The 54024-nt window shown below is 63.5% G+C and carries 61 protein-coding genes and 2 pseudogenes (2 of these 63 running past the window's edge); 38 read left to right on the top strand and 25 right to left on the bottom strand.

All coding sequences use genetic code 11. The features are described 5' to 3' along the window. From FJ970_RS06940 to FJ970_RS06930, 3 genes are all read left to right on the top strand, one after another. Positions 1-236: the 3' end of a DJ-1/PfpI family protein gene (locus FJ970_RS06940; protein ID WP_140754591.1), read on the top strand. Its footprint begins 355 nt before the window's first position; the window shows 236 of its 591 coding nt (coding positions 356-591); the start codon falls outside the window, past its left edge; the stop codon is at positions 234-236. A 66-nt stretch (positions 237-302) separates the two neighbouring features. Further along, the gene (locus FJ970_RS06935) at positions 303-710 is read left to right on the top strand and encodes a hypothetical protein (RefSeq protein ID WP_140754593.1); all 408 of its coding nucleotides are present in this window, start codon (positions 303-305) and stop codon (positions 708-710) included. A 72-nt stretch (positions 711-782) separates the two neighbouring features. Then, positions 783-1502 (top strand): helix-turn-helix transcriptional regulator, encoded by a 720-nt coding sequence (locus tag FJ970_RS06930; protein ID WP_013529238.1) that lies wholly within the window; start codon positions 783-785, stop codon positions 1500-1502. A gap of 201 nt (positions 1503-1703) precedes the next feature. Here the strand turns inward: FJ970_RS06930 and FJ970_RS06925 are convergent, their stop codons facing one another. The 3 genes from FJ970_RS06925 to FJ970_RS06915 form a co-directional block, all read right to left on the bottom strand. After that, positions 1704-2399, bottom strand: coding sequence for a DUF1013 domain-containing protein (locus FJ970_RS06925; protein WP_015315358.1), 696 nt, complete (start codon positions 2397-2399; stop codon positions 1704-1706). Positions 2400-2855: 456 nt separating this feature from the next. After that, positions 2856-2996, bottom strand: coding sequence for a DUF1127 domain-containing protein (locus tag FJ970_RS06920; RefSeq protein WP_140754595.1), 141 nt, complete (start codon positions 2994-2996; stop codon positions 2856-2858). A gap of 161 nt (positions 2997-3157) precedes the next feature. Beyond that, on the bottom strand, positions 3158-4168 hold the full coding sequence (locus FJ970_RS06915) for an NAD(P)H-quinone oxidoreductase (protein ID WP_140754597.1): 1011 nt from the start codon (positions 4166-4168) through the stop codon (positions 3158-3160). Between the two features lie 122 nt (positions 4169-4290). On the opposite strand from FJ970_RS06915, the gene FJ970_RS06910 reads away from it, so the two are divergent. From FJ970_RS06910 to FJ970_RS06900, 3 genes are all read left to right on the top strand, one after another. Continuing rightward, complete coding sequence (locus FJ970_RS06910) at positions 4291-4485, top strand: DUF1192 domain-containing protein (RefSeq protein ID WP_140754599.1); 195 nt, start codon at positions 4291-4293, stop codon at positions 4483-4485. Positions 4486-4573: 88 nt separating this feature from the next. Further along, on the top strand, positions 4574-5821 hold the full coding sequence (locus FJ970_RS06905) for an MFS transporter (protein ID WP_140754601.1): 1248 nt from the start codon (positions 4574-4576) through the stop codon (positions 5819-5821). A gap of 31 nt (positions 5822-5852) precedes the next feature. Beyond that, positions 5853-6116 carry an ArsR/SmtB family transcription factor gene (locus FJ970_RS06900; RefSeq protein ID WP_140754603.1) on the top strand — a complete coding sequence of 88 codons (264 nt, stop codon included), beginning with the start codon at positions 5853-5855 and terminating at the stop codon, positions 6114-6116. Positions 6117-6148: 32 nt separating this feature from the next. Here FJ970_RS06900 and FJ970_RS06895 read toward each other — a convergent pair whose 3' ends face one another. Genes FJ970_RS06895 through FJ970_RS06885 form a run of 3 tightly spaced genes read right to left on the bottom strand, consistent with a single transcriptional unit; the run spans position 6149 to position 7635 of the window. Then, the gene (locus FJ970_RS06895; protein WP_227792046.1) at positions 6149-6637 is read right to left on the bottom strand and encodes an SRPBCC family protein; all 489 of its coding nucleotides are present in this window, start codon (positions 6635-6637) and stop codon (positions 6149-6151) included. 13 nt (positions 6638-6650) lie between these two features. Beyond that, positions 6651-6974, bottom strand: coding sequence for an ArsR/SmtB family transcription factor (locus tag FJ970_RS06890; RefSeq protein WP_135920007.1), 324 nt, complete (start codon positions 6972-6974; stop codon positions 6651-6653). A 4-nt stretch (positions 6975-6978) separates the two neighbouring features. Continuing rightward, positions 6979-7635 (bottom strand): glutathione S-transferase family protein, encoded by a 657-nt coding sequence (locus FJ970_RS06885; protein WP_140754607.1) that lies wholly within the window; start codon positions 7633-7635, stop codon positions 6979-6981. A gap of 261 nt (positions 7636-7896) precedes the next feature. On the opposite strand from FJ970_RS06885, the gene FJ970_RS06880 reads away from it, so the two are divergent. The 3 genes from FJ970_RS06880 (at position 7897) to FJ970_RS06870 (ending at position 9322) form a co-directional block, all read left to right on the top strand. Continuing rightward, entirely contained in the window at positions 7897-8415 is a 519-nt protein-coding gene (locus FJ970_RS06880; protein ID WP_140754609.1) for a winged helix-turn-helix transcriptional regulator, read from the top strand. A 76-nt stretch (positions 8416-8491) separates the two neighbouring features. Further along, positions 8492-8725 carry a hypothetical protein gene (locus FJ970_RS06875; protein WP_135863133.1) on the top strand — a complete coding sequence of 78 codons (234 nt, stop codon included), beginning with the start codon at positions 8492-8494 and terminating at the stop codon, positions 8723-8725. A 165-nt stretch (positions 8726-8890) separates the two neighbouring features. Continuing rightward, positions 8891-9322, top strand: coding sequence for a GlcG/HbpS family heme-binding protein (locus FJ970_RS06870; RefSeq protein ID WP_140754611.1), 432 nt, complete (start codon positions 8891-8893; stop codon positions 9320-9322). A 3-nt stretch (positions 9323-9325) separates the two neighbouring features. On the opposite strand, the gene FJ970_RS06865 is transcribed toward FJ970_RS06870, so the two are convergent. The 3 genes from FJ970_RS06865 to FJ970_RS06855 all read right to left on the bottom strand — a co-directional run bounded on the left by FJ970_RS06865 (position 9326) and on the right by FJ970_RS06855 (position 11061). Then, positions 9326-9727: a hypothetical protein gene (locus tag FJ970_RS06865; RefSeq protein ID WP_140754613.1), complete on the bottom strand. Its 402-nt coding sequence runs from the start codon at positions 9725-9727 to the stop codon at positions 9326-9328. A 248-nt stretch (positions 9728-9975) separates the two neighbouring features. Beyond that, the gene (rpmF, locus tag FJ970_RS06860) at positions 9976-10158 is read right to left on the bottom strand and encodes a 50S ribosomal protein L32 (RefSeq protein WP_008834724.1); all 183 of its coding nucleotides are present in this window, start codon (positions 10156-10158) and stop codon (positions 9976-9978) included. A gap of 141 nt (positions 10159-10299) precedes the next feature. Further along, positions 10300-11061 carry a biosynthetic peptidoglycan transglycosylase gene (locus FJ970_RS06855; protein ID WP_140754615.1) on the bottom strand — a complete coding sequence of 254 codons (762 nt, stop codon included), beginning with the start codon at positions 11059-11061 and terminating at the stop codon, positions 10300-10302. A gap of 78 nt (positions 11062-11139) precedes the next feature. Here FJ970_RS06855 and FJ970_RS06850 point away from each other — a divergent pair, with 78 nt between their 5' ends. Together FJ970_RS06850 and FJ970_RS06845 are read left to right on the top strand one after the other, a co-directional pair. Next, positions 11140-12057, top strand: coding sequence for a polyprenyl synthetase family protein (locus FJ970_RS06850; RefSeq protein WP_140754617.1), 918 nt, complete (start codon positions 11140-11142; stop codon positions 12055-12057). A 110-nt stretch (positions 12058-12167) separates the two neighbouring features. Then, positions 12168-14507 (top strand): response regulator, encoded by a 2340-nt coding sequence (locus tag FJ970_RS06845; RefSeq protein WP_140754619.1) that lies wholly within the window; start codon positions 12168-12170, stop codon positions 14505-14507. Between the two features lie 15 nt (positions 14508-14522). On the opposite strand, the gene FJ970_RS06840 is transcribed toward FJ970_RS06845, so the two are convergent. Together FJ970_RS06840 and FJ970_RS06835 are read right to left on the bottom strand one after the other, a co-directional pair. Further along, the gene (locus FJ970_RS06840) at positions 14523-15275 is read right to left on the bottom strand and encodes a Stf0 family sulfotransferase (protein ID WP_140754621.1); all 753 of its coding nucleotides are present in this window, start codon (positions 15273-15275) and stop codon (positions 14523-14525) included. A gap of 51 nt (positions 15276-15326) precedes the next feature. Then, complete coding sequence (locus FJ970_RS06835; RefSeq protein ID WP_140754623.1) at positions 15327-15878, bottom strand: phosphotransferase-like protein; 552 nt, start codon at positions 15876-15878, stop codon at positions 15327-15329. 200 nt (positions 15879-16078) lie between these two features. On the opposite strand from FJ970_RS06835, the gene FJ970_RS06830 reads away from it, so the two are divergent. Further along, positions 16079-17056: a DUF4034 domain-containing protein gene (locus FJ970_RS06830; RefSeq protein ID WP_140754625.1), complete on the top strand. Its 978-nt coding sequence runs from the start codon at positions 16079-16081 to the stop codon at positions 17054-17056. Between the two features lie 33 nt (positions 17057-17089). Here the strand turns inward: FJ970_RS06830 and FJ970_RS06825 are convergent, their stop codons facing one another. From FJ970_RS06825 to FJ970_RS06815, 3 genes are all read right to left on the bottom strand, one after another. Further along, positions 17090-17944: a lytic transglycosylase domain-containing protein gene (locus tag FJ970_RS06825; RefSeq protein WP_140754627.1), complete on the bottom strand. Its 855-nt coding sequence runs from the start codon at positions 17942-17944 to the stop codon at positions 17090-17092. A gap of 5 nt (positions 17945-17949) precedes the next feature. Next, complete coding sequence (gene ispG / locus FJ970_RS06820; protein ID WP_140754629.1) at positions 17950-19203, bottom strand: flavodoxin-dependent (E)-4-hydroxy-3-methylbut-2-enyl-diphosphate synthase; 1254 nt, start codon at positions 19201-19203, stop codon at positions 17950-17952. Positions 19204-19551: 348 nt separating this feature from the next. Then, positions 19552-19731, bottom strand: a complete 180-nt coding sequence (locus tag FJ970_RS06815) for a YdcH family protein (RefSeq protein WP_127278461.1) — start codon at positions 19729-19731, stop codon at positions 19552-19554. Between the two features lie 239 nt (positions 19732-19970). Here FJ970_RS06815 and FJ970_RS06810 point away from each other — a divergent pair, with 239 nt between their 5' ends. Continuing rightward, positions 19971-20174, top strand: a complete 204-nt coding sequence (locus tag FJ970_RS06810) for a YdcH family protein (RefSeq protein WP_140754631.1) — start codon at positions 19971-19973, stop codon at positions 20172-20174. A 29-nt stretch (positions 20175-20203) separates the two neighbouring features. On the opposite strand, the gene FJ970_RS06805 is transcribed toward FJ970_RS06810, so the two are convergent. Beyond that, positions 20204-20992, bottom strand: a complete 789-nt coding sequence (locus tag FJ970_RS06805; protein ID WP_140754633.1) for an IclR family transcriptional regulator — start codon at positions 20990-20992, stop codon at positions 20204-20206. A 170-nt stretch (positions 20993-21162) separates the two neighbouring features. Here FJ970_RS06805 and FJ970_RS06800 point away from each other — a divergent pair, with 170 nt between their 5' ends. The 11 genes from FJ970_RS06800 (at position 21163) to FJ970_RS06750 (ending at position 29418) form a co-directional block, all read left to right on the top strand. Further along, positions 21163-21993 (top strand): transporter substrate-binding domain-containing protein, encoded by an 831-nt coding sequence (locus FJ970_RS06800; RefSeq protein WP_181178233.1) that lies wholly within the window; start codon positions 21163-21165, stop codon positions 21991-21993. A 77-nt stretch (positions 21994-22070) separates the two neighbouring features. Next, positions 22071-22736, top strand: a complete 666-nt coding sequence (locus tag FJ970_RS06795; protein ID WP_140754637.1) for an amino acid ABC transporter permease — start codon at positions 22071-22073, stop codon at positions 22734-22736. Between the two features lies 1 nt (position 22737). Further along, entirely contained in the window at positions 22738-23388 is a 651-nt protein-coding gene (locus FJ970_RS06790; RefSeq protein WP_140754639.1) for an amino acid ABC transporter permease, read from the top strand. Between the two features lie 4 nt (positions 23389-23392). Then, on the top strand, positions 23393-24187 hold the full coding sequence (locus FJ970_RS06785; protein ID WP_140754641.1) for an amino acid ABC transporter ATP-binding protein: 795 nt from the start codon (positions 23393-23395) through the stop codon (positions 24185-24187). A gap of 37 nt (positions 24188-24224) precedes the next feature. Then, entirely contained in the window at positions 24225-24686 is a 462-nt protein-coding gene (locus FJ970_RS06780) for a RidA family protein (protein WP_112100853.1), read from the top strand. A 26-nt stretch (positions 24687-24712) separates the two neighbouring features. Further along, positions 24713-25918, top strand: coding sequence for an aminotransferase class V-fold PLP-dependent enzyme (locus FJ970_RS06775; RefSeq protein ID WP_140754643.1), 1206 nt, complete (start codon positions 24713-24715; stop codon positions 25916-25918). Positions 25919-26045: 127 nt separating this feature from the next. Next, a complete protein-coding gene (locus FJ970_RS06770; protein ID WP_140754645.1) occupies positions 26046-26267 on the top strand; it encodes a hypothetical protein in 222 nt (73 codons plus the stop codon). Between the two features lie 43 nt (positions 26268-26310). After that, positions 26311-26850 carry a sigma-70 family RNA polymerase sigma factor gene (locus FJ970_RS06765; RefSeq protein ID WP_140754647.1) on the top strand — a complete coding sequence of 180 codons (540 nt, stop codon included), beginning with the start codon at positions 26311-26313 and terminating at the stop codon, positions 26848-26850. After that, positions 26847-27749, top strand: coding sequence for an anti-sigma factor family protein (locus tag FJ970_RS06760; protein WP_140754649.1), 903 nt, complete (start codon positions 26847-26849; stop codon positions 27747-27749). Before FJ970_RS06765 ends, FJ970_RS06760 begins: the two co-directional genes overlap by 4 nt. A 98-nt stretch (positions 27750-27847) precedes the next feature. Continuing rightward, positions 27848-28345, top strand: a complete 498-nt coding sequence (gene purE / locus FJ970_RS06755) for a 5-(carboxyamino)imidazole ribonucleotide mutase (RefSeq protein WP_140754651.1) — start codon at positions 27848-27850, stop codon at positions 28343-28345. Beyond that, positions 28342-29418, top strand: a complete 1077-nt coding sequence (locus FJ970_RS06750) for a 5-(carboxyamino)imidazole ribonucleotide synthase (protein ID WP_140754653.1) — start codon at positions 28342-28344, stop codon at positions 29416-29418. Before purE ends, FJ970_RS06750 begins: the two co-directional genes overlap by 4 nt. A gap of 12 nt (positions 29419-29430) precedes the next feature. Here FJ970_RS06750 and FJ970_RS06745 read toward each other — a convergent pair whose 3' ends face one another. Further along, a complete protein-coding gene (locus tag FJ970_RS06745; protein ID WP_140754655.1) occupies positions 29431-29844 on the bottom strand; it encodes a lysozyme inhibitor LprI family protein in 414 nt (137 codons plus the stop codon). A gap of 242 nt (positions 29845-30086) precedes the next feature. On the opposite strand from FJ970_RS06745, the gene ykgO reads away from it, so the two are divergent. The 4 genes and pseudogenes from ykgO (at position 30087) to FJ970_RS06725 (ending at position 32665) form a co-directional block, all read left to right on the top strand. After that, positions 30087-30212, top strand: coding sequence for a type B 50S ribosomal protein L36 (gene ykgO, locus FJ970_RS06740; protein WP_006203764.1), 126 nt, complete (start codon positions 30087-30089; stop codon positions 30210-30212). 109 nt (positions 30213-30321) lie between these two features. Continuing rightward, on the top strand, positions 30322-30969 hold the full coding sequence (locus FJ970_RS06735) for a tetratricopeptide repeat protein (protein WP_140754657.1): 648 nt from the start codon (positions 30322-30324) through the stop codon (positions 30967-30969). Between the two features lie 78 nt (positions 30970-31047). Continuing rightward, positions 31048-32113, top strand: a pseudogene (locus FJ970_RS06730) (alpha/beta fold hydrolase). Positions 32114-32165: 52 nt separating this feature from the next. After that, positions 32166-32665, top strand: a pseudogene (locus FJ970_RS06725) (hypothetical protein). Here the strand turns inward: FJ970_RS06725 and pyk are convergent. Both pyk and FJ970_RS06715 read right to left on the bottom strand, forming a co-directional pair. Next, positions 32638-34068, bottom strand: coding sequence for a pyruvate kinase (pyk, locus tag FJ970_RS06720; RefSeq protein ID WP_140754659.1), 1431 nt, complete (start codon positions 34066-34068; stop codon positions 32638-32640). The pseudogene FJ970_RS06725 and the gene pyk sit on opposite strands and share 28 nt — an antisense overlap. Beyond that, positions 34065-34511 carry a DUF1036 domain-containing protein gene (locus tag FJ970_RS06715; RefSeq protein ID WP_224591876.1) on the bottom strand — a complete coding sequence of 149 codons (447 nt, stop codon included), beginning with the start codon at positions 34509-34511 and terminating at the stop codon, positions 34065-34067. Before FJ970_RS06715 ends, pyk begins: the two co-directional genes overlap by 4 nt. 287 nt (positions 34512-34798) lie before the next feature. On the opposite strand from FJ970_RS06715, the gene FJ970_RS06710 reads away from it, so the two are divergent. The 3 genes from FJ970_RS06710 (at position 34799) to FJ970_RS06700 (ending at position 37196) form a co-directional block, all read left to right on the top strand. Continuing rightward, entirely contained in the window at positions 34799-35596 is a 798-nt protein-coding gene (locus tag FJ970_RS06710; RefSeq protein WP_140754661.1) for an N-formylglutamate amidohydrolase, read from the top strand. An 11-nt stretch (positions 35597-35607) separates the two neighbouring features. Then, positions 35608-35916, top strand: coding sequence for a DUF1244 domain-containing protein (locus tag FJ970_RS06705; RefSeq protein ID WP_140754662.1), 309 nt, complete (start codon positions 35608-35610; stop codon positions 35914-35916). A 98-nt stretch (positions 35917-36014) separates the two neighbouring features. Further along, complete coding sequence (locus tag FJ970_RS06700) at positions 36015-37196, top strand: MFS transporter (protein WP_140754664.1); 1182 nt, start codon at positions 36015-36017, stop codon at positions 37194-37196. Here the strand turns inward: FJ970_RS06700 and FJ970_RS06695 are convergent. Further along, positions 37154-38068 carry a LysR family transcriptional regulator gene (locus FJ970_RS06695; RefSeq protein ID WP_140754666.1) on the bottom strand — a complete coding sequence of 305 codons (915 nt, stop codon included), beginning with the start codon at positions 38066-38068 and terminating at the stop codon, positions 37154-37156. The two genes, FJ970_RS06700 and FJ970_RS06695, sit on opposite strands and share 43 nt — an antisense overlap. Positions 38069-38182: 114 nt before the next feature. Here FJ970_RS06695 and FJ970_RS06690 point away from each other — a divergent pair, with 114 nt between their 5' ends. Together FJ970_RS06690 and FJ970_RS06685 are read left to right on the top strand one after the other, a co-directional pair. Next, positions 38183-38392, top strand: a complete 210-nt coding sequence (locus tag FJ970_RS06690; protein ID WP_140754668.1) for a DUF680 domain-containing protein — start codon at positions 38183-38185, stop codon at positions 38390-38392. A gap of 129 nt (positions 38393-38521) precedes the next feature. Beyond that, positions 38522-39481 carry an SDR family oxidoreductase gene (locus tag FJ970_RS06685; protein ID WP_140754670.1) on the top strand — a complete coding sequence of 320 codons (960 nt, stop codon included), beginning with the start codon at positions 38522-38524 and terminating at the stop codon, positions 39479-39481. A 74-nt stretch (positions 39482-39555) separates the two neighbouring features. Here FJ970_RS06685 and FJ970_RS06680 read toward each other — a convergent pair whose 3' ends face one another. From FJ970_RS06680 to FJ970_RS06660, 5 genes are all read right to left on the bottom strand, one after another. Further along, entirely contained in the window at positions 39556-39714 is a 159-nt protein-coding gene (locus FJ970_RS06680; RefSeq protein ID WP_140754672.1) for a DUF3309 family protein, read from the bottom strand. A gap of 119 nt (positions 39715-39833) precedes the next feature. Next, a complete protein-coding gene (locus FJ970_RS06675; RefSeq protein ID WP_140754674.1) occupies positions 39834-43010 on the bottom strand; it encodes an efflux RND transporter permease subunit in 3177 nt (1058 codons plus the stop codon). A 79-nt stretch (positions 43011-43089) separates the two neighbouring features. Then, complete coding sequence (locus FJ970_RS06670) at positions 43090-44265, bottom strand: efflux RND transporter periplasmic adaptor subunit (protein WP_140754676.1); 1176 nt, start codon at positions 44263-44265, stop codon at positions 43090-43092. Positions 44266-45091: 826 nt separating this feature from the next. Further along, positions 45092-46222, bottom strand: coding sequence for a patatin-like phospholipase family protein (locus tag FJ970_RS06665; protein WP_140754678.1), 1131 nt, complete (start codon positions 46220-46222; stop codon positions 45092-45094). 206 nt (positions 46223-46428) lie between these two features. After that, positions 46429-47517, bottom strand: a complete 1089-nt coding sequence (locus tag FJ970_RS06660) for a citrate synthase/methylcitrate synthase (RefSeq protein ID WP_140754680.1) — start codon at positions 47515-47517, stop codon at positions 46429-46431. A gap of 92 nt (positions 47518-47609) precedes the next feature. Here FJ970_RS06660 and FJ970_RS06655 point away from each other — a divergent pair, with 92 nt between their 5' ends. Continuing rightward, positions 47610-48752 (top strand): citrate synthase, encoded by a 1143-nt coding sequence (locus FJ970_RS06655; RefSeq protein WP_140755013.1) that lies wholly within the window; start codon positions 47610-47612, stop codon positions 48750-48752. 19 nt (positions 48753-48771) lie between these two features. Here FJ970_RS06655 and phaR read toward each other — a convergent pair whose 3' ends face one another. Further along, positions 48772-49383 (bottom strand): polyhydroxyalkanoate synthesis repressor PhaR, encoded by a 612-nt coding sequence (gene phaR, locus FJ970_RS06650; RefSeq protein WP_140754682.1) that lies wholly within the window; start codon positions 49381-49383, stop codon positions 48772-48774. A 296-nt stretch (positions 49384-49679) separates the two neighbouring features. Here phaR and FJ970_RS06645 point away from each other — a divergent pair, with 296 nt between their 5' ends. The 4 genes from FJ970_RS06645 to FJ970_RS06630 all read left to right on the top strand — a co-directional run. Further along, positions 49680-50858, top strand: coding sequence for an acetyl-CoA C-acetyltransferase (locus FJ970_RS06645; protein ID WP_140754684.1), 1179 nt, complete (start codon positions 49680-49682; stop codon positions 50856-50858). Between the two features lie 106 nt (positions 50859-50964). Then, a complete protein-coding gene (gene phbB / locus FJ970_RS06640; protein WP_140754686.1) occupies positions 50965-51690 on the top strand; it encodes an acetoacetyl-CoA reductase in 726 nt (241 codons plus the stop codon). 198 nt (positions 51691-51888) lie between these two features. After that, on the top strand, positions 51889-52125 hold the full coding sequence (locus tag FJ970_RS06635) for a hypothetical protein (protein ID WP_140754688.1): 237 nt from the start codon (positions 51889-51891) through the stop codon (positions 52123-52125). 299 nt (positions 52126-52424) lie between these two features. Then, positions 52425-54024: the 5' portion of a helicase-related protein gene (locus FJ970_RS06630; RefSeq protein WP_140754690.1), read on the top strand. The gene runs 1838 nt beyond the window's last position; 1600 of the gene's 3438 nt are visible here — the first part of the coding sequence; its start codon is at positions 52425-52427; the stop codon falls past the right edge of the window.

Raw genomic sequence — 54024 nt, 5'->3', positions numbered from 1 at the left:
CCAGGCACACCAGCAATGGCCGTGACTGGATCAACGGTCACGAAGCCGGCTATGCCGGCGACCTGAACTATCAGGATGTGCCGCATGCCGTGGCTGACGGCAAGATCGTGTCCGCGCCGGGTTCGGCACCGGGCACCTTTGCCCTTGCCTTCCTGCAGACGCTCTATCCCGAGAAAGGCAGCCAACTCGCGCAGATGCGGACGCTATTCGCCAAGGAGTATGCTGAAGCCTCCTGACAGTATGCTGTCAGGAGGTGCGTGCGATGGTGGGATGATGCGCCTGGCCGGCCGAGAGGACGATCGATGAAGAGTTGGAACGACAGGCTGAACACACCAGGCATCAACGGCGTGAAATCAACGCCGCGCACGGTGGGAGATGTCATCGAGGGCCAGCCCATGCTGGTGCCGACCGCGCGCCAGGTCGACGATTTCATCCGCTCGATTCCCGAAGGCGTCGAGATGGATGTCCGCGCGTTGCGCACGGCCCTTGCCATCGAGCACGGCGCCGAAGTGACATGCCCGGTCACCATAGGTTATCATCTGCGCACGGTCGCCGAAGCCGCCAATGAGGACCTTGAGCGCGGGATGACTCTCCGCGACATCGCACCCTTCTGGCGCGTGCTCGATGCGACGACGCCGACAACGAGTAAACTATCCTTCGGCGCGGATTTCGTCGCCGCGCAGCGCAAGCGCGAAGGGCTGAAACCGTAATGCATGCCATGTGGAAGTGGATCCGGTCCGGGAGCCACGGCATGCTTAGGAAAGACACTGGGGAAGCAAACGATGCGCCGCGCCGACAGGCTCTTTCAGATCGTGCAGCATCTGCGTGGTGGCCGTCTGGTCACCGCCCAGAAGCTCGGCACGTGGCTCGAGGTTTCCGAGCGAACCATCTATCGCGACATAGCCGACCTGCAGTCGACGGGCGTGCCGATCGACGGCGAGGCCGGCGTTGGCTACATGATGAGGGAGGGTTTCGACCTTCCACCGCTGATGTTCACGCGTGACGAGATCGTGGCGCTGGTCGCCGGCGCGCGAATGGTGCGTGCCTTTGGCGGCGCCGCGATGGCGCGGGCCGCCGACGAGGCGCTGGTCAAGATCGGTGCCGTGTTGCCCGATGCAGAAAAGGACCGCATCGCCCGCACCGAGATCCATACGCCGATGTGGGTGGTCAGCGACGCCGCCCGCGAGGCGATCGATCTGATCGAACGCGCGGTCGAAAAGCGCCAGGTGCTGACCATCGACTACTCGGATGAAGCCGGCCGCGGCACCGCGCGCGATATCAGGCCGCTCGGCCTGTGGTTCTGGGGCAAGGTGTGGACGCTGGTCGCCTGGTGTGAGATGCGCGATGATTTCCGCGCCTTCCGCATCGACCGCATCGCCTCTGTGGTCATCGCAGGGCGCATCTTCAAGCCGGAACGCGGCAAGCAGCTTGCCGATTTCTACCGGGCGGTGGAGCGCAGCGAGGATTACGGCATGGCGCCGGACCGCGCGGCGCGAAGCTGACGGTTCCTTCCTTCTCCCCCTGTGGGGTCGGAAGGACGGGCGAGACCAGCGGCTCGCCCCAGGGCGGTGGATCGGCACGCGGCGTCGAGACGGTTGAGGGGTGCGCGACGGAGTGCGTCGGTGCCAAGCTGGAACACCCCTCATCCGACCGAGCTTCGCTCGGCCACCTTCTCCCACAGGGGGAGAAGGAAGAGGCGCTGCCTACTCCTCGTCGTCCGTGTCGGTATCCTTCGACTTCAGCGCCGACAGCTTGGCGAAGACGGCGTTGGCGTCGAGCTCCGCGTCCTCGTCCTTCGGCTTCTCCGGCGCTGGTACCAGCCGCTCGGTCAATGCCGCCGGCAGCAGCGTGTCGCCGACCGGCTGCGCCTGTTCGCGACCCCGCGAGGCGCGGTTGACTTCCATGTCGAGGTCGATCTGCGAGGCTAGGCCCAGCGTCACCGGGTCCATCGGCTGCAGATTGGCCGAATTCCAGTGCTTGCGTTCGCGGATCTGCTCGATCGTCGACTTGGTGGTGCCGACGAGGCGCGAAATCTGCGCGTCCTTGAGTTCGGGATGATTACGCACCAGCCACAGGATGGCGTTCGGCCGGTCCTGGCGCTTCGACAGCGGCGTGTAGCGCGGACCCTTGCGCTTGGATTCCGGCACCCGCACCTTGGGGTCGGAAAGCTTCAGGCGCTGGTTCGGGTCTTTCTCGGCGCGCGCGATCTCGTCGCGGGTCAGTTGACCGGTCATGATCGGGTCCATGCCCTTGATGCCTTGCGCCGATTCGCCGTCGGCGATCGCCTTGACCTCGAGCGGATGCAGCCCGCAGAACTGCGCGATCTGCTCGAAGGAAAGCGCGGTGTTGTCGACCAGCCAGACGGCGGTCGCCTTGGGCATCAGCAGCGTATTGGCCATTTTTAAAAATCCTTCTCGTTCGCCCGCGTTCCCGCGCGGGCGGTGGTTTAGAGCCACCAAAATGGGAAATTCGGGGCCTGTATAACCGTTCCCTGCCTGTTTCGCAATGTTTTTGGAGAAGCCCACCGGAAACCGCGAACCGGCAGTTACCGGAACGGTTCCGTGCCCTTGAGCAGCGCGACAAGTTGGCTCTGTTGGCGTGTTCCGGTCTTGGCGAGTATCCGTTCGAGATAGGTTCATCCGGTCTTCACGGTGATGTTGGCGCTTGCCGCCGCCTCCATCCAGGGTTCGCCCTTGTGCCCGATAGCGACGGCACGATTGCCTCTGCCACTATTTTTTCTGCCCCCAAAAGACAAAACCCGCCGGACAGGGTCCAGCGGGTTCGGAACCGGCGACGACAGGCGTCCGCGGCGGCTCTGCATTGCGACCCTGCCTTGCGGCGGGTCGCGCTTGCAATCAGGTCGCCTGACGGGCGATCCGTTCGATGTCGCCGCGGTTGATGCCGAGGTCGCTGAGCTGGCGTGCGTTGAGGCGGTTCAGTTCGCGAACGGTCTCGTTGTACATGCGCCAGTTACGGAAAGCGCGGATCGGGTTCATGGTAGTCCTCCTGAATTGGGTTCGTTTCGATGATGCTCAAATAGTGATCATCGATGAGGACTTGAATGGCTGATTTTGCATAGCAATGATGCAAATGCTGCATTGCACCATTAAGCTCCTGTTCACCTTGTAGGCAGCGGCCCCATTTAGGGGATGCTGGCCTAGCCGACGTCGAGCACGATCTTGCCGATGTGCTCACCCTCCTCCATCCGCTCATGCGCCCTCCAGGCATCGGTGAGCGGGTAGATCATGTCCATGACCGGAGCGACCTTGCGCGTGCCCAGCAGAGGCCACACCTGCGCCTCGAGCGCCGCCGCGATCGCTGCCTTGAATTCGACGGTACGCGGCCGCAGCGTCGAACCCGTATGGGTCAGCCGCTTGACCATGATCTTGGAAAAGTCGGCGGTCGCCACAGCACCTGCCTGCACGGCAATCTGCACGATGCGGCCCTCGATGGCGGCGGCCTCGTAGTTTCGCTGGACATAATCGCCGCCGACCATGTCGAGGATGACGTCGGCGCCCCGGCCTTCGGTCGCCTCCTTGACGACGGCGACGAAATCCTGCTCGCGGTAGTTGATCGCGTGGTCGGCGCCCAGCTTCAAGCAGGCGTCGCATTTCTCCTTGGATCCGGCGGTGGTGATGACATAGGCGCCGAAGGCCGAGGCGAGCTGGATCGCCGTGGTGCCGATGCCGGACGAGCCGCCATGGACGAGCAGTGTCTCACCCTTTTTCAGTCCGCCGCGCTCGAAGACATTGTGCCAGACGGTGAAATAGTTCTCCGGCACGGCGGCCGCTTCCGTGTGGGTGAAGCCCGCCGGCAGCGGCAGCACACTGCCCGCATGCACCTTGACATACTCGGCATAGGCGCCGCCGGGCGTGAGCGCGCAGACCCGGTCGCCGATGCGCCAGCGCGATATTTCGTCGCCAAGCGCCGCCACCTCACCCGACGCTTCGAGACCCGGCAGGTCCGATGCGCCGGGCGGCGGCGGATAGGCGCCCTTGCGCTGCTGGACGTCCGGCCGGTTGACGCCGGCGGCATGGACCTTGATCAGGATTTCGCCGGGGCCGGGCAGCGGCACGTCGCGCGTTTCCGGCTTCAGCACCCGGGGGCCGCCCGGCTCCGAGATCGCGATCGCCGTCATCCGTGCCGGAATTTTCTGTCCGCTCGCCATGAAGTTTCCCGTCTTTCCTCGCCGCACTCTTACCGGCTGTTTGCATCGACGCCCCTGCCCTATGTATGCTCATTGGCAAATCAGGCAAATGGCCAATCTGGTCTGGCGGAGGAGGAGCAACGATGGCGATCTTCGACGACGAACCCAAGAAGAAGGCGCGCCCGCACGAGATCGGGCAGGACCTGTCGCTGCTTTCCGTCGGGGAACTGTCCGAGCGCATCGGCATCCTGCGCGACGAGATCGCCAGGCTGGAAGCCGAACTCAAGAGCAAGGACAATACCAAGTCGGCCGCCGAGGCGCTGTTCCGCCGCGGATAATTCGCTGCGGTAACCGTCCGCCGCCGAAAAGCCCGAATGCGACTGTCTTCGAACCTGCGTCCCTCCCAGTCCTCAGCCGGATCAAAAAATGCTCGCAGCCTACAGACCGATCCTTTCCCTGCTTCGCGGCACCGCCTTCCTTCTGGCGGCATCGGGACTGCACGGGCTGCTGTTGCCCCTGCGCGGCCAGGTGGAAGGGTTTTCGACCGCTTCGCTCGGCCTGATGGGCACGGCCTGGGCCGGCGGCTTCGTCACCGGCTGTTTCTTTGCGCCGCGCATCGTGCGCCGAGCCGGACATGTGCGCGCGTTCGGTGCCTTTGCAGCGTCGGGTGCCATCGTGGCGCTGCTCACCGGCCTGATCATCGACGAATATGTCTGGATCCTGCTGCGCGCCTTTACCGGTTTCACCATGGCCGGTGCCTTCATGGTCATCGAAAGCTGGCTGAACGAGAAAGCCACCAACGAGAACCGCGGCACCGTCTTCGGCCTCTACATGATGGTGACCTACGCCTCGATCATGGGCGGCCAGATGATCGTCGCCGGCGGCGACGTCAAATCGGCATCGCTGTTCATGATCACCGGCATCCTGTTCTGCCTCTCGCTGATCCCGACCGCTGTGTCGACGGCGTCCCACCCCAAGCCGCTGCAGGACGTCAAGCTCGACGTCAAGGGGCTCTATGCCAACTCACCCGTGTCGGCGATCGCCTGCGTGCTGATCGGCATCGCCAACGGCGCCTGGGGCACGCTAGGCGCGGTCTACGGTGCCCGCATCGGCATCCCGACTGCCGAGATCGCCTTGATGATGAGCCTTGTGGTCGTTGCCGGTGCCGCCATGCAGCTTCCGGCCGGGCGCCTCTCCGACAAGACCGACCGGCGTTTCGTGCTGGCCGGCGCCGCATTCGGCGCCGCGCTATTCGCACTCATGATCTTCCTGTTCGAACCGCGCTCTGGCATCTTCGTCATCATCTTCACCGCCGCTTATGGCGCTTTCGCCTACACGCTCTATTCGATCGCCGTGGCGCATGCCAACGACCACGCGCGGTCGGAGGATTTCGTCAAGGTATCGGGTGGACTGCTGTTGCTTTACGGCTTCGGCACCATGATCGGCCCGTTGCTGGCGGCGGCGCTGATGGGCTGGATGCGCCCGGAGGGCTTGTTCCTGGCGACCGCCTTCGCGCACCTGTCGCTGGCTGGTTACACGCTGCTGCGCATCAGCCGTCGCGCGCCGGTGCCGATCGAAGACCGCGATGCCTTCAAGACGCAGCCGGCCGACCGCTCGGTGACCCCGGAAGCATTGCGGCTCGATCCGAGAAGAAAAGCAGAAGCAAACAGTTGAGATTTGAAAAACTTTGCCTCACAAATGAAGCATGATGTTTTCCGACGCCTTCATGGCGATCGCCGACCCCAACCGGCGCCATCTTCTGGAAGAACTTCGACGCGGTCCGAAGACCGTCAACGAATTGGCGGCCGGGCTGCCAGTCTCCCGCCCGGCCGTATCACAGCATCTGAAAGTGTTGCTCGACGCCGGACTGGTCAATGCCAAACCTGAAGGCACGCGGCGTGTCTATACGGTGAGCAATGCCGGCTTCCTGAGACTCAACATCTGGCTCGATCAATTCTGGGAAGCCTGATCAGTTCTCGACGCCGCACCCGACCCGCTGGTTCAGGACTGCGAATTCACGAAAGCGTCGAGCGCGTCTAGCAGTTCGCCCGTTCCATGCTCGCGCGTGGCCGGGGTGTCGTGGCCATCGAAGAAGGCCCCCTGCTCCGTCATCACAAGCCGCGTGCCGCCGCTTTCCGCCACAAATTCGATCGTCGCCAGCGACACCGAGACACGGGTTTCGCCGAACAGCAACTCATAGCTATAGACGATGCGCTGGTCCGGCACGATGTCCTGATAGACCGCGTTGAAGAAATGCATCTGCCCATCGCTCGGGCAGCCGGCATTGACCTCCTTGCCGCCGACGCGGAAGTCCATCTCGTGCTGGCTTGGCGCCGGGTCATGGGGATCGACGAACCAGCGCCGCTTGGCATCCGGGCTGCTGAACGCGGAGAAGACTTTCGCCGGTGCCACCGGATAACTCCGCTCGACGACAAAGGTGGAATGGACAACGGATCGTTCAGTCATGAAACCTTCCTCGATCTTCGACATGACATATTCCTCTCTAGCTCTCGGCCAGGAAATCGCCGAGCCGATCCAGCCGGCGCTCCCATGACAGGCGCCGCTCATTGATCCAGTGCTCGGCCGCTCGCAGCGCCTTCGGATCGATCTGGCAGGTGCGCACCCGCCCGACCTTCTGCGTGCGCACGAGGCCGCTCGCCTCAAGGAGGTTGAGGTGCTGGACGACCGCCGACAGCGACATCGCCAGCGGCTCGGCCAATTGGCTCACCGAGGCGGGGCCGCGTGACAACCGGTCGACCATCTGCCGTCGCGCCGGATCTGCGAGCGCCTGGAACATCAGGTCGAGCTGGGCCGGATCGTGCAACACGCGATCAGCCGTTGTTGTAGGGGAAGAACTTGAAATAGGGCTGCGCCTCCTCGATCACCCTGATGAAGGCGGCGCGCTGCAGCAAGCGGTCGTGATAGCGCTTCACGGCGGGATAGTTGTCGCCGAACGGCTCGACCTTGTTGGCGTAGAAGAGTGCCGGAGACGCCGCGCAATCGGCCATGGTGAAGGCATCGCCCACAGCCCATTCTCTCGACTGCATCTCCCGTTCGATGATGGCGTAGGAATTGCGCAACTGGCCGCGCGCCTGCTCGACACCGAATGGATCGGTCTCGCCCTGCGGCCGCAACCTGTCACCGACGATCTTTTGCATCGGTTCCTGCACATAGAAATCATAGAAGCGGTCGGCCTGGCGGACCGCCAGCGCCAGGTCGATGCCGGCGGGAACGAGGTCGACCGGTCCCGGATAGTGCGCGGCCAGATATTCCACGACGATGGTCGATTCCAGCACCGTGCGGTCGCGCCTATCGTCGCGCAGCGCCGGCATCTTGCCGGTCGGCGAAATCTTCAGGAAAGCCGCGCGCGATTGCTCGTCGCCAAGGTCGACGATGACCGGCTCGAAGGCCGTGTCGTTCTCGTAGAGCGCGATCAGCGGCTTCCAGCAGAAGGAAGCCAGCGGATGGAAATGCAGGATCAGGGACATTCTTGTTCTCGTCTGTTTTTGCGGCAACACTGAAGCATTCACTTAACTATTGCGGCAAGCCTCGCTCGTCAAGGCTCACCCGCGAAGTCTCAACTGGATCGGACGTGCGCGACGATGGCCTCCGGCCACCGAGGCCATCGCGCCCATGATCAGCAGCAGCACCGGATTTATGGCCCCCCTCAGTCTGCTTGCATTTTGCAATCGGTTGCACGATACTAAGACCGGTACGATAATGCAACCGGTTTTGTGGAGAAAAATCGAATGACCCTCGATCGCCGGTCCGGCTGCCCGATCAACCTCTCGCTCGAGGTGTTCGGCGACCGCTGGAGCCTGATCATCCTGCGCGACATGATTTTCGGCGGCAGGCGCCATTTTCGTGAACTGCTCAATGGGTCGATGGAAGGTATTGCCTCCAACATCCTCGCAGACCGGTTGAAGCGGCTGATGGAGCTCGGGATGCTGACCAAGGCGGACGATCCCAGTCACAAGCAGAAGGCGATCTACAGCCTGACCGAGATGGCCATCACGCTGGTGCCCATCCTGGCCCATCTCGGCGCCTGGGGCCGCGTCTGGCTGCCGACCAGCGAGGAACTTTCGATCCGCGCCGAACTCCTGGAAAAGGGCGGACCGCCGATGTGGGAGAAATTCATGGACGAGTTGCGCCATGAGCACCTCGGCACCCCCCTCAATGCGCCCGGCCCCTCTGTCCGCGCGACGCTGCAGGCCGCCTATGAGGCGGTCGTCGCCGGAAAGGCCCGCAGCGCCAGCCCGGCCGCCTGACCAACTATTTTCCCCGTTGAGAGGCCGGCTCTGCTACAAGGGACGGAAATCACACGTGACGGGATTGGATAGACTCTTGGTTGAGAACTCTAGGGACACTGCCCGCGCGCGTGCCGATCTGCGCTTCAAGAAGCAGGAAGAGGCGGCGACGGTCCGTCAGAAGGCCATGGCCGAGTATGTCGCCGAGAGCGACGCCCGCAAGGCCAAGACCGACAAGCTGCGGGCGCTACGGCTCGCCAAGGAAGCCGAAGATCTGGCCAACACGCCTGCCGCCCCCGCCAAGAAGCCGGCCCGCGCCAAGAAAAAGTAACGCTCCCGCCTCTCCGCCAATTCCTCGCCATGAACCGAGCGGTCGTGACGCCATCGGACAGGTGCGCCTTCATCCCGCTGCTTCACGGGAAGCAATTTCAACCAAAACCGGGATTGCCTCGCCCGGCTGGCCGCCGATGATCGGGTTATTCAACAGGAGATTGCCATGACCGCGTTGTCGCTCGAAAAAGCCGTCGAGATCATCAATGCCGCCTTCGCCAGCGGCACCGATCTCAAGCTCAAGCCGCTCGGCGTCTCGGTGCTCGACGCCGGCGGACACCTGGTCGCCTTCCAGCGCCAGGACGGCGCTTCGTTCCTGCGCCCGCAAATGTCGGCGGGCAAGGCCTATGGCGCGCTGGCGATCGGCATGGGCTCGCGCAAGGTCGAGGCTTTCGCCAAGGAGCGGCCGCATCTGGTTGCCGGCATTTCCGACGTGTCGGGGGGACGCGTGCTGCCGGTCGTCGGCGGCGTGCTGATCCGCGACAAGGCCGGCGCCATCATTGGCGCCGTCGGCATTTCCGGCGACACGTCGGACAATGACGAGGCGGCCGCGATTGCCGGCATCGAAGCCGCCGGCTTCAACGCCGATCCGGGCTGAGGCTCAATTCAAATTGATGTCGCGGCTGGCCGACCGCATCGACACCGCGAAACCGGCCATCACGTCGAACAGCGCGATGATCATCAGCGTGAAGAAGATGGAGTGCGCCGCACCCTTCACCAGCAGGAACTCGACCAGGAAAGCGACGAAGACAAGCGTCGACAGGAGATGGTCCATGATCGACGCCGTGGTCGTGCGCGCCGACTTCACCATTTCGAGGAACAGGAAGATCAGCCCGATCAGCACGATCAGGTCGCCGAGCGTCATCGAGAACACGCCGCCCGACATCATGCGGAACGAGAATATCTCGCTCGCCCACGGATCGTCGCCGCCGCCGAATATACCGAGCAGGCCGAGATTGTAGAGCACGAAAGGCACGATCAAAAGCGGGACGGCACCGAACATCTGGCGTCTCCATATGGGGGCACCTTCTGTAGAATGCGCCGCAGGCACGGCGTCAAGATTTTTCGTGCGCGGTCGCAAACACGGTCGAAGACCGGATGCAACAACCACGTCAGCCGGTTGCCCGGCCGACATGGAGAAACGAGAGACGAAAGCTCAGCGCTTGAAGTAGCCGGCGCGTACGGCGAACCAACGTAAAAAAACCGGCCAGCGGCCGGTCTTTTGCAACTCTAACCTTCGGAAAGCTGGGCTCAGCTTTCCTTGGGCGTCAGCACCTGGCGACCGCGATACATGCCGGTCTTCAGGTCGATGTGGTGCGGGCGGCGCATTTCGCCGGAATTCTTGTCCTCGACATAGGTCGGGGCCTTGAGGGCGTCGGCCGAGCGGCGCATGCCGCGCTTGGACGGAGAGGTTTTGCGTTTCGGAACGGCCATGGATATGCTCCACTACATGGTCAAAAGCCCCGCCCGCCCTCGTGAAAGGGCCATGTCGGGGCCTAAATCTGAGAAAGTCGGGTGCCTATACACGCCTGACACCGTTTTGGCCAGCACTGCGGTGAATCTTTTTTGTACCGGCTAGTCGAGACAGCCGACATAAGCGCCTGAGCGGCCGGCGCGCCGCTCGATCAGGTTGGCGAGCCGTCTGAGGCCCGGCCCGGGTTTTGCCGGATTGCGGGCGATCGGATTGGGCAGCGTGACGGCGAGCAACGCGGCCTGCCGCCGCGACAACTGCTTTGCGGAAATGCCGAAATGGTGCTGCGCCGCCGCCTCGATGCCGTAGATGCCTGGCCCCCATTCGGCGATGTTGAGATAGATCTCCATGATGCGCCGTTTCGACATCACCGCGTCGAAATAGACGGCCAGCGGCAGTTCGACGATCTTGCGCACGCTGCCCAGCGGCCGCGACCAGAGGAACAGGTTCTTCACCGTTTGCATGGTGATGGTCGAGGCGCCGCGCGTCGCCTCGCCGGCCAGCGCATCGTCGACGACGCTCCTGAGCTCGCCGAGATCGACGCCGCGGTGGAAGCAGAACTGCCCGTCCTCCGACATGATGACCGAATGGGCGAGCACGGGCGCCACGTCATCAATGGAAACCCAGCGCCGGTCGTAGCCGGAGAAGGTAGCAAGGTCCTTCAGCATCAGCGTCGATACCGGATGCACGAAGGACGGCAGGTAGAGAAAGGTCAGTGCCACCGGGATAAGCGCCAGCACGGCGGCCACGACGATGCCACGCCGGACCCAGCGCCTGAGACTGCGGCGGTTCACGCCTCGCGATCTCGTCGCCATGTCCAGCTTTTCGGTATCATGATCGACGATCGGTTCCGCCAAGCCGCCCAACCCGTACTTCTCCTTGCTCCGGCATAATGGCGCTTGCCTTCTTGCGCAACGTCTGAGTGTCGGCTACCGGTCCCGGCCATGACGAATGAGGACGAAATGGCGTTCGAAATGGCGCTCATCAGGCGCGCGGCCGCCGTCGAGGTGATGCTGCGTCGGTTGCTCGACGATCGCCCGCTATCGGGCGAGATCGCGCGGCCCGATCGCCTGATGGCGGCGATGCGCCATGGCGTGCTGAACGGCGGCAAGCGCCTGCGCCCCTTCCTGGTCATGGAGAGTGCGGGCCTGTTCTCCGCCGATGGCGAAGCGGCGCTGCGCGTCGCGGCGGCACTCGAATGCGTGCATTGCTATTCGCTGATTCATGACGACCTGCCGGCGATGGATGACGATGACCTGCGCCGCGGCCAGCCGACCGTGCACAAGGCCTTCGACGAGGCCACCGCAATCCTGGCCGGCGACGCACTGCTGACGCTCGCCTTCGATATCCTCGCCGCCGAAGCGACCGCGCTGCCGGCCCAGCGGCGCGCAGCCCTTGTGCTGGCGCTGGCCCGCGCCGCCGGGGCCGGCGGCATGGTCGGCGGCCAGAAGCTCGATCTCGAAGCCGAGCAGGTGCGACCGGACGAGGCCGGCATCATCCGGCTGCAGGCGATGAAGACCGGGGCCTTGATCCGCTTCGCCTGCGAGGCGGGTGCAATCCTGGCCGGCGCACAGTCGGATGACCGCGAACGGCTGGCCGAGTTCGGGTCGGCGATCGGCCTTGCCTTCCAGCTCGCCGACGACCTGCTGGACTTGACGGCCGACGCCAGGCAGATGGGCAAGGCGACCGGCAAGGATGCCGCCGCCGGCAAGGGTACGCTGGTGGCCTTGCACGGCGCGGATTGGGCACGCAAGCAGCTCGACGGCCTCGTCGGCCAGGCGCACGCGCTGCTCGAACCCTATGGCGAAAAGGCGGCCCTGCTGAAGGCCGCCGCGACCTTCGTGGCAACCCGCGACAGCTGACGGCAGGCCCCTATCGGGTCGCGCATTGCACCTGTGGTTGTGCCAACGAAATCTTAATGTAAATGAAGCGTAATCCCAATTCTTAGAATGCGTATGTGTTGGGGTTGCGCATGCCGGAATATTCTTCCTTCATCCGGTCCGTCCGGATACGTTATCTCTCAGGATTGTTGGTTTTCGCGCTGGCTTCAGCCGCCATCATGGGTGCGCTCAATCGCGTCAATTCCTTGCGCCATGAAATCGATGCGCTGAGCAGCAACCTCGTCGTTTTCACCCGCGACCTGCGCAACGCCACCAGCTTCGCCGAGACAACCGGTTCCGCCTGGCGGATCGAGACGCGCGATGCGCTGACGGCTTCGGCGCGCGACCATTCCGAACGTCTGACCGGTGAGATCGAGACGCTGACCGCACAACTGGCCGCGATACGTCCGCGCCTGTCGGCCAAGACCGTCGATGAGCTCGCGGCCGCTTCAGTCAATGGCGATCTGTTCTGGTCGCCGCGTGACATGGTTCGCAACTTCAACCTGATGTCGGTGGCGCAAAAGACCGACGAATGGAGCTCTCGCGAAATCCGCAACCAGAACGACCTGTTCGTTCAGCCCATGCTGGTGCGTGTCCGCACCGCCATGGACGACGAACGCCATCTGGCGGACGCCTCCAGCGACCGGCTGCTTTTGTGGGCGAGCGGCCTGTTGTTCACCGTCCTGGCCATCGTCGCTTTCTGGATCTTCCGGCCGATGGAGCAGGCGATCCGCCGCGCCTTTGCCCAGTCGGCCGAATCCTTGTTCAAGGCCGAGGCCGCCGACCGCGCCAAGTCGGAATTCCTGGCCAACATGAGCCACGAGATCCGCACGCCGATGAACGGCGTGCTTGGCATGGCCGAATTGCTGGCCAAGACCGAGCTGAACCCGCGCCAGAAGACCTTCACCGACGTCATCGTCAAATCGGGCAACGCGCTGCTCACCATCATCAACGACATTCTCGATTTCTCGAAGATCAATGCCGGGCAGCTGACGCTCGACCCTGCTCCTTTCCGCCTTTCGGAAGCGGTGGAGGATGTGGCAACGCTTGTCTCGGCGCGTGTCGCCGAGAAGAACCTGGAACTCATCGTGCGCGTCGACCCAAGGTTGCCGGCCTATGTCGTCGGCGATGCCGGCCGCTTTCGGCAGATCGTCACCAACCTGGTCGGCAATGCGGTTAAATTCACCGAGAAGGGCCATGTGCTGATCGATGTCGGCGGCGAAACCGTCAACGACGTCGTCCAGCTCAAGCTGCGCGTCGAAGACACCGGCATCGGCATCCCGGCCGAGAAATTGCAGAACGTGTTCGAGAAGTTCGCGCAGGTCGACGGCTCCTCGACTCGCCGTCACGAAGGCACCGGCCTCGGACTCGCCATCGCCGCCCGTCTCGTCGACCTGATGTCCGGCAAGATCGGCGTCGAAAGCGAGATCGGCCGCGGCTCCGTCTTCTGGTTCGCCGTGCCGCTGCCGGTCCATCGTGCCGAGGCGCGCGACGCGATCGTGCCGGTGGACGTCACCGGCGCGCGCGTGCTGGTCATCGATGACAATCCGGTCAACCGCGAGATCCTGCTCGAACAGCTCAGAAGCTGGAGCTTCGACTGCGCCGCCGCCGAAAGCGGCGCGGTGGGCCTCGCCTTCCTCGATCGCGCCTGCCAACTCGGCGCCAGCGTCGATTGCATCATCCTCGACTATCAGATGCCTGGCATGAACGGCGCCGATGTCGCCCGGGCCATCGCCGCCGACAGCCGGCTGTCCACCATTCCGGTCGTTATCCTGACCTCGGTCGACCAGGTCGATTTCGGCAAGATGATCATTGATTTCGGCATTGCGGCGCATCTGACCAAGCCGGCGCGGTCGGCGGTCCTGCTCGGCACGGTCATCTCGGTCATCCAGAAAGCGCGCTCGCAGGTCGGCAAGGCGCGGTTCGTTCGCGAGCCGGTCCAACCGAAGCCTCAGGCGACTCCGCCGGCCTTCACGGTTATCCGGGGCCCCGCCGTACCGGCCGCTCCGGTGCCAGACTTGAATGCCGCGCCGAACAGCCCGATCGACATCCTCATCGCCGAGGACAATGACGTGAACCAGATGGTGTTCGGCCAGATCCTCAATGGGCTCGGCCTGAGCTACCGTATCGCCGGCAATGGCCGCACCGCGGTCGAGATGTACCGGTCGCTGCATCCGAGACTGGTTCTGATGGACGTGTCGATGCCGGAAATGAACGGCTACGAGGCGACACGCGCCATCCGGGCTATCGAGGCGTCGTCGGGCGGCCACATCCCGATCATCGGCGTCACCGCGCATGCGCTGAAGGGCGACCGCGACAAGTGCATCGAGGCCGGCATGGACGACTATCTGCCCAAGCCCGTTTCGCCCGATCGCCTTGGCGCCAAGATCGGCACCTGGCTCAGCGAGACGGTGGTGGCCAAGACGGCGTGACCACCCATCAACGCCTCAGACGGCTGCGTCCAGATGAAAGCGGCGCATCCAGTCCAGGCTTGTCTCGTCGGCGAGCTTCGCCACGCCGGGCCTGACATGCTGGGCATCCGGCGCCCGGACGCCCAGGGCTTCGCAAATGCGTAGCAATGCCGCGGCCGGCTCGGCGGCAAGGCGCTCATAGCCGATCCGCAATGGCGCTATGCCCTGTTGCGCGAACCAGGTGTTCCAGGCGGTGTCATAGGCTTCCAGCTCGTCGACCTCGCCCTTGATGCGCTCGAAATCATAGTGAGGTTCCCTGGCAGGCCCCACCCTTTCGATTTCGGTTCCGTCGGGGGCGATATGCCAAAGACCGGTTTGCTGTGCCTTGATCAGGGAGACGGCCTGCGCGAGCTTGTTTTCGCGCGACAGGTGTATGTAAAGGACACGGCCAAAAGCCTTCTCGAAACGCGCTTTGTCCGACGCAAGCCCCGGAAAAATCCGGTCGAGGATCGCCGAAAGCTCCTCCAGATTTTCCCGCATCAGGCGCAAGCCGAAGATTTCAGTGCCACCCTTCCCGGCAGTGATTGCCGCATTGAGATAGGCAAGCTGGAATTCAGGCTCGCCCATCGTGTCGCGAGCCGGCAGTCCCCAGTCCTCGGCCCACTCCGATATATCCTGCCTCCGATAGAATGAGTGGGGATCGGCGGTCGTTCCGGTGGCCGCCAGCAGCTTGCACAGCAGGGTGCTGCCGGTTCTGGGCGTGCCGCAGAGGATATATCCGTCGAACATGGGCGCTCGCGCATGACAGGGCTGCTGCCCAGGGGAAGATGGTGGCCGCCGCTATAGCTGAAATCGTTGCTGGATGCGACCGGCGCATTCCAGCGGCGTCAGCAGGCTCGTGTCGACTTCGAGATCGTAGCATATCCCCTTGTGCAAGCGATCATATTGCCAACGCGCCAGCCCCGCCAACCTGCCGGCTCGCAGCTCTTCGCGCGCCTCGATCACCTCCAGAGGCGCCATGACACCGACCAGATGGAGCTCGAAGGCCGACAGCAAGTCGACATATTCCGATATTTCGCCATTGCAGAGCACGTCATCGACAATGAGATTGTTGCCCTGTCCGGCCATGGCCGCAATGGCATGGCGCATGCCGCGCAGCGTCCGCGCCCCGGTCGGCCCGGTCCTGATCACCACCGAAGGCTTGCCGTTCTGCCAGATGGTTTCATAGGAGAAGCCTTCGGCATGGTGCTGCAGGGCATCGGGCAGCATCTCGAGAAAGCTGTCCATCTGGACATGCAGGAACGGCTCGGCGGTTATTGCCTGCAAAGCCCGGGCAATCGAGGATTTGCCGGCGCTGCCGACGCCGTTGAGCACAACGATCCTGGCGGTCATGGTCAAATGCACCTCTTAACATCAGCATCGAGGCCTGACCCACGTGGTATCACGTCAGGCTCAGCTGTTTTGCTCCGATCAAATACTATCCAGACAATCTATCAAAATTGCCATTAGCAATTAACGCTGACGTCAACCGAAGCGTGCAATCGTCGGCAGCCATTTTTGGAGACTGACTATGCGATTTTTTTCAAGCGGCTTTGATAATACTGGCATTTCTTTTTGCAACGAGCGGGCACGCGGACGAGATTTCCGAGACACAAGGCATTTTCGACAATGTCAAAGCCGCTTTTCTCGACGGAAATTTCAAGGAACTCGACCAGATTGCCGATGAATATCGCAACGGAAAAACTCGAACTCCCAGCGGATTGTGGAAACTTACCAAATTCTACAACGCAATTGATATACTTGGATACGATCCTGCCGGCGATGAGCAATCTCTCTATCGCCTTGAGGAGCAGGTAAAAAAATGGATCGACGAGGCGCCGGAATCGAAGTCCGCATACATCGCATATGCAATTTTGCTGTCCCGGCATGCCTTCTTCATTCGAGGCGACGGCTACGCCCCTTCGGTACCGCCGGAGAGATGGCCGGGCTATCTGAAATACCTGGGCAAGGCTCGTCGCCAACTTGAAGCCAGCAAGGCTATCGCATCATCGGACCCACATTGGTATGCGGCGATGTTGGATGTGGCAAACGGGGAAAATTGGCCTGAGGCAAAATTCGACGCGCTCCTGGATGAAGCTGCGACGAAAGAACCTTATTACTACCAGTCATACTTCGTTGCCATCCGACACAAATCTCCAATGTGGGGCGGAAGCCTCGATGCTGTTCGTAAAGTGATTGAGTATGCCGTGGCGATGACCAAGCCCGAGGATGGGATCGGCTTCTACGCTCGAGGATATTGGTATGCGATGGATGAAGTTCTGGGCGCCCGGCATTTTCGGGGATCAACGGTCGATTGGCCACAGATCAATGCCGGATTTGAAGATTTGATCAAGCAGTATCCAGATGACTGGAACATCAATGCTTGGGCGCGCTTCGCTTGTGTTTCACTTGACGCGAGCACCACCCAGAAAGCCTTTGCTCGGCTTGACGGAAGGATCATCCCACGGCAATGGAAGGGGGACATGGTCCACGGTTGCCAGGAATTGGCGAGCGACGATAGCCAAAAATAGGCCGTCACCCAAAAACAGGTCGTCACATTGTCACTACCGGTTTCGCACCACCACGCACGCACCGCCCACGCTTTGCAGTTTCTGGCAGATGACATTGGCGGCAGCGCGGTCGTTGATCCCGATTCTGACGGCGTAGATGCCGCGCCGGCCGATCGGCGTGCGCACCCGGCTCACCACCGGATCATGCCCGGCAAGCAGGGCCGGAAAACGGCCCCGCACCCTGAGCCATTGGCTGATCGCGGCGCTGCGACGGAAATTACCCGCCACCTGGACGCCCCATGGCTTGATGTTGATCGAGGCCATCGCCACGGTCTTCGACATGATCACCGGCAGCTTGCGGCAGGCGACCGCGAAATCCAGCTTGGCATCGAGTGGCTCGACTTTTCCGGCATAGGCGCGGTCGGCGAACTTGTCGACCGGCTCGCCCATCACGTCGAACACATAGCTTTCCGTCTCCATCGGCAGGAAGCCGCCGGAATTCAGCCAGCGCGACACCCGGCTCTCGCCGGCGTTGTAGGCGGCCGCCGCTAGGCCGAGATTGCCATAGCTGGTCTTCATTTCGGCGAGATACCTGGCCGATGCGGGGATCGCCTCGTTGATGTCGAAGGAATTTTCCAACCCCCGCATCTTGGCGGTGCCCGGCATGAACTGGGCGATGCCTTCGGCGCCCACGGGGCTGACGGCATTGGGATCGAAACGGCTTTCCTTCCAGATAAGGCGGGCGAAAAAGTCTCGGGGCAGACCGTTCTGGTCGGCATGCGCCTGGATCAGGTTGCAGACCTTATCGATCAGCCGCTGCTTGGCCGATTGCGGCGGATCGGCCTCGGCAAGCGTCGACAAGGCCATGCCACACAGGAAAATCAGCGTCGCCCAGGGGAAACGCCGCATTTGACCTACTCTGCCGCGGCCTTGCCGCCCTGACCGAACCTCTGTTCGATATAATCGGCGACCATTTTCTCGAAATCCGCCGCGATCGACGGCCCGCGCAGCGTCGCCGCCTTCTTGCCGTCGACGAAGACCGGCGCGGTCGGCGTCTCGCCGGTGCCGGGCAGCGAAATGCCGATATCGGCATGCTTGGATTCCCCCGGGCCGTTGACGATGCAGCCCATCACCGCGACCTTGAGGTTCTCGACGCCCGGATATTTCTCACGCCACACCGGCATGTTCTTGCGCAGGTCCGCCTGGATGTTCTGAGCCAGTTCCTGAAACACGGTGGAGGTGGTGCGGCCGCAGCCGGGGCAGGCCGCGACGATCGGCACGAACTGCCGGAAGCCCATGGTCTGCAGCAGTTCCTGCGACACCTGCACTTCGCGGGTGCGGTCGCCATTGGGCTCCGGCGTCAGCGAGATGCGGATGGTGTCGCCGATGCCTTGCTGCAGGAGGATGCCCATGGCGGCGGAAGAGGCAACGATGCCTTTGGAACCCATGCCGGCTTCGGTGAGGCCGAGATGCAGCGCGTGGTTGGAGCGGGTGGCGAGTTCGGTGTAGACGGCGATCAGGTCCTGCACGCCACTGACCTTGGCCGACAGGATGATTTTTTCGCGGCTGAGGCCAATCTCTTCGGCCATCTCGGCCGACAGGATCGCCGACTGCACGATCGCCTCACGCGTCACTTCCTGCGCCGTCAGGGGGAAACCCTTGTCCTGGTTGTCGTCCATCAGCCGGGTCAACAGCTCCTGGTCGAGCGAGCCCCAGTTGACGCCGATGCGTACCGGCTTGTCGTGCTTGATCGCCATCTCGACGATATCGGTGAACTGCCGGTCCTTCTTGTCCTTGAAACCGACATTGCCGGGATTGATGCGGTACTTGGCCAGTGCCTCGGCGCAGGCCGGATGGTCGGCCAGCAGCTTGTGGCCGATATAGTGGAAGTCGCCGACCAGCGGCACATCGATGCCGAGCCGCAACAGTCGCTCGTGGATGCGCGGCACGGCGGCCGCACTCTCGTCTCGGTCGACGGTGATGCGCACGATCTCGGAGCCGGCGCGATGCAGCGCCGCGACTTGCGCGACCGTCTGGTCGATATCGGCGGTGTCGGTATTGGTCATCGACTGGACGACGACAGGTGCGCCGCCGCCGACGACCACGCCACCGACATCGACGCCGACCGAAGTGCGGCGGGGGAAAGGTGAAGAAAAATATCCGGTCATGCCGGCAGCCTTTTGTCTCTGAGCGCCATGCGTCTCTCTGGAGCGCTATGCGTCTCTCTGAAGCCCGTGCGTCCGCTTGGACGCACAAGCCGGGTCCGATGCGCTGAAGTCCGGGCATGAGGTGGAGGAGCAAAGATGGCTTGTCAATGGCGACAGGTCGCCACTGGCAGCAATTGGTGCCGGCTAGGGACCTGAAACAGCGCACGACCTGACGGCGGCCGGGCATAAATTGGCCTGACGAATATTAGCTTCGACTTGCGGAAGCGCTGAATTTAAAACCACTGCACCGGCGGCTGGCGCCGCCGGCAAGGAAGACCGCCAGTGATGAGCGGCTATGTCAGGTGAGGATCAATGCGTGGTTGGTTGCGCCCTCAGTTTCTCAATCGCATCCTTGAGTGCCAGCTTGCGTCGCTTGAGATTTACGATCTCGAGGTCGTCCACCGATGGGTGGTTCATCGCGTCATCGATTTCGCGTTCGATGTCGCCGTGTTTCCGCTGCAACTCATCAAGATGGGATGCAAGAGACATGATTGGTTCTCCCTTTCATGGTTTCCTCGATTGCAGCCGTCAAAGGCACGTCCACCGCAGGTCGCATCTGTGACGGCACAATGACAGTGTGCCACCATCGGGCAGCGATGTCGAATGCTGCGTGGTAGCATTCCACGACAAGATGAAATGTGATATGGGCTGCGCGCCGGTGGCAGAAATTGCCGCCCCCGCCCAATCAGGCCCAGTTTTGGGCGCCGCAGACGTGCAGACGGTAGAGAATGTCCGATCAGGAACAGGCCGATACTCGCCTCGAATTTTCCCGGCTGAAGCAGGAGCACGCCGATTTCGATGCCGCGATCAACGCGATGATCGCCACGAATTGCGACCCGCTGCAGATCCAGCGCATGAAAAAGAAGAAGCTGGCCCTCAAGGACCGGCTGATGAAGCTGGAAGACAAGATCATTCCAGACATCATCGCCTGAGACGCGAGACCCCGGTTGGCACTTTCCGCCTATCCGCCGATCGAAAGCCCGGCGGCGCGGCCGCGCAACAGGCCGATGAGATCGGCGGTCCGCTCCTCCGACGTATCGATCGGAACCACCAGGCACATCGTCGCCTCGACCTTGCCTGGCGCTGAAAAGACCGGTACGGCGAGGCATTTCGTATAGGCGTCGACCAGGCCCGAGGTGACGCAATAGCCGGTCACCCCTGCCTTTGCGATATCGGCGATGAAATCTTCGAGCCGCAGCTTGCGGCCGTCGGGAAGCACGAGATCGTCGTCCGACACCATGGCTTCGATCGCCGCTCTCTCCAGCCCCGCAAGCAGCAGCCGGCCCGAGGCAGTCCAGGGCAGCGGTATCTGCAGGCCGGTGGCCGAACTGATGCGGAACGGCCTGGTGCCGGGGCTGGAATGGACGATCGTGTAGCGGCCGCTCTGCAGCATGCACAGTTCCGAGGTCTCGCCGGTCTCGCGCGACAGATGATCGACCTCTTGGCGCCCGCGCCGCAACAGGTCGTTGCCGCGCACATAGTCCATTCCGTAGAGGTAGAGCTTCTTGCCGAAATAGACGCGGTTGCCGTCGCCGGCCATTTCCAGCAGGCCGGCATCGACCAGCGACCGCACCAGCGTGTAGGTCGTCGAACGCGGCGCATTGACCCCCTTGGCGAGATCGCCAATGCCGATCGCGCGCTGCGTCATATGAAGGAACTCCAGGATCTCCAGGACCCGGTTGAGACCCTTTTCACGGGAGCCCGCCGTCTTCTCGTCGGCTGACACGGCCAAAACGCTACCATCTTGCATTGTCGATTCCCGGTGTTAGTATCTGTCTTGTACAGGATACACGCGTCTCTTGTAAGAGACAATCCTTGACGATCACTGTCGCGTGTATGGCCTGTGCATAGGGGAACACAACACGAAAGGAGGTTGCCGTGAACGACACATCCGGAAGACGTGATTTTCTGAAATTAGGAATGGCGGGACTTGCGACGGCCGGCGTGCTGGCAACCGTCGATGCCCAGAAGGCCGCCGCGCAAGCCGCATCCGACAGCCTGCTGCGCACGGTGCTTGACCGCGGCAAGCTTATTGTCGGCACCGGCAGCACCAACGCCCCCTGGCACTTCGAGAACGATGCCGGCGAACTGGTCGGCATGGACATCACCATGGGTCGCATCCTGGCCAAGGGCCTTTTCGACGATCCGACCAAGGTCGAGTTCGTCATGCAGGACCCGGCCCAGCGTATTCCCAACGTCACCACCAACAAGGTCGACATCACCATCCAATTCATGACGATGACGGCGCAGCGCTCGCAGCTGATCAATTTCTCCCGGCCCTACTATGTCGAAGGCGTTGCCTTGCTGACGCTGCCGACAGCCGAGAACAAGACCTTCGACAAGCTGCTGGCCGGCGGTTCGGCGACCCGCATTTCCATCCTGCAGAATGTCGACGCCGAAAACTCGGTCCACTACGCTCTGCCACAGGCGCAGGTGCTGCAGATCGACACCCAGGCCAACGTGCTGCAGGCGCTGGAGTCCAAGCGCGCCGACGCCGCCGCCGTCGACCTCTCCACAGTGCGCTGGCTCGCCTCGCGCAACCCTGACAAGTATTTCGATGCCGGCAAGAGCTGGTACTCGATGCTCTACGGAGCCGCACTTCGGCAAGGCGATCTCGACTGGCTGACCTATGTCGACCAGACCTTCACCATCGCCATGTTCGGCCATGAGACGGCGCTCTACGACGCCGCATTCAAGGACTATTTCGGCCAGGAACCGCCGGCACGCCATCCCGGCTTCCCGGTCATCTGACCCAGCCGGGGGAAGAGCGTCTTGAGCGTTCTTCCCCCGCAGCCTATCCTTGAATCGCTCGGCACCGAGAGAGGCGCATGGGCTATACGCTCAATTTCAACCTGATCTGGCGGCATTTCGACAAGCTGTGGGGCGGCCTGCTGCTCAGCCTCGAGCTCGCCGTGATCTCGATCGCCATCGGTGTCGTCATCGGGCTGGTGCTCGCGGTCTGGTATGTCTCGGCCGGACGCGTGGTGCGGGCGGTGATCGCGGCTTATGTCGAATTCATCCGCAACGTGCCCCTGATCCTGCTGGTCTATCTCGTCTTCTACGGCCTGCCGACCGTGGTCGACCTGGCCTACAGCGCACCAACCTCGTTTGTATTGACCCTGTCGGTCTATAGCGGCGCCTATCTGGTCGAGGTATTTCGCTCCGGGCTCGAGGCTGTCCCACGCGGCCAGCTCGACGCCGGCAAGGCGATCGGCCTCACGCCCTGGCAAAGGCTGCTGCATGTGCGCCTGCCGACCATGCTGCGCATCACGCTGCCGGCGCTATCCAACACCTTCATCTCGCTGTTCAAGGACACCTCGATCGCCTCGGTCATCTCGGTGCCCGAACTCACCTTCGGCGCCCAGTGGATCAACTTCAACACTTTCCGCATCGTCGAGGTCTACCTGGTCACCACCGCGATGTATCTGGTGACGGGATACGTGCTGCTTTTTGGGCTGCGGCTCGTCGAGCGCCGGTTCAGGGCGGCGCGCTGACATGCTGAGCCAGATCCTCTATGCACTGCCCTTCCTTGCCGCAGGCTTCGCCGTGACCTTGTGGGTCTCGTTGCTGGTCGTGGTTCTGTCGCTCATCGCCGGCGTGCTGCTGGGCGTCGGCCTGGTCTATGGACCAATGCCGCTGCGCTGGGCGGTGCGCATCTTCTCGGACACCATTCGCGGCATTCCGATCCTGGTGCTGATGTTCTTCGTCTATTACGGCCTGCCCGCGATCGGGCTGCATCTGCCGTCGTTCTGGGCCGCGGTTTTCGCGCTCACTCTGTTCAAGACGGCGCAGGTCATCGAGTATCTCAGGGGCGCGGTCGGCTCGATCCCGAAGGGACAGTCCGAAGCCGCGATGGCGATCGGGCTGACCTTTCGCCAACGGCTCACCTACGTCATCTTTCCGCAGGCCTTCAGGCGCTTCCTGCCGCCTTGGATCAATGGCGTCACTGACGCGGTCAAGGGCAGCGCGCTGGTGTCGCTGCTCGGCATCACCGATTTGATGCAGGCCATCAACCAGGTCATCGGCCGCACCTATGAAGCGATGCCGCTCTATATACTGGGCGCGCTCATCTATTTCGCGGTCAACTACGCACTCTCGCTCGCCAGCCGGCGGCTCGAGCGGCGTTTCTCCTTCATCCGGGAATAGCACGATGTCCGAAACCTCGAACGCCAGTCCCGCGCTGCTCGACGTGCGCGATGTCTCGAAAGCCTTCGGCGCCGTCGAGGTGTTGCGCTCCGTCAGCCTTCAGGTGAAGCGCGGCGAGGTGGTCACCGTCATCGGCCCTTCCGGCAGCGGCAAGACCACGTTGCTGCGCTGCGTCAACTTCCTCGAAAGCTACGACAGCGGCTCGATCCGCATCGACGGCAAGGAGGTCGGCTATCGCGAGGCCGGGACGCGCCAGCGCCGCAGCGAGCGCGATCTTGCCGCCATGCGCGCCGAGACCGGCATGGTGTTCCAGAGCTTCAACCTGTTCCCCCACCTGACGGCCGCCGGCAACATCATGCTGGGCTTGACCAAGGTGCGGGGAAAGAGCGAGGCCGAGGCGCGGTCGATCGCCGAACACTGGCTCGGCCGCGTCGGCCTCGCCCACAAGGCCGACAGCCTCCCGGCCGAACTGTCCGGCGGCCAGCAGCAGCGCGTCGGCATCGCCCGCGCCGTGGCCATGGAACCGAAGATCCTGCTGCTCGACGAAATCACCTCCGCCCTCGATCCCGAACTGGTCGGCGAAGTGCTGGCCGTGGTGCGCAGCCTCGCCGAGGACGGCATGACGATGCTGATGGTGACGCACGAAATGGCCTTCGCCCGCGACGCTTCGAGCCGCATCGTCTTCATGGCCGATGGCGGCGTCAGCGCCGTCGGACCGCCGAAGGAGATCCTCGCGGCGGAGACCACCAACGAACGCCTCCGCACTTTCCTGGCGCGCTTCCGCGCCTCGCATTTCTAAACTCAGGCGGCCAAGGCCGCCCAAGGAGCCTTCATCCATGACGCCTTATACCAGGCTCGCCGAACTCGGCCTGACGCTGCCCGAGCCGCCGACGCCCATCGCCAACTTCGTCACGCACGCCGAAAGCGGCCGGCTGATCTTCCTCTCCGGCCAGGGGCCATTGCGCGCCGACGGCACGCTTTGCACCGGCAAGGTGGGCGACGATGTGACGGTCGAGCAGGCCTATCAGCATGCCCGCCTGACCGGGCTCAACCTGCTTGCTGTCATGCATGCCGCTGCCGGCGATCTCGGCCGCATCGTGCGTGTCGTCAAGCTGCTCGGCTTCGTCAACGCGACGCCGACCTTCAGCGACCATCCAAAGGTGGTCAATGGCTGTTCGGACCTGTTCGCCGATGTCTTCGACAAGATCGGCGGCCATGCCCGTTCGGCGATCGGCGTCGGCTCGCTGCCTGGAAACATCACCGTTGAAATCGAAGCGGTCGTCGAGATCGCCGCCTGACCTGCCACCCCACGGGATTAGCTCACATGAAAACCTATTCCGACACCGGCTCAAACACCACCATCCGCGAACGGCTGGGCTTGAGGCCGATCATCAACGTCTCCGGCACCATGACCGCGCTCGGCGCCTCGATCATCGTCCCGGAAGCCATCAGCGCCATGGCCGAAATGGCCTCGCAATGGGTGGAAATGGACGATCTGCAACGTGCCGCGAGCACGGTCGTCGCGCGCCTCACCGGCGGCGAGGCCGGTTTCATCACCGCCTGCTGCGCCAGCGGCATCACCATGGCGATTGCCGGCGCAATGACGGGAACCAGCCTGCTTGCCATCGAGCGTCTGCCCGACGACACCGGCGACCTCAAGTGCGAGGTCGTCATCCAGCTTGGCCACATCGTCAACTATGGCGCGCCGATCGACCAGTCGGTCCGCGTCGCCGGCGCCAGGGTGGTGCCCGCCGGCACGGTCAGCGTCACGCAGGACTACCATGTGCGCGAGGCGATCAGCGAGCGCACGGCGGCGGGCCTCTATGTCGTCGCCCACCACACCGTGCAGTATGGCATGCTCTCGCTGGAGGAATTCTGCGAGATCTGCCACGCCAAGGGCGTGCCTGTCATCGTCGACGCCGCGTCCGAATATGATCTGCGCGGTTTCCTGGCGCGCGGCGCCGACGTCGTCGTCTACAGCGGCCACAAATTCCTCAGCGGACCGACCAGCGGCATCGTCACCGGCCGAAAGGATCTGGTGCGATCGGCCTATCTGCAGAACCGCGGCGTCGCCCGCGCCATGAAGGTCGGCAAGGAAAGCATCGCCGGCACCATGGCGGCGCTCGAAGCCTGGGAGAAGCGCGACCATGCCGGCATCCGCCGGCGCGAGGAGGCGGCGCTCAATCTGTGGAAGGATGCGCTGCAGGGGCTGCCCGGCATCGCCGCCAACATTATTCCGGACCCGACAGCCAATCCACTCGACCGGCTGCAAATCTTCGTCTCGCCGGAGAGCCGCTTCACCGCGGCAGGGCTCGCCTCGGCGCTTGCCGCCGGCTCGCCGCCGATCATCGTGCGCAACCACGAGGTCGAGCGCGGCCACTTTTTCCTCGACCCCTGCAACCTCCATCCCGGCGAGGCGGAAATCGTCGCCGAACGGCTGCGCGCCGTGCTGACCGCCAAGGATCGCCCGGCCGACGCGATGAAAATCGCCCGCAAGGATTCGCCGGGCGTCTTGCGCTGGCCGGATTGATCGCCAAACCGACCATGCACCGGCTGATCACGCGACCGTGAACAGCCGGATTTGCCCACGCGGGAATAAATCGTCTCCTCAACAAGTCTCCTCGACATACGCCAAAGCTGGCGTTGAGGAGATCGGCATGCCCCATCATCGCGAGCACAGCGAACACGGCTGCGGCGTCAGCCGCCGTCATGCGCTGGCGAACATGATCGTCATCAGTCACTCCTCCTTGGCGCCCCTCCTTTTGATGGCGCTTGACACTGGTGACGCAGATGAATTCACTTTCAGCAAGGCAGGCGACTTCGCCCGTTTCCGGGGGCTTTGCTCCTGCAGACAAGGCAAAATCGCTGTCGCATCTTGAGGCGGCACGCCCAGTCCATCCCGGAGGGGATCATGGTGCTGCTTTGAGCGAGAGAGCCCTGGCAGAGCGCTTCAACGAGGTAGTGCTGCCGCATCTCGGCGACGCGCTGGCGCTTGCCCGCTGGCTGACCGGCAATGCCGCCGATGCCGAGGACGTCGTGCAGGACGCCTGCATCAAGGCGCATGCCGGCATATCGGGCTATGCCGGCGGCAATGCCCGTGCCTGGCTGCTGACTATCGTGCGCAACACCTCCTATACCTGGATGGCGCGCAACCGGCCGCGCGGCATGATGGCCGTCGGCGATCTCGGCGATCTCGACGACATGGCCGCCGCCCATGGCACCAGCCTGTCCGACGAGGACGGCCCGGAAGCGAGCCTGATCGCCAGGGCCGATACGGCGGCACTCGAGGCGGCGATCGCTGCCCTGCCGCAGCCGTTTCGCGAAACGCTGGTGCTGCGCGACATCAACGGTCTCAGCTATCGCGAGATAGCTGCCATGCTCGACGTGCCGATGGGCACGGTGATGTCCAGGCTGGCTCGTGCCCGTAGCCTGCTGGCATCTGAACTGGGGAGAGCGCCATGACCAGCCATGACGACGGACTGCCCAATGATCCGGAAGGTATCAGACTGATGATCCACGCCCTTGTCGATGGCGAGCTCGATGCGGCGGCGGCCCTTGCCGTGGAGCGTCGCATCGCCGCCGATCCCCGGCTTGCCGCCGAGCACGCCCGTATCGTTGCCTTGCGAGGCGCGGTCAGCCGCTTGCCACGCCCCGAAGTCAGCGATGCCTTTCTGGCTCGCATCGCGGCGATTGGTTTCGCGGGCACCGACCAGCAGGAGCCCGATGCGGCGCAGCCGCAGCGTGGCACGCCGTCGAAGCTCCCGGGATTGATTGCCGGCGCAGGCCAGAGACGGGAGGCGGGGACGCGTCCTTCGCAGGCGCGCACATTGCCAAGGGCACGCCGCTTCGGCTCGTTCGACTGGCGCGCCATGGCCGCGTCGATCATGATCAGCGCGGTGCTGGCCAGTGGAGCGACGCAATGGGTCATGCAGAGTGGCGTGGATGACGGCTTTGCCGCCGCTGTCGCCAGCGGCCATCGCCGCAGCCTGCTTGCCGCGAGTCCCCTCGACATCGTCTCGTCCGACCGCCATACGGTCAAGCCGTGGCTCGACGCCCGGATCGGCGTCTCGCCGCCGGCGCCCGACCTTGCTCAGGACGGTTTCGTCCTCATCGGCGGCCGGGTCGAGGTGATATCAGGCCGACCAGTGCCGGCACTGGTCTACCGCCACCGCGAGCACCTGATCACGCTGGTCGCCGAACCGCAGCAGGGCGGCAAGGTCACCCAGCCGGACGATCTTTCCTCGGGCGGCTTCTCGATGGTGCACTGGAGCGACGGTGCTTTCTCCTATTGGGCGATCTCCGACATGGAGCGGCCCGAGCTCGACGACTTCGTCGCCCGCTTCCGCAAGGCGGCGGTGTGAGCCGGATGCGGCCATCGGCATCTCGCCGGTGGCCTGAAATCCTTGCGGCCCCGCGCGAATTCCGCTAAGGCGCGCCTTTGTCGCCGGGGAGCAGAAGCTTGGACGATCAACGCGCCGACGTCGCCATCATCATGGGCAGCCAATCCGACTGGGCGACGATGCGCCAGGCGGCGGAGACGCTGGAGGCGCTTGGTGTCCCCCACAAACGGTTGATCATTTCGGCGCACCGCACGCCTGACCGGCTCTATGAATTCGCCAAGGGCGCCAAGGCGGCCGGCTACAAGGTGATTATCGCCGGCGCGGGCGGCGCGGCGCATCTGCCCGGCATGACGGCTGCGATGACGCCACTGCCGGTTTTCGGCGTACCGGTGGAATCGAAGGCGCTGTCCGGCCAGGATTCGCTGCTCTCCATCGTCCAGATGCCGGCCGGCATTCCTGTCGGAACGCTCGCCATCGGCAAGGCCGGTGCTGCCAATGCGGCTCTCCTTGCCGCCGCCGTGCTGGCGCTGAACGACGACAAGTTGGCCGCGCGGCTGGATGCCTGGCGCGCCTCGCAGACCGCCAAGGTCGCGGCAGAACCGACGGACACGCCGTGAGCCTGCCCGCCGGATCGACGATCGGCATCATTGGCGGCGGCCAGCTTGGCCGCATGCTGGCGATGGCCGCCGGCCGCCTCGGCTACCGCACCATCGTGCTGGAGCCACAGCCGGATTGCCCAGCCGCCCAGGTCGCCAACCGGCAGATCACGGCCGCCTATGACGACCCGGCCGCGCTTGCCGAACTGGCGGCGGCGAGCGCCGTCGTCACCTACGAGTTCGAGAACGTTCCGGTGGCCGCTGCAACCGCGCTTGCCGCCAGGGTGCCGGTCTATCCGCCGGCGCGTGCGCTTGACGTGGCGCAGGACCGGGTGAGCGAAAAGACATTCCTCAACGGCATCGGTATCGCCACCGCCGCGTTCCATCAGGTCGACACCGACGAGGAACTGACGGCGGCGCTGAAGGCGTTCGACGGCAGCGGAATCCTGAAGACGCGGCGCATGGGCTATGACGGCAAGGGCCAGCGCGTCTTCAGCAACATGGAAGCCGGCAGTTTCGCCGGCACCTGCGAGGCGATGGGCAATGTGCCGCTGATCCTGGAGGCCTTCGTGCCGTTCGAGCGCGAGATTTCCGTCATCGCCGCGCGGGGCCTGGACGGCACTGTCGCCGCCTATGATCCGGCCGAAAATGTGCACCGCGACGGTATTCTGCACACATCGACCTTGCCGGCCGGCATCAAACCCGAAACGGCGGTAGCGGTACGAGTTGCGGCATCGAAGATATTATCCGCGCTCGACTATGTCGGCGTGATCGGCGTCGAGTTCTTCGTGCTGGCCGACGGTTCGCTGCTGGCCAACGAGATCGCGCCTCGTGTCCACAATTCCGGCCATTGGACCGAAGCCGCCTGCATCGTTTCGCAGTTCGAGCAAAATATCCGCGCCATCGCCGGACTGCCGCTTGGCAGCCCCGATCGCCATTCCGATTGCGTGATGGAGAACCTGATCGGCGACGACGTGCTGCGCGTTCCAGCCCTGCTCGCCGAGCCCGATCTTATGCTGCATCTCTACGGCAAAGCCGAGGCCCGGCCCGGCCGCAAGATGGGCCATTTCACCCGCATCAGCCGCCGCGGCTGATCCCAAACGCGCCTATTGCACCTCGTCACTGTCCTCGCCGGCGCAGCCCGCATCGCCTTCCTCGCAGTGGGCGGAGGCGGCGAGCTGCTTGATGCGAGCATTGGTCAGCCTGGTCAGGCATTGCGAGACCTCCATGGCATGGATGGACCCACCCTGGCTGGCGGCGGTGGAATGCGTACACTCGGCGTCCCGGAAGGCGATCCAGGCCCGTTGCGCCGCCTGTAGCAATTTCCTGCCATCGGCATCATCGGAGCCGATGAGATCCTGATAGGCCTTGTTGAGCCTGGCGTCGGCCGCCTGATAATCCTCACCGGCACAGATATTCATCATCTGCTGGCCGTCGTCGGAGCGGTCGCATTCCTGTGCTCGGGCAGCCGCGCTCGCCGCCAGGACGACAAGGCAGGTGGACAGTAAAATTCGGCGCATCTTTGTCCCCAAATCACTTGATTGTCGCGGCATGATCCCAGCCCGCCTGAGGTCGCGCAATGCCACGGGGCCGACATGGCGGATATTTGATGATATCGGGACGCGGAGCACGCTTGCGGTTGACTTACGGTTGACATGGGCAAGGCTCCTCGTTTATGAGCCACCCACCGTTCAAAAGGCGCGTCTTCTGGCGCGCCTTAAAATTTCGACCCGGAACCGGGTTCACACCGACAGGCAAGACCATGAAGATCAAGAATTCGCTCAAGGCGCTGAAGGCGCGTCACCGCGACAACCAGCTGGTTCGCCGCAAGGGCCGCATCTACATCATCAACAAGACCGCCCCGCGCTACAAGGCGCGCCAGGGTTGACTTCTCGGCCGGAGGCTTTTTTGCCTCCGCCCATTGATGTTTGTCGGCCAGCCGACCTTCCCACGCTAAATCACTTTGATGTTCCGCCGCCCGGGAGTAAACTCGGGCAATGCGGATTCCTTTTGTATTTTTGACGACTTTCCTTGTTTCCGGTGTCATCTCCCTGCCGACGCAGGCCGGTGATCGGCCGATCGCGGTGGCAGCCGCGGATGGTCAGTCGGCGCCCTCCGGTGCCCAGCCCGTGGCTCCGGACGCTCCGGCCCCGCCGATGACGAAACAGGCCCGGCTCGACAAGCTGTTCTCCGATCTGAAGCGCGAGCGCAACGAAAAGGCCGCCGAGCGCATTGCCGGCAACATCTGGAACGAATGGTCCCAGTCTGGCAGCGCCTCGATCGACCTGATGATGCAGTGGTCGCAAAAAGCGATGAGCGATCAGAAGTTCGACGTCGCGCTCGATTTCCTGGACCAGGTGGTGACCTTGCAGCCAAACTACGCCGAAGGTTGGAACCGCCGCGCCACCGTACATTTCATGATGAAGAACTACGGCAAGTCGATGGCCGACATCGACCGCGCACTGCAGCTCGAACCACGCCATTTCGGTGCGTTGTCGGGGCTGGCCCAGATCATGGCGGAGACCGGCCACAAGCAATCGGCGCTCGAGGCCTGGCAGAGAGTGCTGGCCATCTATCCGATGATGCGAAGCGCCCAGAACCAGGTCGCCACCCTGTCGGAAGAGCTTGCCGGCGAAGGCATTTGATAGATTGGGCATTAGGCGCTTGAACCTCCCTACTGCCTACCCCACAACCAATCCCATCTCACTCTCGTATATTCCCGCATGAACCTGATTTATGCCGCGCTGGCCTTCCTGATGGCGCTTGCCCTTGCCCTTGTCGGCGTGACCCGCGTCGGCTCATGGCTGATCGAGCGCCGCGTTCCGCCGATCGGCGAATTCGCCGACATCGACGGCGCCCGCATCCACTATGTCCACATCCGCTCCAACCAATGCGGATCTGCCTCCGATCGTCTTCATCCATGGCGCCAGCGCCAATCTTAGGGATCAGATGCTGCCGCTGAGGCCACGGCTCGAAGGGCGGGCCGAAATGCTGTTCCTCGACCGGCCGGGAGCCGGTTGGTCGGGACGCCGCCCCGGCAACAGTGAGGATCCGTCGGCTCAGGCCAACACCATCGCCGCGCTCATGGACCGTCTCGGCATCAAGAAGGCAATCATTGTCGGCCATTCCTTCGGTGGCGTGGTGACGGCGGCTTTCGGCCGCGAGCATGCGGACAGGACGCTCGGCCTCGTCTTCCTGGCACCGGCAACCCATCCCTGGCCGGGCGGCGCGACGTCCTGGTACTACGACCTGACCACCATTCCGGTGATCGGCCGGCTGTTCTCCGAGACCCTGAGCTATCCTGCGGGAACGTTGCGGATGGCTGATGCCACGACCTGCGTCTTCGCGCCCAACAAGGTGCCGGACGATTATCTCGCCTCAGCCTCGATCCCGCTGGTGCTGCGGCCATCGGCCTTTCGCGCCAATGCCACCGACGTGGCCGGGCTCTATCGCTATGCGCTTGGTGCCGCGCCGCGCTACAACGAGATCACGGTGCCGACCGTCGTCATTTCGGGCGACCGCGACAAGGTCGTCTATGCGCATATCCATTCCGTTGGCCTAGTGCGCGACATCTCAGGCGCCGAGCTCGTCTGGGTGCATAATCTCGGTCACAAACCCGACTGGATCGCCCCCGACCTCGTTGTCGGCGCCATCGGGAAAGTCGCCGGCAAGGATATCGACCTGGAAGCAATCGCCAGGAAGGTGGAAGCCCGGATTGCCGACGACGCCTATGGCGTGGGCAAATGCGCCGACATCAAGGAACCTGAAGCGGAGCTCGCGCCGACCTGATGCCTGCCATCCGAAAACGGTCATCGCAAGACCCCATCAGGACCTGAGCGGCATGTACGTCCTGAAACACGGCATAAAGAGAAATCCGGAAAAGCGATGGGCGCTGCCGGATCGCATCTTCTTCGGTCACGGCGCGTGCGCCATTCTCGCCGGCACCTTCCTCGAGCATCCGCCTCTTGAGGGATTTTACGGCGAGCGGATCATCCCCGCTGAGAACTTTTCGGGAAACCATATCTATGTGACGAACGGCATGATCGCTTTCGACTACCACGGCTATTGCGCCCGAGAGCGGTTGCTCGAACATCATGAAAGAGGCTGGGCCTCGCGGAACGCCGGATGGCGTTGCACGATCGCGAAGGTCGATTTCGATCTGCTCGATACGACCGAACTCAACCGTCGAAAGATACTGGGCCCGGATCAGTATCTGTACGACCCTATTCCCCGCGCGCACCGGTTTCTCCAGCGTGAAACCACCCGGAAGCCGCGGCAAGAGCGCTCAGGATCGCAATGAGGCTGGCGGCCGACTACCGGCCGGTTTCCGATCCGACATAGGCGATGCGCAGCATGTTGGTCGATCCCGGGGTCCGCAGCGGCACGCCGGCGGTGATGATGACGCGGTCGCCCGGCTTGCCGAAGTCTTCTTCCAGCGCAATGCGGCAGGCGCGGTTGACCATGTCGTCGAGATCCGTGGCGTCCGGCGACACCACGCAATGCGTGCCCCACAAAAGCGACAGCCGCCGCGCCGTGTCGACGATCGGTGACAGCGCGATGATCGGCACCTGTGGGCGCTCACGCGCGGCGCGCAGGCCGGTGGTGCCTGATGCCGTGTAGGTGACGATCGCCGACAGTTTCAGCGTTTCGGCGATTTCGCGGGCGGCCAGCGAAATGGCATCCGCACCGGTCGCTTCCGGCTCCGAACGCTGTGCGTTGATGATGCCGGCATAAGTCGGATCTGTTTCGACTTTGGTGGCGATGCGGTTCATCATGGCAACCGCCTCGACGGGATAGGCGCCCGCCGCCGATTCCGCCGACAGCATGATGGCGTCGGCCCCTTCGAAGACGGCGATCGAAACGTCGGAGACCTCGGCGCGGGTCGGCACCGGGGCGGTGATCATCGATTCCAGCATCTGCGTAGCGACCACCACGGGCTTGCCGGCGCGGCGCGCGGCGCGCGTTATCTGCTTCTGGATGCCGGGCACGGCTTCCAACGGCATCTCGACGCCGAGATCGCCACGGGCGACCATCAGCGCGTCGGACAATTCGATGATCTCGGCCAGCCGGGCGACAGCCTGCGGCTTTTCGATCTTGGCCATGATGAGCGCGCGGCCGCGCGCGATCTTGCGCGCTTCGGCCAGATCTTCCGGCCGCTGCACGAAGGACAGCGCGACCCAGTCGACGCCCGTGGCGAGCACCGCGTCGAGGTCCTTGCGATCCTTCTCGGTCAGCGCGCCGACCGGCAGGTCGGTATCGGGCAGGCTGACGCCCTTCTTGTCGGAAATCGTGGTGCCGGCAATGACGGTACAGACGATCGACTTGCCGTCGCTCTTCACCGCCTTCAGCTCGAGCTTGCCGTCGTCGATCAAGAGGCGATGGCCAGCCTCGACCGAACTCAGGATTTCCGGATGCGGCAGGTAGACCCTGGTCGAGGTGCCAGGCTCGGGATTGTCGTCGAGCGTGAAGGTCTGGCCCAGCGTCAGCACTTCCTTGCCGTTGGCGAATTTGCCGACGCGCAGCTTCGGGCCTTGCAGGTCGGCCAGGATGCCGATCGGCCGGCCGACTTTTTCCTCGACGGCGCGGATGCGTGCGACCAGCGTGCGCATCAGCTCATGATCGGTATGGCTCATATTGATGCGGAAGACATCGGCGCCCGCTTCGAACAGCTTCTTCAGCATCTCCTCGGACGAGGAGGCCGGACCGATGGTGGCGAGGATCTTGACCTTACGGCTACGTCTCATTGACTATTCGTTCCCGGGGCGGCTGGGGCGCCTCCCGTTGCGGGCTCATCGGTGAGCTGGACCATCCAGCTTGCCTGCTCGCCCGTGTCATATTCCTGGAATCCGGCGCGCTGGAAGCCCCGGGCGACGCAGTCGCTTACGCCGGCGATCTTGAACTCTTTTTCAGCCACGCACATGTTGATCGGGCCGTCCCAGCGTCCGCCGCGCTCGGCGTCTTCTGCATAAAGATAGTAAAACCTTGATGACAACGGCCCTTCGATCAACGTCTTGCAGCTCGATCCATCGATGTGCCACCAGCCCTCGGTGATCCAGCCGGCCTTGGCACGATAGCCGATGCCGACACCGACCAGGTTCTGCGTGGCGTTGCAGACGCGGAAATCGGCGTGCGCCGGCGAGGCCATGACCATTGCCGACGCGCCAACGGTCAGGATCAGGAATGGCATGGCAAAGGCTGAGCGCATGCGCTGCCTGCCGGCGCAACCCATTCCAAAACCCCTCAAGAACCACATCAGCATCTCTCTGCGCCCCTTTTCGGAAAAGTCCGGGCGCATGTCAACGCGCCGTTTCAACCAATCCAATCGATTTAGGAAGGCTCTCGGCGCGCCATCCGTCGCCCCTTGCCAGATTTCAGCGGAAACCTTGGCCAAACAACGGCATTGCGCACGCGTCGTCTTCGTGGAATGACGATAGCACCCTCCCCGGAAGCCAGCGAACAGCCCATTTCCCGCCAATGACCCGATCCACAGTTTTCGCGCCATTCGATATTGTCGAGGGCGACCGCAAGCGGGGCATCGTGCTTCTGGCCGATCATGCCCGCCGCGACCTGCCCGAGGAGTATGGCAGCCTGGGGCTGCCATCGGCCGAATTCGGCCGCCATATCGCTTATGACATCGGCGTCGAAGCGGTGACGCGCGAACTGGCGGCCCTGCTGGACGTACCGGCGGTGCTCGCCAATTTCTCGCGGCTGCTGATCGATCCCAACCGGGGCGAGGACGATCCAACCCTCATTCGCCAGCTCTATGACGGCACCATCATTCCAGGAAATTATCCCATGGCGCCGGAAGAACGCGAAAGGCGGCTTGATCGGTTCTACCGTCCTTATCACGATGCGGTCGGCGCCATGATTGCGTCGGTCGTGCAAGCCACCGGCAAGGCGCCCTTCATCTTCTCGGTGCACTCCTTCACGCCGGCCATGCAAGGCAGGCAGCGGCCCTGGCATGTCGGCATCCTCTGGGACAAAGACGACCGGGCGGCGCGACAGCTGATCGACATGCTGGCTGAGGACAAAGACCTCATCGTCGGCGACAACGAACCGTATGACGGCGCGCTGCGCGGCGACACCATGTTCAGGCACGCCATCGTCAATGGCTACGCCCATGCGCTGATCGAAATCCGCCAGGACCTGATAGCGGACCAGCAGGGCATTCTCGCCTGGGCCGAGCGGCTGGCCCCGATCGTTGACGGCATCGACCGCCGTCCCGATATACATGCGGTAAAGATGTTTGGCTCGCGCACCGGGCCGCTATGACGGAGGTTCCGATGACCAAACTCGGCGACGAACAGAAGCGCGACTTCGAGGCGGCCGCCTTTCGCCGGCTGGTGACCCATTTGCGCGAACGTAGCGACGTGCAGAACATCGATCTGATGAACCTCGCCGGTTTCTGCCGCAACTGCCTGTCGAATTGGTATCGCGAGGCTGCCAATGCCGAGGGCGTCGATCTCTCGAAGGACCAGTCGCGCGAGATCGTCTACGGCATGCCCTATGCGCAGTGGCAGGCGCTCAACCAGACAGAGGCTTCGGACGCCAAGAAGGCCGAATTCGAAGCCAGGCGTCCTAGGGATCACTGAGTCCGTTTGGCCCAAATGCTTTCCCACAAGAGCGCTTGACTGAAAATTGAATCGATCTAATTTGCCGCGCAAAGCCATTTTCTGACCGGATTCGCCCTATGAACGCGTCGAACGCCATGCAGACTGCCATCCGCGGGCGATGGGCGGTGGCCGCCATTTTCCTCGCCAACGGTTTTCTGACCGGCAGTTGGGCGCCGCAGATTCCGGTGTTCCTGACCAGGCTGGACATCTCGAAATTCACGCTCGGCCTGCTGATCCTTTTGTTTGGCGCCGGCGCGGTCACCGCCATGACATGGTGCGGCCACCTGATCTCCAGACATGGCTCGCGCACCGTGCTGCGCTGGTTCGGTCTCTGCGGCAGCCTCGGCCTGCTGGTCGTGGCGCTGGCGCCCAACGTGCCGCTGGCGGCCGCTGCCATGTTCATCTTCGGCGGCTCGATCGGCGGCATGGATGTCGCCATGAATGCCAATGCGGTGGTGGTGGAACGGCGGCTGGGGCGCGCCATCATGTCCTCCTCGCACGGCTTCTGGAGCCTCGGCGGTTTCGCCGGCGGCGCCCTTGGCGGCTTTGCCATCCAGACCTATGGCCATTTCGCCCATGCCGCGGTGGTGACCGCGCTTGCCTTTGCGGCGATCGCGGCGGCGGTCCCCCATATCGTGGCCGAAAACAGGCCTCAAGCGGCCGAGCACCACAAATTCACTTTGCCGGCAAACCCATTGGTCTACCTGATCGGCCTGATGGCCCTGCTGACGATGATTTCCGAGGGCGCGGTACTCGACTGGGCGGCGCTGTATCTGCGGCAGGAACTCGGCGCCGACCTCGCCGTCGCCGGCTTGGCCTACGCCGCCTTCTCCGGCGTCATGGCGATCATGCGCTTTTTCGGTGATGGTGTCCGCAACCGCTTCGGCGCGGTGACGACGCTGCGCGGATCGGCTGTATTCGCCGCCGCCGGCATGCTGATCGCCGGCCTGTCACCCTCGCCCTGGCTCGTTATCGCGGCCTTTGCGCTTTGCGGCTTCGGCATCGCCAACATGGTGCCGATCATATTTTCGGCCGGCGGCAACCAGGAAGGCATGTCGTCGGGCACCGGCATGAGCGTGGTCACCACCATGGGTTATTCCGGCATTCTGGTGGCGCCGTCGGCGATCGGCTTCGTTGCCGAACATTTCAGCTTCGGCCCGATCTTCATCGCCATGGCGGGCCTGCTGATCGTCGTTCTTTTGATGGCCGGGTTGGCTCACCGCGCCGAATTCGCCCCCGACGCCGCACCTGCCGAATAGCGCCTCAACTCCTCATGGAGAAAGTCGGCCACGCGGCGGATGCGCACGCTGCCGCGCACGTCGCGATGCATGGCGAGCCAGACCGGCAGGGCAGGTAATGGCAGGCCGGGCAACACCTTTTCCACGAGCGGATCGCGGTCTGCCAGCGGCTCCTGGCCAAGACCAATGCCGTTTCCCGCCCGCACCGCTTCCCAGAGCACGATCTGATTGTCGGCCCTGAAGCGGAAACTGTTTCGGGTGACCGAGGCGCCATACTGGGAAAAGGCTCGGATCATCTCGTCGCTGCGATCGAAGCCGATCAGGGCGTGATTGACGAGATCAGCCGGCCCCAGCGGGCGCCCCTGTCTCTTGAGATAGGAGATGGCCGCGCAGGCACGGAGCGCGATATCGCAGACCTTGCGTGCCACCAGTTCGTTTTGCGCCGGCTTGACCATGCGAATGGCGATGTCGGCGTCGCGACGCAGCAGGTTCTCGACCTGGTTCGACGCAACGATCTCGACCTCGATGCCGGGTTCCTCGATGCCGAGCCTTGCCATCATGTCTGGCAGCACATAGGCCGCCACCACTTCGCTGGCGGCAATCCGCACCGTGCCCTCGATCGCCTCCACCGAGCCCAGCGCGAGCCGTGAAAAGGCATTCGCCTGCTCGCTAACCGCCTTGCCGCGTTCGAACAGCGTGGCACCGGCTTCCGTCAACGCATAGCCGCTTCGCCCGCGCCGGAAAAGCGTGACGCCTAGCGCCTGTTCCAACTCCCCGATGTGACGGCCAAGCGTCGGCTGGCTTGCCGACAGCTTTCGCGCCGCGGCCGACAGGCTGCCGGTTTCCGCCACGGTGACAAAGCTCTTGATCAGATTCCAGTCGATGTCATCCATTCAATAATGAATATCAAAACTGCATTCGTAGTCAATTCCAATTCATCCATGAAGCAATCATATTCACCCTGCAAACACCGATACCGACTGCAACAACCAACCAGGAGTAATCCAATGACCAAGATTGCACTCACCGCCGCCGCCCTCCTCATCGCCGGCAGCACCGCTTTTGCCGGCAGCGACAAGTTTGGCTCGGGCAATGCCAGCCAGCCGGCCGTCGCCAGCACCGACAACACGACCACCGCTTCGATCGGCAAATCCGAGGCGACCAATCAGAAGCCTGTCGTCCAGGGCAGCAACCGCGACCTCTCGGGCAGCCGCTGAACGGCGGATCCTCCGAAGATCCAGAAAGCGGCGGGCTTGTCCCGTCGCTTCACGGCAAACCCGCACTTCGAAGCAACCCGGCACTTCAAAGCCAATCCCCGCACTTCAAAGCGAACAAGGAGACGAAGAATGACCAAGATCGCAATCCTCGGCGCCAATGGCCGGCTCGGCCGCGTGGTTGCCAGAGCCTTCATCGACGCTGGCTTCGACATCCGTGCCGTCACCCGTACCGGCAAGATGCCGGCTGAGCTTAAGGGCGCCACGGCGGTTGCCGGCGATGCGCTCGACCGTCAATCGCTGATCCAGGCCACAGAGGGTGTCGATATCATCTTCAACGGCCTGAACCCGATCTACACCGATTGGGGCAAGTGCCTGCCGATGGCGCAGAACGTCATGGCGGCCTGCCATGCCAACGGCGCGCTGCACCTTTTCCCCGGCACCGTCTACAATTACGGCTCGCCAATGCCGGCGGTGATCACGGAAGACACCCCCTTCCATCCGACCACGGAAAAAGGCCGCATTCGCTGCGCCATGGAGGATTTGTTCCGCCGTGAGGCCGAGGCCGGCCGGGTGCGCACCATCCTTCTGCGCGCCGGCGATTTCTTCGGCGGCACCGGCAGCGGCTCGTGGTTCGACCTGATCGTCGCCGCCAAGATCAACAAGGGCACGTACACAGCACCTGGTCCGGCCGACCTCGTGCATGAATGGGCCTATCTGCCGGACTTCGCCGTCGGTTTCGTCGCGCTGGCCCGCAATCTCGACAAGCTCGGCTTCTATGAGGCGCTGAACTTCCCCGGCCACGCCGTCACCGATCTTCAGATCAAGGCCGCGGTCGAGAAGGCCGTCGGCCATCAGTTGAAGATGGCAGCGATGCCCTGGTGGGTGCTGCGCGCCGGCAGCCCGTTCGTGGCGATGTGGCGCGAGATCGTCTCGATGTCGTACCTGCGCTTCCAGCCACACCGGCTGGCTTCGACGCGGCTGGAAGGCGTCATTGGAGAAATCCCGCATACGCCGCTTGATCGGGCGGTCGCCGAGGCTCTCGAAGATGTCGGCATCGCCACCGTGAATGGCGCCGCGGAAGCTGCCTGATTTCCGACGCCGACGGCACTTAAAACTTACCCGAGGCTGAAGGCCTTTCGTCCTTTACGAATTGAGGCGACGGCTCAAAGCCGCCCCATCAACACCAGCACCAGAACCACCACCAGCACCACACCGACAATGCCCGAAGGTCCATAACCCCAGGATCGCGAGTGCGGCCACGCCGGCACCGCTCCGATGAGGACGAGGATCAGGACGATGATGACGATGGTGCTGATCGGCATGACAAATTCCCCGCTCTGCGTTGCTTGCGAGACAATGCTGGGACATCGGCCCTGAGGGAAAATGCCAAAGGCCGCCCGGTTGTTCCGGGCGGCCTTTGGCAGTTAGATCGGGGAGCCGTCTATTCGGCGGCTTTCGGGAAGGCAATTGCCGGCTCGGCGCCTGCATCCGCTGCCGGCGTGTCCGATGAGATCTGGCCCTTGCCACGCCGGAACAGGCGGCTGAACCAGCCGCGCCGCGCACCCGGTTTGATCTTGGCGCGCGTGAACACCATCAGCATCGACGGCGTCACCACCAGCGTCAGGATGGTGGCGAAGGACAGGCCGAAGACGATCGCCGAGGACAGCGAAATCCACCATTGCGTCGACGGCGCATTGATCGTCGTCTCGTGATGGAAGATTTCGAGCCCGAGGCCGAAGGCGATCGGCAGCACGCCGAGAATGGCCGATACCGCCGTCAGCACAACCGGACGCGCACGCTCGCGGCAGGTCTGCAGCACCGCGTCCATCTTGTCCCAGCCTTCCTCGCGCAGCCGGTCATAGGTGTCGATCAGCACGATGTTGTTGTTCACCACCACGCCTGCCAGCGCGATGACGCCGATGCCCGACATGACGATGCCGAACGTCTCGCCTGTTATCAGCAATCCGAGGAACACGCCGATCGTCGCCATGACGACGCAGGACAACACCAGCCAGACGCTGGTGAACTTGTTGAACTGCGCCAGCAGCACCAGGAAGATCAGGAAGATCGCGGCCCCGAAGGCCTTGCTGAGGAAGGCGCTGGCTTCCGCGCTGTCCTCGTTCGAGCCGGCCAGTTTCCAGCGTATGCCACTGCCGAGATTCATGTCGGCGACGGCCTGGGTAACCTCCTGCTGAACGGCGGCGACCTGAGCGCCGGCGGCGACGTTGGCCTGCACCACCACGGTGCGGGCACCGTCGATGCGATTGAGGATGCCGACGCTCGGCTTCGCCTTCCGAACGACAAAGTTCGAGATCGGCACCGATCCTTGCGAGGTCTGTACCCTGAGCTCGTCGAGCGTCGACAGCGTGCGCCGGTCCTCGGGCAAGCGCAGCCGGATGTCGACCGCCTTGTCGGCGCCGGCCGGCCGGTATTCCGAGAGCTTCAGACCGTTGGTGACGAGTTGCACCACCGTCCCGACCGAGGTTGGGCTGATGCCGTATTGGGCGGCCTTGGCCCGGTCGACCTCGAGTGCCCAGTCGACGCCTGGCGGCGGCAAGCCATCGGAAATGTCGATGACGCCGGGCACCTTGCCGATGCGTGCGGCGACTTCGCGCGCCTTCTCGTCCAATCCCTTGGGGTCGATGGCCGAAAGCCTGATCTGGATCGGCTTGCCGGTCGGCGGGCCGGCTTCCGGCACGCGCACCTCGACGTCGACGCCGGGAATGCCGGCCATCACGCCACGCAGGTCGTTCAGGATATCGTTGGCCGATTTGCGCTCGCGCCAGTCGATGAATTCGTACTGGATGACGCCGACGACGTCTTCGGGCACGTCCTGGCCGCCGCCCTGGGACTTGCCGACGCGCGTATAGACCGACTTCACGCCCGGCCAGCCGAGCAGCCGGTTTTCGGCAATCTTGGTCGCGGTATCCATTTCGGCCAGCGAGAGGTTGCCGCGGGCATGCACATAGAGCAGGCCGTAGTCGGGTTCGACGCTCGGGAAGAACTCGACGCCGGCACCGTACTTCGAATAGCCAACGAAGATGCCGGCCAGCAAGACGACGGTGAGCACCATCACGGTGATGGGGAAGCGTACTGCCTGCTTGACGACAGCCATGTACCAGCCATCGCGATTGCCTTCCTCGTGATGCTGCGGCGCCTTGGCGAAGATCGCCCCCAGCGTCGGCGCGAAGACCAGTGCATAGAGCATCGAGGCCGACAGCGTGACGATCAGCGTGATCGGCATGTACTTCATGAAATCGCCGATGATCCCCGGCCAGAACAACAGCGGCGAGAAGGCGGCGATACGCGTCATCGTCGCCGCGATGACCGGACCGGCCATGCGCTTGGCGGCGAGCGCGAAGGCTTCCTGCTTCGGCATGCCCTCGCTCATCCGTCGTTCGGCGAACTCGGTGACGATGATGGCATCGTCGACCAGCATGCCGACGGCCAGGATGAGGCTGAACAGCACGATCATGTTGATCGTGTAGCCCATCATGGCCAGCAGCAGGATGCCGATCAGGAAGGATGACGGAATGGCCAGGCCGATGAGCAGCGAGGCACGCCCGGACAGCGCGTAGAGGATGACGATGAACACCAGGATGACGGCGATCATCACGTGGTTCTGCAGATCGCCGAGCAGTTGGTTGACGAAGACCGACTTGTCCTGCGTGTAGGTGACGTGCATGCCTTCCGGCATGGTCTTGACGAAGGTGTCGGACACCTCCCTGACCTTGGTCAGCGTGTCGATCAGATTGGCGCCGATGCGCTTCTTGACCTCGATGGCGATGGCCGGCTTGCCGTTGAGGCGCGTGATCGTCGTGGCATCGGCGAAGGTCGAGCGGATCGTCGCGATGTCCTTGGCCTGAACCACGGCATTGGGACCGGCGACCACGGGAAGTGCGGCCACATCCTCGGGCGTCTCGATCAGCGACGGCACCTTGACGGCGTATTTGCCCTGCGAGCCCTCGATGTTGCCGGCGGCGACGAGGCTGTTGGACGCGCCGACGGCGCCGATCAGCTGATCGAGCTGCAAACCGTAAGACGACAGCTTCATCGGATCGATGACGACTTCGACCAGATCGTCGCGGGACCCTTGCAGGGAACCTTCGAGGACGCCGGGCACTTCCTCGATGCGGTCACGCAGTTCGCGCGCCGCAGCCGCCAGCACGCGTTCGGGCAATTCGCCCGACAGCGTGACGACGAGCACCGGAAATTCGGAAATGTTGACCTCGGTGACGACGGGCTCTTCGGCCGCTTGCGGCAGGTCGGCCTTGCCGTCCTGAACCTTGGAGCGCGTATCCTGCAGTGCCGTCGCCAGGTTGGTCTGCGGCTGGAACTCGACCAGCACATAGCCGCCGCCCTGGAAAGCGGCCGAGCGCATCTCCTTGAGGCCTTTCAGGCTCTTCAGCTTGCTTTCCATCGGCCGCAGCAGAAGGCGCTCGGAATCTTCGGGCGAAATGCCTTGATAGATCAGGCTGACATACATCATCGGAATCGGAACGTCGGGTTCCGCTTCCTTCGGCGTCGACTGATAGGCGACCCAGCCTGCGATCAGCAGGAAGACCAGGACCGAGATGGTCAGGCGGGCATTGTTGATTGCGAGTCTGACGATATCCATGACTTATGCCTGCTGTTGGCTTGGGGAGTGGCGAACGGACATGCTGTCGCCGGGCAAGGCCCGGCGCCGGCGCCCCGCGCTACTGCGTCCCGGCGGTGGCTTCGCCGATCAGCTTGTTGATGGTTGCCTGGTCGGCCTCGACCGGATGGACCTCATCGCCCTCCTTCACCAGTTCCTGGCCGGCGACGATAATGCGCGCATCGGCCGGGATGCCGCCGAGCACGAGACCGGTCGGCGTATCGTCGACCAGGTCGATCGGGAAGAACGCCACCTTGTTGTCCTTGCCGACGGCGCGGATGCCCAGATCGCCCTTGTCGCCGAGCGTCACCACCGAGCGAGGCAACAGGACGGCGTCGGTCGGCAAGGCGCTGAGCTGGATTTCGGCCGTCATGCCGGCCGGCACGGAGCCATCGGCATTGGGGATGGCGATCTCGACACGGAAGGTGCGGGTCGCCGACGAGGCGTCGCGGCTGATATAGCGCACGGTGCCTTCGACGGTCTGGCCACTGACCAGCCGAACGCTGGCCTTGTCACCGATCTTGAGATAGCCGAGGTCGCGCTCGCTGATTTCGCCGCGCGCGATCACAGGATCGAGCTTGAGGATGGTCGCTACCTCGCCGCCCTGCATGACGGAGCTGCCCAGTTCCACCGGCACCCGGTCGATGACGCCGTCAAACGGCGCCTTTACTTCGTTGCGGTCGAGCTCGGCCTGCGCGGTGTCCAACTGGGATTGCGCCAGAGTCAGATTGGAGCGGGCGGTGTCGAGCTGCAGCTTGGGCAAATTGCCGGTCTTCATCAGCCGCAACGACGCGTCCAGCTCGGCCTGGCGCTGCGCGACAAGCTGCTTGGCATTGTCGACCATCGAGATCTTTTCCTCGGCGGCGAGCATCAGCACCAGGTCGCCGGTCTTGACGTGATCGCCTTGCTTGACAGGTAGCTGGTCGATGACGCCGGCGACGCGGGTTGCAAGCACCGCGCGCTTGTCGGCTTCGGTCAGCCCGGAAATGCGGATGGCGCGCGCATAGGTCTTGCGCGGCGGCGTCACCACCGCGACGGTGCGCAGCGGCGCTTTCTGTTCGGCTTCCGCCGCCTTCGGCTTGCTCGCATCCGGCGCCTTGCCCTGCTCGACTTCGGCTGCCTTGGCCTTGTTGGCCGCTACACTGCCGACCGACGAGAACTCGCCCGTCGCCATCCACGCCGCGAAACCGATGAGCACAACAATGGCTGCAAGCTTGTGAAACCTGATTTTAGGCATCGTCATTTTTCCACTGCGGGTTCGGCCAGCACCGCCTCTTATGACGCGGGCGCGTCGCCGATATGGGTGCGCGCCTGACCGTGTTCAAATCGCCGTGATCGGCGAGCGCGCTTCTACATCAAAGTTGCATCGCAATATAGTCCCAAAGTTGCAGCAGCATTGCATAGCCGGGCAAGGTGTGGTCGCCATGAAACGGTTCTTCGTGACTTGCCTGTCTACTTGACGAAGCGCCCGCTGGCTCGCGATCCGCCCCTGAAACTTCGGCCACGGGCGACCAGCCGCGCTCGCCATGGGTCGTCTCCGGACTACAGCCGCGATCCGCGTCGCGTCGCTGATTGAAGTGCAGGCACAAACCGACGATCGGCGTCAGTGCGATCGGCGAGGGACAATGGCAGCGGCGCCACAACACTCGGCCAAAGGACTGGAATCGCTCGGGAAACGGGACGACGGCCCCTTCGGATCAGGCTGCTTGCCGACCCCGATGCACCGACGTCGGACAGATGCTGAAAGCACCTATGCGCCCGCATTATTGCGTCCCGGACCGCGTGTCATGATACGCCCGACTTCGGGCGCGGCGCGAGACAGGTGCGGGAATACCAGGTGTATTTCGTCCTATTCGCAATTCTGTACCGAGCATTGCGCCCGATGCCACTGAACGCTCCGGGGCAGCACCATCCGACCGTCAGTGGCAGCAGGCGTCAGCATGATGACGGCTCTTCCGCACGCCAAGGTTGCCGTCACGCCGACAACGCTGGACTGGGCGCTGCTCCGGAGACCCCCGTCATGGCTGCCGGCAGACGCTGCCGTGGAGCCAGCGCCGTCGGATTCAGGCCCGACGGCGTTCGGCCTCGGGGTTCTTGCGCGCGGCGAGAAATTCCTTGACCCGACGGCCGGGTGCGGGACCGCGTACCGGCTTGAACCCATCATCGAGTTCGCCGGACAGGTCGAGCGTAGCTTGGCTGCCGACGGCATCGTAATTCTCTTCCAGCCAGTCGGTGGCGGCGGTGCGGCCGAGGTCGCGCAGATAGGTCAGGAAGGCCCATTCGGCATTGACCTTGGACGATGCCGACAGATCCTTGAACGCCTCGTCGGCATCGATGCGATGCATGCGGATGTCGCGATATTCGCCATGCGGCAGTCGACCTGCCGCAATCAGTTCCTTGACGAAGGCGATCGAGCGGAATTCGCGCAGAAGCCCGGCATTGAAGGTGATCTCGTCGATGCGGTTCTGGATCTCGTTGGCGCTTCTTGGTGTTCCCTCGCGCACCACCGGATTGATCTGTACCAGAAGCACATCTTCGGTCGCCGCGGTCTTGAAGAACGGGTAGAGCGCCGGATTGCCGCCGTAACCGCCGTCCCAATAGGGCACGCCCTTGATCTCGACGGCGCGGAACAGTTGCGGCAGGCAGGCCGACGCCATCACCGTGTCGAGGTCGATCTCGCCATCGGAAAACACCCGCAACTGCCCTGTCTCGACATTGGTGGCGGAGATGAACAGCTCCATCGACTTGCAGGCGCGGACATTCCCGAAGTCGATCTCCCTTGCGACCACGTCGCGCAACGGATTGAGGCCGAGCGGGTTGGCGACATAGGGCGAAAACACTCGAGACATGGTGTCGAAGAAGACATAGCCCGGCGTGTTCTCGATCGACCAATTGCCCCAGGCGACATCCCACGGCATGCGCTGCACCGGGCTGAACCGGCCCTTCGCCGCCACCGCGTGCCAGAAATCGTCCAGCTTCTGCCTGGCACCCTCGACCCCGCCGCGCACGAAACCATCGGCCAATGCGACCGCGTTCATGGCGCCGGCGCTGGTGCCGGAAACCGCCGATATCTCCAGCCTGCCATCCTCCAGCAGCCGGTCGAGCACGCCCCAGGAAAAGGCGCCGTGCGAGCCGCCTCCCTGAAGGGCGATGTTGATCTTCTTCTTTTCCTCCGCCTTGCCGTTCTTCGTCATGGCGTTCCTGTCATCCTGATGCGCCGGCCTGCCCAACGTCATTGGAAGGAAGCAGCCATGGCCGGCTTATGTTGCAGTGCAGCATATAAGGATGGACCAAGGCAAGAACACGAACACGGTCGCGTGATCACATGAAATTTCGGTGATGCGAAAAGCCCCTCCGCTGCGATGCGGAGGGGCCGTAGCTTTCGAAACAGACGGAAAATCTAGGCGACGAGGTCAGGCACCGGCCCGACATAGCGTGACTGCGGACGGATCAGCCGTCCGGTGGTCTGCTGCTCGCGCGCATGCGCGATCCAGCCGGCAACGCGCCCGGCGGCAAAGACATTGCTGAAGGCATCAGGAGGAAATCCCGCCGCTTCCAGCACCAGCGCGGTGTAGAACTCGACATTGGTCTGCAGCGAGCGCTGCGGCTTGGCGACCCGGAGCACGTCGAGCGCCGTTTGCTCGACCGTCTCGGCGAAGGCCAGCCGGCGACCGGTTTCGCCCTCGCCGCCAAGCTTGCGGACCACCGCTTTCAGCACATCGGCGCGCGGATCGCGCACGCGATAGATGCGATGGCCGAAACCCATGATGCGTTCGCCACGCGCGATCTCGCCGCGCAGCCAGCCGGCAGCGTCGCCATGCGCAGCGATGGCGTCGAGCATCTTGATGACCGGGCCGGGCGCGCCGCCATGCAGTGGACCCTTGAGCGCGCCGAGGCCGGCCAGCACCGACGATGTCAGGCCGGCCAAGGTCGAGGCGACAACGCGGGTGGCGAAGGTCGAGGCATTGAGGCCATGGTCGCATACGGTCACCAGATAGGTGTCGAGTGCCTTGGCCAGATCAGGCGACGGGATGGAGCCCCTGAGCATCCTCAACATGTCGGCGGCATGATCGGCCTTGCCGTCGGGTACGATCGGCTGCTCACCGCGCTGCAGGCGCAGCAGCGCAGGCGTCAGCACCGCGGGCGCCGCGATCAGCCGCAAGGCGTCCGTCAGCGTCTCGCCATCCGGCAGCAAGGCCATGCCGGCGCGCATGGCGCTGTAGACATCAAGCGGTGCCAGCAAGGGCAGCGCAGGCTCGAGCCGCTCGAACACCTCGACGCGTGCCTCACCCAGTTTTGCCGCCAGTTCGGCGTCGCCAGGCAGACCGTCGAAGAACCCGTCCAGCAGTAGGTGGACGACCTGGGCGTAACTCCATCGTCCAGCCAATTCCCCAAGCGAATGGCCGCGGATCGTCAGGCGACCGCCCAGACCATCGACATCGGACAGCACGGTTTCGGCCGCCACCACATCATCCAGCCCATTCGCCATAGCCTTGTCTCCTTGAAGCTTTTCCCGATGGGAGATAAGGGTGGGCGCCATAAGCATCAATCTTGATCAATAGAATCAACATCTGGCTCGATATGTCCGAATGGTTGTCGCGGGAAGAGGCATTGGAAAGGCTCCGGGTTAGGCCGCAGACGCTCTATGCCTATGTCAGCCGCGGCCGCATCGGCATGCGCCCGGATCGTGCCGACCCGCGCCGCAGCCAGTACCGTGCCGACGACATCGCGGCGCTGGCGACGCGAAGGGCGCGGGGGCGCAGCCCCTCGGCCATCGCCGAAAGCGCGATCGCCTGGGGCGAGCCGTCGATCGTCACCGCGATTTCGACCGTCTGGCACGGCCACCTCATTTATCGGGGTCGGGACGCCGCGGCGCTGTCCGACCATGCCACGCTGGAAGAAACCGCTGGGCTGCTCTGGGCCCTGCCCGGCCCGATCAGTTTCGAAGCGCCGTCGCCAGATGCGCCGTCCCAGATCGGCCGCGCCCCGGCCTTTGCGCAACTCGCTTTGCTTGCCGGCCAGGCGCGGCCCTCGCTTGGACGAAGTGCTGCCTTGCTGTGCACTGATGCCGCGCACGCGATCGGCGTGCTGGCCAGCGCCCTTGGTGCCATCGCGGGATCTGAACCAGTGCATCGGCGATTGGCACGGGGTTGGTCGGCGGATGATGGCGGCGCGGAAGCGATCCGCCGTGCCCTTGTCCTGCTCGCCGATCACGAACTCAACGCATCGACCTTCGCAACCCGCGTCGCAGCCTCGACCGGAGCCTCGCCCGCCGCGTGTCTGCTGGCTGGCCTGGCGACACTGTCCGGTCCCCGCCACGGCGGCGCCGGCGAAGCGGTGATGCAACTCGCTGAAGACGCGGGGCGGCACGGCGCCGATGCCGCGATCCGGCGCTGGCTCGGCCATGACCGGCCACTGCCGGGGTTCGGCCATCCGCTCTATCCCGAGGGCGATCCCCGGGCCGCAGTGCTTCTGGCCTCCCTCGACAACACCGACGAGGCGTTGCAATCGCTGCAAGCCGCCGCCATTGCCGCGACAGGCGCCCAACCGAACATCGACTTTGCCCTGGCCGTGCTGACGCGCGGCCTTGGCTTGCCGCGCGATGCACCATTCCACCTGTTCGCGCTTGGACGCAGCGTCGGCTGGGCCGCGCACATGGTCGAACAGATCGCGAGCGGCAGCAGCATCAGGCCGCGCGGCCGCTATGAGGGATTGCTGGCCTGAATGCGTGAGTGCTATGCGCTTACGACATCGTGTCGAGCTTGCGCTGCATGGCCGCGATCTGATCCTTCAGCTGTTGCAGATCGTCCGGCTTTTCCGGCGTTTCCTTCCTGGCCGGCTCGGCGGGAGCCGCGGCAGGCGCCGACGAGCCCGGGGGTGGAAAAGGCGTGAACAGCCGCATTGCGTTCTGGAACATTTCCATGTTGCGGCGTGTCTGTTCTTCCAGCGCTTTGATCGGCGTCGCCATCTTCATCACGTCCAGTGGCGATTTACCGATGGCGCCCTTCATCTGCTCGCGGAACCGCTCCTGTTCCTTGGAGAAGGCGATCATCGACTGTTCGAGGAAGCTCGGCACGATCATCTGCATCTGGTCGCCGTAGAAGGCGATCAGCTGGCGCAGGAACGGGATAGGCAACATGTTCTGCCCGTCCTTGTTCTCCAGCTCGAAAATGATCTGGGTCAGCACGGGATGCGTGATGTCGTCACCGGTCTTGGCGTCCTGGACCGTGAATTCCTCGCCCTTCTTGACCATCTCGGCCAGATCCTCGAGCGTCACATAGGTGCTCGTCCCCGTATTATAGAGGCGGCGGTTGGCGTATTTCTTGATAATGATCGGGTCGTCTTTTGCGGCCATCTGCATCCTCCCCGGACACCGGCACGCCTGAGTAAGCAGCCGGTAACGATTGCGCCCTTTTTGAGGATATGCGCAAAAGCCTCATAATTCCAAGCAGTTTGTGCAGTGCGGGATCATATAATGCTGCATGGCAGGCTAAATATGCTGCGCAGCACCGGCCAGACCGCCGGCACCACGAGGCGAGGTCTGCTTGCGGCGCATCGGCGCCATGCCGATTTCCGGTTTGACTTGGAGTTGGGAAAGGGCAAGAAAAGTCCTCAACGGCACAACAACACCCTTGAAGTCTGGAGAAGAAAATGTCCGCTTCCATCGTCATTGCCAGCGCCGCGCGCACGGCCGTAGGCTCCTTCAACGGCGCCTTCGCCGCCACGCCCGCGCATGAACTCGGCGCCGTCGTCGTCAAGGAACTTTTGACGCGTGCCGGTGTCGAGGCGGCCGAGGTCGACGAGGTCATCCTCGGCCAGGTGCTGACCGCGGCGCAAGGCCAGAACCCGGCTCGCCAGGCCTCGATCCTGGCCGGCCTGCCCAAGGAGACCACAGCCTGGGGCCTTAACCAGGTTTGTGGCTCTGGCCTGCGCGCCATCGCGCTCGGCATGCAGCAGATCGCCACCGGCGACGCCAAGGTGATCATCGCCGGCGGCCAGGAATCGATGTCGCTGTCGCCGCACGCCGAGCACCTGCGCGCCGGCGTCAAGATGGGCGACTACAAGATGATCGACACCATGATCAAGGACGGGTTGTGGGACGCCTTCAATGGCTACCACATGGGCAACACCGCCGAGAACGTCGCCCGCCAGTTCCAGATCACCCGCGACGACCAGGACCAGTTCGCGCTGGCCTCGCAGAACAAGGCAGAGGCCGCGCAGAAGGCCGGCAAGTTCAAGGACGAGATCGTCGCCTTCACCATCAAGGGCAAGAAGGGCGACACCATTGTCGACCAGGACGAGTACATCCGCCACGGCGCCACGATCGATGCTATGACCAAGCTGAAGCCGGCCTTCGACAAGGACGGCACGGTGACCGCGGCCAACGCCTCCGGCATCAATGACGGTGCTGCCGGTGCGCTGCTGATGAGTGAAGCGGAAGCCGCCAGGCGCGGCATCACCCCGCTGGCGCGGATCGCGTCCTGGGCAACCGCCGGCGTCGATCCGGCGATCATGGGCACCGGACCCATTCCCGCCTCGCGCAAGGCATTGGAAAAGGCCGGCTGGTCGGCAGGGGATCTCGACCTTGTCGAGGCCAACGAGGCGTTCGCCGCACAGGCCTGCGCCGTCAACAAAGACATGGGCTGGGATCCCTCGATCGTCAACGTCAATGGCGGCGCCATCGCCATCGGCCACCCGATCGGCGCCTCGGGCGCCCGCATCTTCAACACGCTGGTCTTCGAGATGCGCCGACGCGGCGCCAAGAAGGGTCTCGCCACCCTATGCATCGGCGGCGGCATGGGCGTCGCCATGTGTGTGGAGGCTCTCTGATAGATTTTGGACGGGCGGCGCAAGCCGCCCGGTTCATATGTAGTGCCTGTAGCAAATCCAGTGCCTGCCAAGCCCGACAACAGGGCGATTTCAAAAGGGGAAATGCATGACCAAGGTTGCAATCGTCACGGGTGGATCGCGCGGTATCGGCGCGGCGATCTCGACCGCTTTGAAGACTGCCGGCTATTCGGTTGCCGCGAATTATGCCGGCAACGACGACGCGGCGGCGAAGTTCAAGGCCGAAACCGGCATTCCGGTCTACAAATGGTCGGTCGCCGACTATGACGCTTGCGCCGCCGGCATCAAGCAGATCGAGGCTGACCTCGGCCCGGTGTCCGTGCTGGTCAATAATGCCGGCATCACCCGCGACGCCATGTTCCACAAGCTAACGCGCGACCAGTGGAAAGAGGTCATCGACACAAATCTGTCCGGTGTCTTCAACATGACGCATCCGCTGTGGAGCGGCATGCGCGACCGCAAGTTCGGCCGCGTCATCACCATCTCCTCGATCAACGGCCAGAAGGGCCAGGCCGGCCAGGTCAACTACTCCGCCGCCAAGGCCGGCGACATCGGCTTCTCGAAGGCGCTCGCCCAGGAAGGCGCGCGCGCCGGCATCACCGTCAACGTCATCTGCCCCGGCTACATCGCCACCGAGATGGTCAAGGCGATCGACGAGAAGGTGCTCAACGAACGCATCATCCCGCAAATCCCGGTCGGCCGCCTGGGCGAACCGGAAGAGATCGCGCGCTGCGTTGTCTTCCTGGCTTCCGAAGACGCCGGCTTCATCACCGGCTCGACCCTCACCGCCAATGGCGGCCAGTACTTCATCTGAGTCCTCTTCTCACCGCAGCTAACGGCTGGGGGATCGACGCGTGCTCGCAACAAGCGGACCGGAAAACCGGTCCGCTTTCAAACGACGCTTGATCCTTGGAAGGCTTCGCTGTGGCGCGATGCTCCAATCCGGCACGCAAAGGTTAATGACGGCAGCCGCGTCTGTGCGAAACCCTGTGGTTAAGCCTGTGGATTCTCGGTGGATAAGCTGTTCACAACACAAGATATTGGGGGAACAAAAGGAGAAAATACCGCTGGCGCTGATTTGTCGCCGATTCGTTCCGGCTTTGAGCGCAATGTTAACATTAATGGCCTCGATTGCCTGCAATTCCTTAACGCCGAGTTCAGAAAGATTAACAATTTCATAATGTTGAGCGGGGCGTACCGTACTTCCCGCATCGTTTACCGGCAAAAGTTAACGGCAAGGCCTACCTAGCATAAAACGGGCCAGTTTCGACGATTCAGCATGTGGTGAGACTCGTCGTCACAAAATCCATATCTAGCCGTGAACAAAAGCTGAATCTCTCGGAGTCAGCGATTCGTCGCTGATTCGTTCCAGACTCGTTCCAACTGTTAAGCAGCGGCTCATTTGCGGGTCGACGCGCACGTCTTCGGCACCCTGCCGGAACATTCCGCTTTCGCTTCGCGCCCGAAATCCCTATGTGTCGGCTGTCATACGCGCCGTCCAGGCACGCTCCCGACCACGAGAGGCCAGAAAGCCTTATTTCCGAGCCGATGAACATTCAGCAGAAACACACCGAGCCGCTGATCCTGTCGGGCCGCGACGTGACCGCCGTGCTTGGCCCGACCAACACGGGCAAGACCCATCTCGCCATAGAGCGCATGGTGGCGCACGAAACCGGCGTCATCGGCCTGCCGCTCAGGCTGCTGGCCCGCGAGGTCTACACGCGCGTCTGCGAGAAGGTCGGCGCCCACAAGGTGGCGCTCATCACCGGCGAGGAGAAGATCCAGCCGCCAGGCGCCAAATATTCGGTCTGCACCGTCGAAGCCATGCCGCGCGAGTCCGACGCTGCCTTCGTCGCCATCGACGAGGTGCAACTGGCCGGCGACCTCGAACGCGGCCATATCTTCACCGACCGCATCCTGCATCTGCGCGGCCGCCAGGAAACGCTGCTGCTCGGCGCGGCCACCATGCACGGCATTCTCCAGCGGCTGCTGAAGGGCGTCTCGGTGGTGACGCGGCCGCGGCTGTCGCATCTGGCCTATGCCGGCTCCAAGAAACTGACGCGCCTGCCGCGGCGCACCGCGATCGTCGCCTTCTCCGCCGACGAGGTCTACGCAATCGCCGAGCTGATCCGGCGCCAGCAGGGTGGTGCGGCGGTGGTTCTCGGGGCGCTGTCGCCCCGCACCCGCAATGCTCAGGTGGCGCTGTTCCAGTCGGGCGATGTCGACTATCTCATAGCCACCGACGCGATCGGCATGGGTCTCAACCTCGATCTCGACCATGTCGCCTTTGCCCAGAACCGCAAGTTCGACGGCTACCAGTACCGCAATCTGACGGCGGCCGAACTCGGCCAGATCGCCGGCCGCGCCGGCCGGCACCTGCGCGACGGCACGTTTGGCGTCACCGGTCAGGTCGATCCGCTCGACGAGGATCTGGTCCAGAAGATCGAGGGCCATGAGTTCGACCCGGTGAAGGTGCTGCAATGGCGCACCGCGCAATTCGATTTCGCCAGCCTCGATGCGCTGAAGCGATCGATCGAAACCAACGCCCCGGTCGAAGGCCTGACACGCGCGCTGCCGGCCGTCGATGCACAGGCACTCGAACATCTCTCCCGCGACGAAGGCATCCGCGCGCTCGCGACCAATGCCAAGCGCGTGGCGCTGCTGTGGGAAGCCTGCGCGCTGCCGGACTACCGCAAGATTGCGCCCGCCCAGCATGCCGATCTCATCGCCTCGATCTACATGGACCTCGCCCGGCATGGCCATGTCGACGAGAATTACATGGCCGAGCAGGTGCGCCGCGCCGACACCACCGAGGGCGACATCGATACGCTGTCGCACCGCATCGCCCAGATCCGCACCTGGACATTCGTGTCGAACCGGCCCGGCTGGCTGGCCGATCAGGCACACTGGCAGGAAAAGACGCGCGAAATCGAAGACAGATTGTCGGATGCGCTGCATGAGCGGTTGACGAAACGCTTCGTAGACCGCAGGACTTCCGTCCTCATGCGGCGCCTTAGAGAAAATACCATGCCCGAAGCCGAAATCAGTCCTACCGGAACCGTCCTTGTCGAAGGCCATCATGTCGGCGAGTTGCAAGGGTTCCGCTTCACCGCAGACCAGACCGCCGGCGGCGAAGACGCCAAGGCCG

The sequence above is a fragment of the Mesorhizobium sp. B2-1-8 genome (genome assembly GCF_006442545.2).
Taxonomy (GTDB): Bacteria; Pseudomonadota; Alphaproteobacteria; order Rhizobiales; family Rhizobiaceae; genus Mesorhizobium.
The sequence above is the reverse complement of the archived record's forward strand: the minus strand, read 5'-3'. Positions and strand labels throughout refer to the sequence as shown.

Bases quoted from the DNA above. Each gene is read 5' to 3' on its own strand.
- FJ970_RS06805 (WP_140754633.1), bottom strand. From the start codon at position 20,992: ATGCAAGATGGTAGCGTTTTGGCCGTGTCAGCCGACGAGAAGACGGCG.
- FJ970_RS06680 (WP_140754672.1), bottom strand. From the start codon at position 39,714: ATGCCGATCAGCACCATCGTCATCATCGTCCTGATCCTCGTCCTCATC.
- FJ970_RS06850 (WP_140754617.1), top strand. From the start codon at position 11,140: ATGACGAATGAGGACGAAATGGCGTTCGAAATGGCGCTCATCAGGCGC.
- FJ970_RS06695 (WP_140754666.1), bottom strand. From the start codon at position 38,068: ATGGATGACATCGACTGGAATCTGATCAAGAGCTTTGTCACCGTGGCG.
- FJ970_RS06895 (WP_227792046.1), bottom strand. From the start codon at position 6,637: ATGTCGAAGATCGAGGAAGGTTTCATGACTGAACGATCCGTTGTCCAT.
- FJ970_RS06675 (WP_140754674.1), bottom strand. From the start codon at position 43,010: ATGGATATCGTCAGACTCGCAATCAACAATGCCCGCCTGACCATCTCG.
- FJ970_RS06790 (WP_140754639.1), top strand. From the start codon at position 22,738: ATGCTGAGCCAGATCCTCTATGCACTGCCCTTCCTTGCCGCAGGCTTC.
- FJ970_RS06795 (WP_140754637.1), top strand. From the start codon at position 22,071: ATGGGCTATACGCTCAATTTCAACCTGATCTGGCGGCATTTCGACAAG.
- FJ970_RS06845 (WP_140754619.1), top strand. From the start codon at position 12,168: ATGCCGGAATATTCTTCCTTCATCCGGTCCGTCCGGATACGTTATCTC.
- ykgO (WP_006203764.1), top strand. From the start codon at position 30,087: ATGAAGATCAAGAATTCGCTCAAGGCGCTGAAGGCGCGTCACCGCGAC.
- FJ970_RS06880 (WP_140754609.1), top strand. From the start codon at position 7,897: ATGACCCTCGATCGCCGGTCCGGCTGCCCGATCAACCTCTCGCTCGAG.
- FJ970_RS06785 (WP_140754641.1), top strand. From the start codon at position 23,393: ATGTCCGAAACCTCGAACGCCAGTCCCGCGCTGCTCGACGTGCGCGAT.
- FJ970_RS06690 (WP_140754668.1), top strand. From the start codon at position 38,183: ATGACCAAGATTGCACTCACCGCCGCCGCCCTCCTCATCGCCGGCAGC.
- FJ970_RS06775 (WP_140754643.1), top strand. From the start codon at position 24,713: ATGAAAACCTATTCCGACACCGGCTCAAACACCACCATCCGCGAACGG.
- FJ970_RS06745 (WP_140754655.1), bottom strand. From the start codon at position 29,844: ATGCGCCGAATTTTACTGTCCACCTGCCTTGTCGTCCTGGCGGCGAGC.
- FJ970_RS06700 (WP_140754664.1), top strand. From the start codon at position 36,015: ATGAACGCGTCGAACGCCATGCAGACTGCCATCCGCGGGCGATGGGCG.
- FJ970_RS06885 (WP_140754607.1), bottom strand. From the start codon at position 7,635: ATGTCCCTGATCCTGCATTTCCATCCGCTGGCTTCCTTCTGCTGGAAG.
- FJ970_RS06835 (WP_140754623.1), bottom strand. From the start codon at position 15,878: ATGACCGCCAGGATCGTTGTGCTCAACGGCGTCGGCAGCGCCGGCAAA.
- FJ970_RS06705 (WP_140754662.1), top strand. From the start codon at position 35,608: ATGACCAAACTCGGCGACGAACAGAAGCGCGACTTCGAGGCGGCCGCC.
- pyk (WP_140754659.1), bottom strand. From the start codon at position 34,068: ATGAGACGTAGCCGTAAGGTCAAGATCCTCGCCACCATCGGTCCGGCC.
- FJ970_RS06760 (WP_140754649.1), top strand. From the start codon at position 26,847: ATGACCAGCCATGACGACGGACTGCCCAATGATCCGGAAGGTATCAGA.
- FJ970_RS06660 (WP_140754680.1), bottom strand. From the start codon at position 47,517: ATGGCGAATGGGCTGGATGATGTGGTGGCGGCCGAAACCGTGCTGTCC.
- FJ970_RS06825 (WP_140754627.1), bottom strand. From the start codon at position 17,944: ATGCGGCGTTTCCCCTGGGCGACGCTGATTTTCCTGTGTGGCATGGCC.
- FJ970_RS06670 (WP_140754676.1), bottom strand. From the start codon at position 44,265: ATGCCTAAAATCAGGTTTCACAAGCTTGCAGCCATTGTTGTGCTCATC.
- FJ970_RS06915 (WP_140754597.1), bottom strand. From the start codon at position 4,168: ATGGCGAGCGGACAGAAAATTCCGGCACGGATGACGGCGATCGCGATC.
- FJ970_RS06665 (WP_140754678.1), bottom strand. From the start codon at position 46,222: ATGACGAAGAACGGCAAGGCGGAGGAAAAGAAGAAGATCAACATCGCC.
- FJ970_RS06910 (WP_140754599.1), top strand. From the start codon at position 4,291: ATGGCGATCTTCGACGACGAACCCAAGAAGAAGGCGCGCCCGCACGAG.
- phaR (WP_140754682.1), bottom strand. From the start codon at position 49,383: ATGGCCGCAAAAGACGACCCGATCATTATCAAGAAATACGCCAACCGC.
- FJ970_RS06710 (WP_140754661.1), top strand. From the start codon at position 34,799: ATGACCCGATCCACAGTTTTCGCGCCATTCGATATTGTCGAGGGCGAC.
- FJ970_RS06870 (WP_140754611.1), top strand. From the start codon at position 8,891: ATGACCGCGTTGTCGCTCGAAAAAGCCGTCGAGATCATCAATGCCGCC.
- FJ970_RS06920 (WP_140754595.1), bottom strand. From the start codon at position 2,996: ATGAACCCGATCCGCGCTTTCCGTAACTGGCGCATGTACAACGAGACC.
- FJ970_RS06905 (WP_140754601.1), top strand. From the start codon at position 4,574: ATGCTCGCAGCCTACAGACCGATCCTTTCCCTGCTTCGCGGCACCGCC.
- FJ970_RS06900 (WP_140754603.1), top strand. From the start codon at position 5,853: ATGATGTTTTCCGACGCCTTCATGGCGATCGCCGACCCCAACCGGCGC.
- FJ970_RS06935 (WP_140754593.1), top strand. From the start codon at position 303: ATGAAGAGTTGGAACGACAGGCTGAACACACCAGGCATCAACGGCGTG.
- FJ970_RS06815 (WP_127278461.1), bottom strand. From the start codon at position 19,731: ATGTCTCTTGCATCCCATCTTGATGAGTTGCAGCGGAAACACGGCGAC.
- FJ970_RS06810 (WP_140754631.1), top strand. From the start codon at position 19,971: ATGTCCGATCAGGAACAGGCCGATACTCGCCTCGAATTTTCCCGGCTG.
- ispG (WP_140754629.1), bottom strand. From the start codon at position 19,203: ATGACCGGATATTTTTCTTCACCTTTCCCCCGCCGCACTTCGGTCGGC.
- FJ970_RS06685 (WP_140754670.1), top strand. From the start codon at position 38,522: ATGACCAAGATCGCAATCCTCGGCGCCAATGGCCGGCTCGGCCGCGTG.
- rpmF (WP_008834724.1), bottom strand. From the start codon at position 10,158: ATGGCCGTTCCGAAACGCAAAACCTCTCCGTCCAAGCGCGGCATGCGC.
- FJ970_RS06655 (WP_140755013.1), top strand. From the start codon at position 47,610: ATGTCCGAATGGTTGTCGCGGGAAGAGGCATTGGAAAGGCTCCGGGTT.
- FJ970_RS06840 (WP_140754621.1), bottom strand. From the start codon at position 15,275: ATGTTCGACGGATATATCCTCTGCGGCACGCCCAGAACCGGCAGCACC.
- FJ970_RS06735 (WP_140754657.1), top strand. From the start codon at position 30,322: ATGCGGATTCCTTTTGTATTTTTGACGACTTTCCTTGTTTCCGGTGTC.
- FJ970_RS06645 (WP_140754684.1), top strand. From the start codon at position 49,680: ATGTCCGCTTCCATCGTCATTGCCAGCGCCGCGCGCACGGCCGTAGGC.
- FJ970_RS06715 (WP_224591876.1), bottom strand. From the start codon at position 34,511: ATGCCATTCCTGATCCTGACCGTTGGCGCGTCGGCAATGGTCATGGCC.
- phbB (WP_140754686.1), top strand. From the start codon at position 50,965: ATGACCAAGGTTGCAATCGTCACGGGTGGATCGCGCGGTATCGGCGCG.
- FJ970_RS06865 (WP_140754613.1), bottom strand. From the start codon at position 9,727: ATGTTCGGTGCCGTCCCGCTTTTGATCGTGCCTTTCGTGCTCTACAAT.
- FJ970_RS06930 (WP_013529238.1), top strand. From the start codon at position 783: ATGCGCCGCGCCGACAGGCTCTTTCAGATCGTGCAGCATCTGCGTGGT.
- FJ970_RS06770 (WP_140754645.1), top strand. From the start codon at position 26,046: ATGCCCCATCATCGCGAGCACAGCGAACACGGCTGCGGCGTCAGCCGC.
- FJ970_RS06925 (WP_015315358.1), bottom strand. From the start codon at position 2,399: ATGGCCAATACGCTGCTGATGCCCAAGGCGACCGCCGTCTGGCTGGTC.
- FJ970_RS06800 (WP_181178233.1), top strand. From the start codon at position 21,163: ATGGCGGGACTTGCGACGGCCGGCGTGCTGGCAACCGTCGATGCCCAG.
- FJ970_RS06780 (WP_112100853.1), top strand. From the start codon at position 24,225: ATGACGCCTTATACCAGGCTCGCCGAACTCGGCCTGACGCTGCCCGAG.